Below are 55,855 nucleotides of genomic sequence, written 5' to 3' on the forward strand. Positions count from 1 at the left end.
ACTCCCCCGGCCGTATCGGGACCAGCCCCGGTGTCAAAGTCCGAGGGGGGCAAGTTCGAGGCCGCCCTGGGGGGCCTGTCGGTCGGAGGTTGGGGGAGGAGTGGGGCAGGGGGTCAGAGGGCGATGAAGAGGACTGTCAGGGCTAGGAGGACTACTAGTAGGGCGCTCAGGACGCCTAGGCGGGTGCGGCGTTCTGGGGTGGGGCGGTGGTGGCGGGCTGAGCCGGCTCGGGGGGCGCCAGGGGAACGGGGGGCGCGGGCGGTGCCGTGGGCGCCGCCTGCCAGTTCGTCGGCTCCGGGTACGCGCATGCTGGTGTGGGTGTCACGGTTCGAGTCGGGGCCTGCGCCGCTGTGGACGAGCGGTACGGCACCGGCGGCGGGCACCGGGGCTGGGGCAGTGGTCTCTTCGGGGGCGGGGTTTTCGGGGGAGAGAGAGTCGTCCTCGTACATCTCCTCGGTGTGCTCGTCGATGTCCAGCGGCGGCAGCCCTGCGACGGAGGGCAGGAGTTCCCGTAGGCGGGAGGCCAGCTCGGCGGCGCGCAGGCGGGAAGCGGGGGCCTTCGCGAGGCACTGGTGGATCAGCTGCCACAGCTCGTCGGGGATGCCGGGGAGAGGGGCGACGCTCTCGGTGACGTGGCGGCGCAGGACGGCTCCGGGGTGGCCGCCGCCGAAGGGGGTGAAGCCGGCGAGGAGTTCGTAGAGCACGGTCGCCAGCGCGTAGATGTCGACGGAGGCACGCGGTGGCAGCCCCTCGACGATCTCGGGGGCGAGGTAGTCGGGGGTGCCGATGATCGCGGTGGCGCGGGTGCGGCGGGGTGAGTCGATGAGCTTGGCGACGCCGAAGTCGGTCAGGAGCGCGGGGGGTGCTCCGCCGGGGCCGGCGGGTGCGAGGGCGTCGAGGAGGACGTTCTCGGGTTTGACGTCGCGGTGGACGATGCCCGCTGAGTGGGCGGCGGCGAGGGCGTCGGCGATGTCGGCCGCGATGGCGACGGCGGCCTCGGGGGCGAGGCGCCGCTCGTGTTCGAGGCGGGTGCGCAGGTCGGTGCCGCGCACGAGGTCCATGACGAGGGCCAGGTCGTTGCCGTCGACGACGAGGTCGCGCACGCCGACGACCCGGGGGTGGTCGAGGCAGAGCAAGGCGCTGCGTTCCTGCACGAACCGTTCGACCAGGTCCTGGTCGGAGGCGAGGTCCTCGCGCAGCAGTTTGACCGCGACGGGTCCCTCGGGGCCCTCGCCGAGCCACACCGTGCCGGCGCTGCCGCGGCCCACGATCTGGTGTGCGGTGTAGCGACTGCCGATCTTCCGTGCCATGGCGACAAAACTACGCGGCGCGGCGTGCGTTGGGATCCCCGGATGCCGTTAACCGTCACTTCTGTGGTGGAAATCCCCTGCTGAAGTCGACAAATCAACGGAGCCACCGTTCAGTTGGGCCTCCGTGCGGCTGCCGCCCCCGCGCGGCAGCCGCACGGTCAGCCGAGGTTCTGCACGGAGTCGACGATGTTGCTGACGACCTCCTTGCTGGACTCCCAGAAGTTCTTGCCGTCCGCCCACCACTCGGGCAGCGGCGTGAGGTTCCAGGCCAGCACGCAGATCACGGCGATGATCAGGATCATCACGAGGCAGCCCTTGAGGCAGCCGAGCCCCGGGATCTTGACGGGGTTGGCGCTGCGCTGCCTCGGCTCGCGGCGCTGCCTGGGCTCACGCGGGGGCCTGGGCTCGCGCTGCGGGGGCCGCTGGGGCTCGCGGCGCTGCGGTGGCGGCTGCGGGGGCGGCTGCGGGGGCGGCTGCATGGGCGGGCGCTGCTGTTGCTGCTGGCCGTAGCCCTGGCCGTACTGCTGCTGCCCGTAGGACTGCTGCCCGTACGGTGCCTGCTGCGGAGGCGGCGGCGGGGCCGCACGGCGGTGCGGGCGGCGGCGCAGCGGGTCGAGGCTGGGGTCGACGGGCTGGACCTGGGTCTGTTCGTTGCGGTCGCGCGCCGCGCGCATCTGGTTCTCCCAGGGGTGGGGCCCCTCGGGCTGCTGCGACTGGTCCGGCGCGTTACCGGGTACGGGCGGCATGTGCTGGGTGGGGGCCGCGTCCGGGTCTCCGGGCACGCCCTGGCCGCCGGGGCCGCCGGTGTGCGGCATGACGTTGGTCTCGGCCGCCGGGTCGTAGCCAGCGGCGGCGGCTCCCGCCGCGGCTCCGGCGGCGCCCGCCGCTGCCGCGCCCGCCGCGCCCGAGCTGTGCGGGAGCACCTGGGTGGGCTCGGCGTTGCTGCCGCCGCCCGTATCGGGCACCTGTGCGGGGGTGGGGTCGGGTGCGAGGAGCCCGCCGACGCCCATCGCCGCCGCTGCCGCCTGGGGCGTGGCCGAGCCACTGATGCCGCCGGCGACGGTACGGAGGGCGCGGGCGAGGTTGTCGGCGCTGGGGCGCTGGTCGGGGTTCTTGCTGAGGCAGCGCTCGATCACCGTCCACAGCGGGTCGGGAATGCCCGCGGGGCGCTCGGGCTCCTGTGCGAGGTGCTGGTGGAGTACGGCGAGCGCGCTGTCGCCGCTGAACGGCGGGCGCCCGCTGACCAGCTCGTACAGCAGGATGCCCGCGCCGTAGATGTCGACGGCCGACGTCTGCGGGCGGCCCTCGGCGGACTCGGGTGCGACGTAGGCGGGGGTGCCGACGAACTCCTGGGTACGGGTGAGGCCCGGTGAGTCGGCCAGGCGTGCGATGCCGAAGTCGGTGAGCATCGGCCGCATGCCGTTCTCGTCCTCGGTGAGGAGGACGTTGGCCGGCTTGAGGTCGCGGTGCACGACACCGTCGGCATGGCTGGCGGCGAGCGCGTCGGCGACCTGAGCGGTGACGAGGCACGCGGCGACCGACGAGAACGGACCGTTCTCGCGCAGGTAGCGGTGCAGGTCGGGACCCTCTATCAGGTCCATGACCAGAGCGAGCAGGTCGCCCTCGACCACGAGGTCGCGGGTCCTGACGATGTTGTGATGCGTCAGCCGGAGGAGGACGGAGCGCTCCCGCAGGAAGCGCATCACCACATCCGGGTCGTTCGCCAGTTCCTCCTTGAGTACCTTGATCGCGACGGTCTCGCCGGGCTGCCCGGCCACCGCCGCCTCGGAGCCCGCCGTCTCGCGCTGGCGAGCCCGCCAGACGGTGCCCGTAGCGCCGCGTCCCAGCGGCTCTTCGAGCAAATACTTGCTGCCTACCGGCCGCACGTCATGCGCTCCCTGGTCTCGTACTGCTATCCCGCCCACAATAGTGCCGCCGCGGACAGGGGTGCCCGGTCGCGCGTGCTCGGCACACACATAGGAGCCGGGGCGGCTCCCCCGGAAGACGCGTGCCGCGCGCTCATGGTTGCGGTCATGCGCGGTCCCACGGAAGAGAACGTTCCGAGCTGGTCCGATGCGTTCCCGAAGCGGCGCCGAGTGGTCGGTCGGCGGATGCTTGCCCGGTCACTCATGCCCGAGAACGGCCATTCCATGGCTTCTTGCGGAGAATTCCTGCGCTGTTACGGACGGTCCGGTTCTCCTCACAGTGGGCCGCCGAGTGAACGGATTTCTTCGGCACGGCTTCCGAACTGGCCCTCTTAGGGGGTGGCCGGACTCATCAAGATCATTAGAGTGGCGGAGACGGGGCGAGTTGTCAGCCGTGGGTGCGAGTATGCATCCAGCATCAACACATACAGACACAGTGCAGTGGACGAGCGAGTGCCAGCGCGCGAGCGCGGCGGGTGGGCGGCCCGCCGTGGCACACAGCGCGGACGGGACCTGGAGGGACCGATGCAGATCCGGCTGACTGTCGCCCTGGCGCCGCGCGGCGTCCGGGGTGCGGGGGGCACCGGTGGCACGGGCACGGCGGGCCGGGCCGTGCCACCGCCAGGCTCCCCGGGCGGGTATGCGAACGTGCTGGTCACGGCACCTTCGGGCACCGTACTCGCGGCAATCACGGGCGCGCTGGCCACCTCGGCCGCCTCCGCCCTCGCCGCCTCGGCCACCGGCGCGGTGGCCGGCGCGGGGCAGGGTGCCGAGGAGGGGCCGCAGGAGCCCGTTGTCGTCTTCGCCGGGACCCGGCGCCTGGACCCGCACCGCCAGATCATCGGCGAGCCCCCGCTGCTGGACGGCGCCGTGATCTCCCTGCACGCGCCGGTCACCCCCGCGGCGCTGCCCGCGCACGGTGCGGCGGTCTCGGCGTACGGCTCTGCGAAGGCCAGGCTGCACGTCGTGGCGGGCCCCGACGCGGGCGGTATCCATCTGCTGCAGGGCGGCAAGGTCCATCTCGGCCGCTCCGCCGAAGCCGACGTGCCCCTGGACGACCCCGACGTGTCCCGGCTGCACTGCGCCGTGACCGTCTCCGACGGCGGCGCCGTCACCGTCACGGACCTCGGCTCGACGAACGGCACCACGGTGGACGGGGCCCCTGTCGGCGCACCCGCTGTCCTCTTCAGGCCGGGCTCGACGCTGCGCATCGGCGAGACAGCGATCAGGCTGGAGGCCGCGGGCGACCCGGAAGCGGCCGAGGCGGACACGGCGCCGCCACTCGCGCTGCCCATCGCCCCGGACGGCGAGGGAAGGCTGCGCGTGCTGCGCGAGGTCAGGGGGGACAGGAAGGCCGGAGAGGCCGGCGAGGACGGGCGGGACCGCGGAGGAAGCGGGACGGCCTCCGGTGGTGCGGCTTCCGGGCAGGCGCGGGTGCCGGGAGCGCCCGCGCTCCCCGCCGTGCCCTCCGGCGAAGCCGCTGGGCAGGACGGCACGGGCGGACACGCGTACGCACCTGGCGGCCCCTTCCCCGGCGACAGCGGTACGCACGGCTCCGGTTTCGCGCAGCCGCCGCCGTCGGGCGCCGAGGACCGGCGCAGGGCGCGCGGCCTGGGCGCGTGGGCACGCCGGTTCGCGGGCGGGCGTGCCGAGCCGGGCCCGGCGGCGCACAGAAGCGACGGATACGGCCCCTACGGGCAGGACGGCGCCTACGGTCCGGAAGCGCACCCCAACGGGCCCTCCGGCCAGGGGAGTTACGGCCCGGGGAGCGCCGAGGGGTACGCCGCGCACCCCCTTCCCGAGGGCCAGGAGGAAGCCTGGGGCGCTCCGGGCCTCGCACCGGTGACGGGCGACATGGACGCGCGCTGGCCCGATCCGGCAGCCGTACTGCTCACCGCGCTCGGCCCGGGGCCCCGGCTCTGGGAGCGCGAACCCGAACATCCGGACGCGCTGACCGTACGGGTCGGCACCGCGCACCGGGGCGGCGGGCACGGCGACCCGGTGACGGTGGCGCTGCGGCAGGCGGGTTCGCTGGGGCTCGCGGGCCCGCGCTCGCGCCTCGCAGGGCTCACACGTTCGGTGATCGCGCAGCTCACAGCGCTGCACGGGCCGAGCGGACTGGAGGTCGTGCTGCTCTCGGCCGACCGCACGCGCAGCGCCGAGGTCCGCGCCGCCGAGTGGTCCTGGCTGGGCTGGCTGCCCCATCTGCGTCCGGCACACGGCCAGGACTGCGGCCTGCTGATGGCCTACGACCGTGAGCAGGTCGCGGCCCGTACGGCCGAGCTGGTGCGGCGCCTGGAGGCGTACGGCTCGGCGCCTGGAGCGGGCGTGCGCCCCGGACCCGCCGTCCTCGTCGTGGTGGACGGCGACCCGGGCCCCGCAGCGCTGCGCGAGAGCCTGGGCCGGCTGGCCAGGGACGGCGCAGGGGCCGGTATCCATCTGCTGTGCCTGGCCGAGACGCCGCCCGCGAGCCCCGCCTCACCGGTGGCGGCGACGGTCGAGGCAGCGAACGCCGCGTGCCCGGTCTTCCCCGAGTGCGGCGCGCTCGCACTGCTGAGCGGTGACGTGGCGACGGCGGTCCGTGTCCTGCACCGGACTCCGCAAGCGCCCGGAACGCAGGCACCGGGAACGCACGCACCTGGAGTGCCCGCGCCCGGAATGCCCGCGCCCGGATCGCCGGCCTCCGAGGCCGCTTCCGTGGGGGGCACCAGATCTGCCGGGGCTGCCGGGTATGCGGGGTCGGCGGGCTGTGCCGGGTTCACCGCGCCCGCGGGGCCCGTGGCCACGGGGCCCGTGGCCACGGTGGACGCGGTGTCCGCCGCGTGGGCCGAGCGGTTCGCGCGTGCGCTGGCACCCCTGCGGGAACCGGAGGGCGCCGGGCCCCGCGCCGGCGCGGCGCGGCCCGCCGTCGCCCTGCCGCCCAGCTGCCGGCTCCTGGACGAACTGGGCCTCGCGCGTGCCACACCGGCCGCGCTGCTGGCCCGCTGGTCGGAGCGGGGCGGGGACACCTCGGGGCACGCGCCCCTGGTGTTCGGCGCCGGACCGCACGGCCCGCTGGAGGCCGACCTCGCCGATCTCTCACCGCTGGCCGGCGCGGCGGGCGTGCCTCTCTCAGGGAGCCAGGCGAGTTCCCCGCTGCCGGGGCACGCGCTGATCAGCGGCGGTCCCGGCACCGGCAAGACGGAGCTGCTGCGCTCGCTGTCCGCCTCACTGGCGGCCGGTGAGCGCCCCGACAGGCTGGCCCTCGTACTGGTCGACGGCGCGGGCACGGAGGCGGGCGACGGACTGCGCGCATGCGCCGAACTCCCCCATGTCACGGGTCACTTGGCGGCCGGTGACCCGGTGCGGATGCGGGAGTTCGCGCAGGCGCTGAGCGCCGAGCTGAAGCGCCGCGCCGAGCTGATCGGCGACCAGCACACCTACGAGGAGTACGTACGCGCCGCGGCACGTCCGGGCGGTCGCGTGATCGCGCAACGGCAGTCACCCGACCGTTCGGCGCGGGCGGAGCAGGCGGAGCGCGGGGAGCGTACGGAACGCGCCACGGCGGCGCTTCCGGCGGAGGGCGAAGGCGCGGACAGGCGTGCCGAGTTGGCGCCCGGCCAGTCGGCGCGGACAGGCACGGCGCGCGCCGAGGAGCGCACGGCACAGGACGGGGGCACCCTCGACACGCTCTCCCCGCACCCCGCGCGCCGCCCGGCGGGCGAGGACCCGAACCCGAACGAGACACAGGCTCAGGCCCCACCGCAGGCCCACGCCCAGACGCAGCCCCCTGCACAGCCCCAGACGCAGACGCGGGCCCAGGCAACCGCACCGGTATCCGCACCGGCGCGGGAACAGGGGCGGGAACAGGGACCCGGCCAGACTCAGGGCCAGGCGCCGGGGTCCGGCGCCGGGCAGGGGCAGGGCCTGGCACCAGGTCAGGACCAAGGTCCAGGCCCGAGTCAGGGTCAGGGCCAGGCGCCGGTGGAGTCGCGGGCGCAGGGGGGCGTGGGTGCGCAGGGTGCTGATGCCTCTGTGGAGGCCGACACCACGCGCCGCACCCTGCGGCTGAGGCCGCGCGAGGACGGTAAGCGGGCCGGGCGCACCCCGGAGGGCGAGTCGCACGCGACGTCGCGGGTGTTCTCGGTACCTGGCGGCGCCGAGGCGGTGCTGCCCCGACTGGCCGTGCTGGTCGACGACTTCGACACGCTGGTCGACCCCGCGCTCGGCAACCCCGGCCGCCCGGCGGCCGGTTCGGTGGTGCGCGCACTGGACGCCGTCGCGCGGCTCGGCGCACGGCTGGGCGTGCACGTGATCGCGACAACGGGCCGCGCCGACCGCACGGCGGGCACAGCCGTGGCCCAGGGTGCTGCGCTGAGAGCCGAGTTGAGCACCATGGAAGGCGGCGAAGAGGCACCCAAGGGGCGGGGCACACTCACGGTCACGCTCCCCCAGGCACCGGGCGCGGCCTCCCATGGGGCCGGCGCGGTCAACCAGGGAACAGGCGCGCGGGGAACAGGCGCGGAATCCGGCCACGCTGGTGCCGTGGCTGCCCGCACGCCCTCCTCCGCTCCGGGAGGCTTCGCACCTTCTCCGGCAACCCCGTCGTCCCCGACGTCCCAGGCGTTCCCGGCCGCGACGGGCCTCCCGTTCCAGGCTGGGCGCGTGACGGGGCGTATCCCCCGTACCGCGACGTTGCGCCCCACGGTCGTCCCGCTCGACTGGACGCGTGCGGGCGATCCGCCGACGCGGCGGCACGTACGGGAGTTGGGCAACGGGCCGACGGATCTGGCCCTGCTCGCCAGCGCCATGGAGCGCGCCGCCGCCTCGCTCGGGCAGCCCGCCGGCGCCCCCGCTCGTACACCGGCGGCGAGCAGGTCACGGAGTGGTCAAGATGACGCCCTTGACAGCTGACGCAGTATTGCGGGGTGTCTTGATCCGGGCGTAGGACTGTCCGCACGGGACGTACGGCGCGGAAGCCGGATGCGTGACGCGTGACGGGGGCCGCGCCTCGGATGGGGACGGACGGTATCCATGCGCATGTCGGGCCGTACGACGCACAGCACCCGCACCACTCGCACCACACGCGCCACCCGTACGACGATCGCGCTGTGCGCGGTCGCCACGCTCTCCCTGACCGCAGCGGCATGCGGCTCCGACGACGGTGGAGGCGGTGGCGGCGGCAACGGTGGCGCGGAGAAGATCAAGGAGACCGTCAAGCTCCCCGATCTGAAGGGGGAGAACCTCCAGGTCGCCGCGGTGTGGACGGGCGCCGAGCAGAAGCTGTTCGGGAAGGTGCTGGCCGAGTTCGAGAAGCGTACGGGCGCGAAGGTCGAGTTCGTGCCCACCGGGGACAACGTCGCCACCTACATCGGGTCCAAGATCGAGGGCGGTAAGCCGCCGGATGTGGCGATGCTGCCGCAGGTCGGCGTGCTCCAGCAGTTCGCCGACAAGGGCTGGGTCAAGCCCCTCTCGCCCGCGACCAAGAAGGAACTCGGCAAGAACTTCTCGAAGGGCTGGCAGGATCTCGGCTCCCACAAGGGCAAGCAGTACGGGGTGTACTACAAGGCGGCAAACAAGTCCCTGATCTGGTACAGCACCAAGGCGTTCACGGACGCGGGCGTGGGTGAGGCGAAGACCTGGAAGGACTTCCTGAGCACGGCGCAGACTCTCGCCGACTCGGGCGTCGAACCCGTCTCGGTCGGCGGGGCCGACGGCTGGGTGCTCACCGACTGGTTCGAGAACATCTACCTGTCGCAGGCGGGCCCCGAGAAGTACGACCAGCTCGCGAAGCACGAGATCAAGTGGACCGACCCCTCCGTGAAGAAGGCGCTCACCACGCTCGGGCAGCTGTTCGGCAAGAAGCAGCTTCTGGTCGGCGGCAGCCAGGGCGCGTTGCAGACGGAGTTCCCCAAGTCGGTGACACAGACGTTCGCCGACCCCTCGGCACCGGGCGCCGGGATGGTCTTCGAGGCCGACTTCGTCGGGGTCAACATCACCTCGGACACCAAGTCGAAGATCGGCAAGGACGCGAAGGTCTTCCCGTTCCCGTCCGTCGACGGCGAGCCCCCGGTGGTGACGGGGGGCGACGCTGCCGTCGCGCTCAAGGACTCCAAGGCGGCGCAGGCCATGCTCACCTATCTCGCCTCGCCCGACGCCGCGGCGGTGTGGGCGAAGGAGGGTTCCTTCGTCTCGCCGAACAAGAACCTGGACCTCTCGTTCTACCCCAACTCCGTCCAGCGGGAGATCGCCAGGGCGCTGGTCGGCGCGGGTGACGACTTCCGCTTCGACATGTCCGACCAGGCACCCGCCGCGTTCGGCGGGACCAAGGGCGAGGGCGAGTGGAAGGCACTCCAGGACTTCCTGACCGACCCGAAGGATGTGGCCGGCGCCCAGAGTGCCCTGGAGGCGGCTGCGGCCAAGGCGTACAAGTAGCGCTCAGCGGGCGGCGGTTCCGGAGAGCCCGCCTCCGCCGCCCCGTGCCTTCCCAGCGCCCCGTGGTCCGGGACCCCCATGGCCCCGCAGGCCCGTCGTCCCGCATCCCGGTGATCGCGTACCGCTGTTCCGGCCTCCGGCCCGGCGGTGGCTCCTCCGCCTCCGCCTCGCCGCCGGCTCCCCTTCGCCTCTGTCCCGCCTTTCGTTCCTTCCCGCAGGCCCCTCGTTCCCGTAAGACCTCGGTTCGCGTAAGCCGCTCGTTCCCCCAGGCCCCGACTTACCGCAGGCCCTCGTTCCCGTAAGACCCGTACAGCTCTCGTATCTCACGCGCCCCACCGACAGGGGAGATCACCGTCATGACGAGCGCGAGTCCGAATCCGCCGGAGCAAGGGCCCGTGGGCCCCGTCGCGAGCGCGCCGGGCGGCCCGAAACCGGTTCCCGTGCGGATATCCGTGATCCGCACCCGGCCCTGGACCGCGGCGGCCTTCCTGCTGCCCGCGCTCGTACTGCTCGGGGCGCTGGTCGCGTACCCGATCGGGTACTCCGTGTACCGCAGCTTCTTCGACGCGGACGGCACCGGGTTCATCGGGCTGGACAACTACACGGAGATCTTCACCGACAGCACCTACCTGACGGCCGTCAAGAACAACCTCATCTGGGTCGTCCTCGCCCCCACCATCGCCACCGTGCTCGGCCTGATCTTCGCGGTACTGACCGAACGGGTGCGCTGGGGAACGGCGTTCAAGCTGATCGTCTTCATGCCGATGGCGATCTCGATGCTCGCCGCCGGCATCATCTTCCGGCTCGTCTACGAGCAGGACCCGGACCGGGGCGTCGCCAACGCCGTCTGGACCGGCATCCACGACACGTTCACCGACTCCTCGGCCTGGCCCGGCGCCCACCCGCGCCCCAACGGCGACCTCGCGCCCTCCGGAGGCGGCTCGTTCACCACCAAGGCGACCGTGGGCTCGGCCGACCCGGCCGCGCTCCCCCTGGTCGGCGTCCCGCCGCGCGAGGCCGCGGGCGCCGGGGCGGCCAAGCAGGCGCAGCCCGCCGAGGACGGCGGCGTCTCCGGCACCGTCTGGCTGGACTTCGTACGGGGCGGCGCCAGCAAGCCGGGAGTCATCGACAAGGGCGAGAAGGCGCTCGCCGGGATCACGGTCGAGGCGGTCAGGAACGGCGAGGTCGTCGCCTCGGCGACGACCGGCGACGACGGCGTCTACACCCTGCCCGCCTCCGCCGACGGGGCTCAACTCCGGCTGCCCGCGAGCAACTTCGCCGCCCCGTACAACGGCGTCGACTGGCTGGGGCCCGCGCTGGTGACGCCGTCCATCATCGGTTCCTACATCTGGATGTGGGCCGGCTTCGCGATGGTGCTGATCGCGGCGGGGCTGGCCGGGGTGCCACGTGAACTCCTCGAACAGGCCCGGGTCGACGGGGCCAGCGAGTGGCAGGTCTTCCGCAAGATCACCGTTCCACTGCTCGCGCCGGTCCTCGCGGTCGTCACCGTCACGCTCATGATCAACGTTCTGAAGATCTTCGACCTCGTCTACATCATCGCGCCCAGCGCCAGCCAGGAGGACGCGAACGTGCTGGCACTCCAGCTGTATCTGTCGTCCTTCGGCACGGGGAACAACCAGGGCCTCGGCAGCGCCATCGCGGTGCTTCTGCTGCTGCTCGTCGTGCCGGTGATGGTCTTCAACATCCGCCGCCTGCGGAGGGAGTCACGCCGATGACCGCGCAGAGGACCACACCGCCGCCACCGCCTCGGCCTTCGTCCACACCCGTGTCCACCGCGAAGACCGCGCCCGCGCGCCCCAAGCGCTCGCCCGCTTCCCGTGTGGCCGCGCTGACGGGGCACTGGGCGGTGCGCTTCGCGCTCATCGTCGTCGGGCTGTTCTGGCTGATGCCGACGGCCGGACTGCTCAGTTCCTCGCTACGGGACCGTACGGAGATCGCCTCCTCGGGCTGGTGGAAAGTCTTCGACCTCAACTCCAGCTTCCCGTGGGTGCTGAACGCCGACCAGTTCACGACGACCAACTACGACGCGCTGCTGTCCAACGACGCGGTGATGGAGTCCCTCGTCACCACCCTGTACATCACGGTTCCCGCCACGGTGCTCGTCGTGCTGATCGGCGCGCTCGCCGGATACGCGTTCGCCTGGCTGGACTTCCCCGGGCGCGACTGGTGGTTCCTGGCGGTCGTGGGACTGCTGGTCGTCCCGGTCCAGGTCGCGCTGGTGCCGGTGGCCAAGCTCTTCAACACGCTCGGCATCTTCGAGACCACGCCGGGCGTCGTCATCTTCCACACCGCCTTCGGGCTGCCCTTCGCGGTGTTCCTGTTGCGCAACTTCTTCGCCGAGATACCCCGCGAACTCCTGGAGGCCGCGCGGCTCGACGGGGCGGGCGAGATACGCCTGTTCACCCGCGTGGTGCTGCCCCTGGGCGGGCCCGCCATCGCCTCACTGGGCATCTTCCAGTTCCTGTGGGTGTGGAACGACATGCTGGTCGCACTGATCTTCGCGGACGGCACCAATCCACCGATCACGGTCGCGCTCCAGCAACAGGTACGCCAGTTCGGCGCCAACATCGACGTACTGGCGCCCGGCGCCTTCGTGTCGATGGTGATCCCCCTCGCGGTCTTCTTCGCCTTCCAGCGGCAGTTCGTCTCCGGGGTGATGGCGGGGGCGGTGAAGTAGGACGGCGGCGGGCGGGCAGGCACGGCCAGAAGGCGAGCGCGACAGAGGGTGCGGGCCCGGCTCGGTGCGGCTCGGGCTCGGCTCGGCACGGTGCGGGCCCGGATCGGTGCGGGCCCGGATCGGTGCGGGCCCGGATCGTGCACAGTGCGGTGCGGGCACGGCGCGGTGCGGGCGGCGCGGCGGGGTGCGTGCGGCGCGGGCACAGTGCGGTAGCGCCCGGCGGCGGGCGGGATCGGCGCGCGGGCGGAGTCTCCTGCTGCTCAGCGCGCGCGTGCCGGGGCGTCCGGCGGGCGGAACACCAGCGTCCGGGTGCCCCAGAAGCGCAGCACCGTCGCGAGTGCCATGCCGACGCCCGCGCCCGCGATCACATCGGCACGGGCCGAGGTGAGGCCGAACCCGTAGTGCGAGACGCCGAGGCAGGCCAACTGCACGGCGGCGCCCGCGAGATTGACGAGGAAGAAGACGGCGAACCGCCGCCACCGCCCACGCGCCCCGGCGCCCGCGTCCCGCGCACGGTAGGGGCCCAGCGCGTTGCCCACGTACGCGACGCCACAGGCCGCCACGAAAGAGAGCGCCTTCGCGGTGAGCGGGTCGAAGCCGGCGGGGCCACGCAACCAGATGAACAGGCCGACATCGGTGACGTACGCGCACACCCCCGCGACCGCGAACCCGCCGACCTCCGCACCGAGCGCACGCACCCGCGCCCGCCCCGGCAGCCCCCGCGCCCCTTCGTCCCGCACCCCCGTCACAACCCGGCGACCGACAGCCCGTAGAGCACTCCCCAGCACAGGGCGATCACGGCCATCGGCCGGTCGCGCAGCAGCACGTCCTCGGGTGCCCCGGCGGCGCCACGGTCGGCGAAGACGGCGTACCGCAACACCGCCAGGATCAGCGGCACCATCGACAACTGGCGGCACAGCGAGGCACCTTCGTCCGCGGAGCCCACGCGCACCTCCAGCGCCCACAGGCAGTACGCGAGCACGGCGACGCCCGCGGCGAGCTGCCATACGAAGCGCAAGTAGCCCACGGTGTACTCGCGCAGCAGCGCCCGCGTGCCGCCCTCGCCCTCTCCCATCAGCAGCGCCTCCGAGTAGCGCTTGGCCGCCACCATGAACAGCGCCCCGAACCCCGCCGTGAGCAGGAACCAGCGCGAGAGCGGAATGCCCAGCGCCAGCCCTCCGCACATGGCCCGCATCACGAACCCCGCCGTCACCACGGCGAGATCCACCACGAGGACACGCTTGAGCAGCAGGCAGTAGGCGATCTGCATGACGATGTACGAGGCGAGCAGTGCCGCCGTCGCCGCGTTGCACAGCAGCGCCGCGACGGCCGTCGCGGCCACGGCGAGCACACCGCCCGCCGCGTAGGCGACCAGCACCGGCACCACCCCGGCGGCCACGGGGCGGTGGCACTTGTCCGGGTGCGCACGGTCGTCGGCGGCGTCGCGCGCGTCGTTGAGCAGGTAGACGGACGAGGCAGCGGCCGTGAACAGGGCGAATACCAGGGCGAGTTGCAGCGCCGTGTCCGGCGCAGTGAGCTGTCCTGCCGCGGCCGGCGCCGCCACGACCAGCAGGTTCTTGATCCACTGGCGGGGGCGCGCGGTCAGCAGCAGCCCGCCGGCCCGCGTCCCCGCGAAACCGGCGGCACGCCGCGGCGCCGCACCGCCCGCCGCACCGCCCGCCGGCCCGGCCGCAACTCCGGCCCCGGGGCTCCCGGGCACGGACTGCTCAGACACGGGCTGCCCGGAAGCGGGGTACCCGGAAGTCGCCTGCCCTACGAACGTGGTCCGTTCACCCATGGAGCCACCTCTCGCCACCCGCCACCGCGGACCCCGCCACACCTGCCGCCCCGACCCGTGGCACCACCGGAGCGCCCGGCACGCCCGGCACGTCCGGCACCCGCGGCACCACCGGCACGCCCGGCGCCCGCGGTACGGGCGGTACGCGCCGCGCGCCGAGCCGCACGGTCAGTGCGCCCAGTGCCGCGCCCGCGATCACGTCCGAGGGGTAGTGCACCCCGACGACCAGCCGGGACACGCAGGTGAGCGCCGCGAGGGCGCCGATTCCGGCCCGCGCGGCGCCAGGGCGCAACGTGCCCAGCGCGAGCGCAGCCGCGCCGGCCGAGGCCGCGTGCGAACTGGGGAAGGAGTGCCGTCCTGCCGTACGTACGAGCGGGGCGCGGCCCTCCAGGACGGGGCGCGGGCGGCGCACGACCCGCTTGATCCCCATGCTGGACAGGTGCGCGGCACCCACGAGTGCCGTGCCCCGGAGCCAGCGCTCCCGCTGCGTACGGTCAGTGGCCGCTCCAGCGAGCCCGGCGAGGAGCCAGACGGCGGCGTGCTCGCCGCACCAGGACAGTGCGCGTGCCGCACCCGCGACCCGTGCGTCCACCGCGCAGTCGCCGAGGGCATCCAGCAGCCGCCGTTCCCACCGTTGCATCGCTCTCGCTGCCACATCCCGACTGTCACGGGATCGGCCTCAACTTGGGGTCACCATACGATCCGACACTCGGCCTTTCACCCTTTCAGCGACATTCAACGCTTAGGCGCACGCCAATCACATTCAGGGGCGATACGGTCACCTTCATGCCCGCTCAGCACCAGCAGAGTTCGCATCGGCGGCGCACGCCGCCCCTCCGTGCGGCACGCCGGGACCGGCTCCTGACCGGGTGGGGCCGCACAGCTCCGTCCGGCGCCGCGACGCTGTCGCGCCCCCGCACCGTGGCTGAGGCGGTAAGCGCCGTTCGCGCGAGCGGCGCGCGGGGCAGCACTCCACGCGGGCTCGGCAGGGCGTACGGCGACGCGGCGCAGAACGCGGGCGGCACCGTTCTGGACACCACGGGACTCGACCGGGTGCGCGCCATCGACGCCGAGCGCGGGACGGTCGTCTGCGAGGCCGGGGTCAGTCTGCACCGGCTGATGGAGGTGCTGCTGCCGCTCGGCTGGTTCGTGCCGGTCACCCCCGGAACCCGCTATGTGACGGTCGGCGGCGCGATCGGCGCCGACATCCACGGCAAGAACCACCACGTCTCCGGCAGCTTCACCCGCCATGTGCGTTCCCTGGAACTGCTCACCGCCGACGGCGAGGTGCGCACGGTGGTGCCCGGCACCGATCTGTTCGACGCGACGGCCGGCGGCATGGGCCTGACCGGCCTCGTGCTGAGCGCGACGGTCCAACTGCTGCCCGTGGAAACGTCGTTGATGTGCGTGGACACCGACCGGCTGCCCGATCTGGACTCCCTGCTGGCGGTCCTGACCGCCACCGACCACCGCCACCGCTACTCCGTCGCCTGGATCGACCTGCTCGCGCGCGGCACGGCCGCGGGACGCTCCGTCCTCACCCGGGGCGACCACGCGCCGCTGGACGCCTTGCCCGCGCGAGCGCGCCGTGACCCGCTCGCGTTCCGCCCCTCCCAGCTCCCGCCGGCGCCGCGCGCGCTGCCCAGCGGGCTGCTGCGGGGCAGCACCGTCGGCGCGTTCAACCGGTTCTGGTACCGCAAGGCCCCGCGCCGCAGAAGGGGCGAACTCCAGAAGCTGTCCGCCTTCTTCCACCCTCTCGACGGCCTTCCGCACTGGAACCGCGTCTACGGCAGCACGGGTTTCGTGCAGTGGCAGTGCGTGCTCGGGCACGCGCACGACGACGCGCTGCGCCGCATCGTGCGGCTCATCTCCCGGCGCTCGTGCCCCTCGTTCCTCGCCGTGCTCAAGCGCTTCGGGCCCGGCGACCCCGGCTGGCTCTCCTTTCCCACCGAGGGCTGGACGCTCGCGCTGGACATCCCGGCCGGGCTGCCGGGACTCGCGGAGTTCCTGGACGTACTGGACGGCGAGGTCGCCGCTGCCGACGGGCGGCTCTATCTCGCCAAGGACGCCAGGATGCGGCCCGAGTTGCTGCCCGCGATGTATCCCCGGCTGGCCGACTTCCGCGCGCTGCGCGCCGAACTGGACCCGCGCGGCCTGTTCACCTCGGACCTCGCACGCCGCCTGTCCTTGTGACTCCCCACCCGTGCCGGTAACTCCCCCACCCGTGCCGGTAACTCCCCGTCCCTGTCACCCCTATCGGGGGAACTTCCCTTCGGGGGAGCCCCCACGAGGAGCCCCGTATGAAGGATGCCTTCGGCACCCCGCAGTCCCTGCTCGTCCTCGGCGGCACGTCCGAGATCGCGCTCGCCACGGTCCGCCGCTTCCTCGCCCGCCGCACCCGTACGGTCTGGCTCGCCGGGCGGCCAACGCCCGCGCTCGACGCCGCGGCCGAACAGCTCCGCGAAGAGGCGGCGGCACGCGGCGCCGAGGTCACCATCCGTACGACGGCCTTCGACGCGCTGGCACCCGAGACGCACGAGGAGAGGCTCGGCAAGGTCTTCGCCGAGGGCGACATCGACATGGTGCTGCTCGCCTTCGGCGTCCTGGGGGACCAGCGCGAGGACGAGAACGACCCGATGGCCGCCGTGCGGGTCGCCCAGACGAACTACACGGGCGCCGTCTCCTCCGGCCTGGTCTGCGCCCGCGCCCTGCGTACCCAGGGGCATGGCTCGCTGGTAGTGCTCTCCTCCGTCGCGGGTGAGCGCGCCCGCCGGTCCAACTTCCTCTACGGGTCGAGCAAGGCGGGCCTCGACGCCTTCGCCCAGGGCCTCGGCGACGCGCTGCACGGCACGGGCGTCCACGTGATGGTCGTACGGCCGGGATTCGTCCGTACGAGGATGACGGCGGGGAGGGCCCCGGCACCGTTCGCGACGACCCCGGAGGCGGTGGCCGGCGCCATCGCGCACGGGCTGCTGCGCAGAGCCGGAACCGTGTGGGTCCCGGCCGGGCTGAGCGCGGTGATGTGCGTGCTGCGGCACCTGCCGCGCCCCGTCTTCCGACGGCTACCCGGCTGACCCGCTCCCCCTTTCCCCTCCCCATCGCCCCTCTCCCCCCTTCCTGTACGGCACGGCGACACCGCAGCGCGCCCCTGTCCCCCTTGGCGCGCGTTGTCCCTGGCCCCAGGGGCGGCGGCGGGCGCGGCTCGGTCACCTGCGCGGTTCGACCCCCGGCACGGTCCGGCCCCCGGTCCGGCGCCCCGTACGCGACGGCGACCGGCGGGGCCCTCGCCGACGGGGCGCCTGGCCTGTCCTCGGTGACCGGTGACCGCTCGGGCGCTCGGGCGCTCGGGCGCGGTGTGGTGACCGGTCCGGCCCCCATGTGCGGCGCTGCGGATGCGCGACGTATACCTCCAGCCTGATTGTGGGATCAATCGGAAAATTCACCTCTGACCCGTCACGCGACCCATCAACCCACTGGATCTGCCGTGCCTCGTTTCAGCGTGATCGTCCCCGTCCACAACGTGCAGGCGTATCTGCACGAGTGCATGGACTCCGTCCTGTCCCAGTCCTTCACCGACTTCGAACTCATCGCCGTCGACGACCACTCACCCGACGGCAGCGGCGCCGTCCTCGACGCCTACGCCGCAGCGGACGCCCGGGTCACCGTCCTTCATCTGCCCGAGAACGTCGGCCTGGGCCGGTCCCGCAACCTCGGCTCCGAGTACGCGAGCGGCGACTACCTGGTCTACCTCGACAGCGACGACACCCTCACGCCCGGCGCCCTGCGTGCCGTCGCCGACCGGCTGGAGGCCACCGGCGACCCCGAAGTGCTGGTGTTCGACCACGCCCGTACGTACTGGGACGGCGTGACGGCGCCCAACGCGCGCGCCGACCTCGTCGCGCAGGGCGAGGGCCCCGGGGTCTTCCGCCTTGAGGAGCGGCCCGAGCTGCTGAAGCTGCTGGCCGTCGCCTGGAACAAGGTCTACCGCCACGACTTCGTCCGGCGTGAGGGCCTCACCTTCCCGCCCGGCTACTACGAGGACACGCCCTGGACGTTCCCCGCCCTGCTGACGGCCCGGTCCGTCACCACGCTCGACCGGGTCTGTGTGCACTACCGGCAGCGGCGCAGCGGCAGCATCCTCTCCACCCCCAGCCGTAAGCATTTCGACGTCTTCGAGCAGTACGACCGCCTGTTCGCTTTCCTGGACGGGCGGCCGGAGCTGGAGCGCTGGAGACCTGTTCTCTACCGCAGGATGGCCGACCACTTCACGGTGATCCACAACGATCCCGTACGGCTGCCGCGCGCCCACCGCGCCGAGTTCCTCCGCCGCGGCCGTGCCTACTGCCGCCGCTACCGCGCGGCACCCGCCGCCACCTGCCCGAAGCAGCCGGTGCGGCTGCGGCTGCGCAGGGCGCTGGTACGGCTCGGTTCGCACCGCACGATGCGGCTGCTCTCGCGGGCCAGCAGGATCTGCGCCTCCCTACTGGCCCGGGCCCGCACCCTGCGCGTGCTGGCACGCAAGGCGGCGCTGCGCGCGCACTACGCGCTCCAACGGCGACGCCCCCTCGACCCGGGGCTCGCGGTGTTCTCCGCGTACTGGAACCGGGGCTACTCCTGCAACCCGGCCGCGATCGAGGCCAAGGTGCGCGAGCTGGCCCCGCACATCCGTACGGCCTGGGTCACCACGCCCGAGTACGCGCACACGCTGCCGCCCGGCGTCACCCGGCTGCACCCCGGTTCCCCGGGCTTCTGGTCGGCGCTCGCCCGCGCCGGCTACCTGGTCAGCAACGTCAACCAGGCCCACGGCTACGTCAAGCGCCCCGGACAGAAGCTGCTCCAGACCCACCACGGGACCCCGCTCAAGCACATGGGCCTCGACCTGCGGCACTACCCGGCGGGCGCCGACGGCATGGACTTCGGCAAGCTGCTGGAACGCACCGACCACTGGGACTTCAGCCTCTCCTCCAACCCGCACTCCACGCTCGTATGGGAGCGCGCCTATCCCTCCACGTACACGACGCTGGAGTTCGGCTACCCGCGCAACGACGTCTTCCAGCGCGCGACGGCCGCCGACGTGGCGCGGCTGCGCGCCCGACTCGGCGTGCCCGAGAGCGCCGTGGCCGTCCTCTACGCGCCCACGCACCGGGACTACCGGCGCGGCTGGCACCCCCAGCTCGATCCGGCACGGCTCGCCCGCACCCTGGGCCCTGACTTCGTGCTGCTGGTGCGCGCGCACTACTTCCACGCCGACCCCGCCTCGCGCGGGAGCGGGACGTCCGAAGCACTGCCCGAAGCGGTGCCCGACGGGCTGATCGACGTGTCGGGGCACCCCTCCGTCGAGGAGCTGTGCCTGGCCTCCGACGTGCTGGTGACGGACTACTCCTCGCTGATGTTCGACTACGCCAATCTCGATCGCCCCCTCGTTCTGCACACCCCCGACTGGGAGACGTACCGTGCGGCGCGCGGCACGTACTTCGACATCACCGCCACCCCTCCCGGGCCGATCACCACCAGCGAGGAGGAGCTGGCCGACGTCCTCGCCACCGGCGCCTACGCAGCGCCGCACTCGCGTGACCTGCGTGCCGCCTTCCGCGAACGGTTCTGCCCCTTCGACGACGGGCTGGCCGCCGAACGCGTCGTACGGCATCTCTTCCTCGGCGAGCCCCTGGAGTCCCTCCCGCCCTTCCTGCCACCCGCCGACCGCACCCCGGCCCCGGCCGCAGCGCTCGCGCCGGCCCCGGCACCCGCCCCGGCGTCAGCGGGCCCGGCATCCCCCTCGTCCCCCGCACCGACCCCGTCTCCGGAACCCCCGTCTCCGGAACCCGCGTCTCCGGCCCTCTCCCCCGCTTCCCCGGGGGCCCCGGCGCCCTCGGCAGCCCCGGCGCCTCCGGCGCACGCGACGCCCCCCTCGTCCCCGACGCCCGAGAAACAGCCCATCGGGTCGGACGGTCCCGACCAGGAGCCGCAGCCGCCGTCCGCCCGCCCCGTGCCCACGAGCTGAGCTCCCCCGCACATCCGAAGGATTGGTGGTCATGCCGCGCTTCAGTGTCGTCGTCCCCGTGTTCAAGGTGCAGGGCTATCTGCGCGAGTGCCTGGACTCGGTGCTCAGTCAGTCGTTCACCGACCTTGAGGTGATCGCGGTCGACGACAGATCACCTGACGGCAGCGGACGGATCCTCGACGAGTACGCGGCGCGCGATCCACGCGTCCGTGTGCTGCACCTGCCCGAGAACGGGGGGCTCGGGCGGGCCCGCAACGCCGGTGTCGAGCGGGCCGAAGGCGACTATCTGCTCTTTCTCGACAGCGACGACAGCTATCTGCCGGGCGCGCTGGCCGCGATGGACCGGCAGCTCACAGCCTGCGGCGAGCCCGATCTCCTGGTCTTCGACCACCAGCGCTCCTACTGGTGGGGCAAGACCGTGCCCAGCATGTTCGGCGAACAGCTCGCCTCCACCGGCACCCGCACCTCCTCCGTGACCGGGAACCCCGAGCTGCTCGGGCTCTTCCACGTCGCCTGGAACAAGGCGTACCGCCGTGCCTTCTACCAGCGTGAGGGCCTCGCCTTCGAGCCGGGCCTGTACGAGGACGCGCCGCTCGGGAACGAGGCGATGATCTGCGCGGAGACCATCGGCTGCCTCTCCCGCATCTGCGTCGACTACCGGCAGCGCTATCAGGGCGCCATCACCTGCTCCCCCGGGCGCAAGCACTTCGACATCTTTCCGCAGTACTCCTCCCTGTTCGGCTTTCTCGCCCGGCGCCCCGAACTGGAGCCGCACAGGCCGATGTTGTTCGAACGGATGATGTCGCACTACCTCTTCTGCCTCCGGCGTGCGGACCGGGTGCGCCCCGCCGACCGGCGTGCCTACTTCCGGCAGGCCGCGCTCCACTACCGCACCCATGTGCCGCAGGACTTCCGCCCGCCGCGGCACGCGGCCCGCGACTTCCGCCTGCTGGCCCGGCGTTCGTACGCGCTGTTCGCCGCGCGCGAGCGGGTACGCCGCGCCGGAGGCGCGGTGCGGCGTGCCAAGGGGCGGCTGCGCTCGCGGCTCGGCAGGACCTACCACCGCTTCTACTACGCCTTCCAGCGCAGGCTGCCGCTCAGGCCCGACCTCGCGGTGTACTCCGCCTACTGGGACCGGGGCGTCGCCTGCAGCCCGGCCGCGATCGACGCCAAGGCGCGCGAACTGGCCCCGCATGTGCGGCCCGTGTGGATCGTGCGCGGGAGCGCGGCCGGCGAGCTGCCGCCGGGCACCGACTACGTCGTGCCGCACTCCCGGCGTTACTGGCGGACGCTGGCCCGCGCGACGTACTTCGTCAACAACGTCAACTTCCCCGACCACGTGGTCAAACGGCCCGGTCAGCGGCATGTGATGACCCACCATGGAACCCCCCTCAAGTCCATGGGCCTGGACCAGCAGCCCTATCCGGCCGCGGCGCGGATGAGCTTCGGCCAGCTGCTGAGGCGTGCCGAGCGCTGGGACTTCAGTGTGACCTCCAACCCGCACTCGTCCGAGGTGTGGGACCGGGCCTTCCCCTGCACATATGAAGACGTCCCGTCCGGATACCCGCGTAACGACCGCTTCGCGACGGCCACCCACGACGAGATCGCCGCGATCCGCGCAAGCCTGGGCATCCTGCCCGGCCGTATCGCGCTGCTGTACGCGCCGACGATGCGCGACTACCGCAAGGACTACGTTCCCTGGCTCGACCTGGAGCGGCTGAGCGCGGGACTCGGCGACGAGTACGTGCTGCTGATGCGGACCCACTACTACTACGGGCGCGATCAGGCACTGCGGGAGCTGCACGAGCGGGGGCTGATCCAGGACGTCTCGCGGTACCCGTCGACGGAGGACCTGTGCCTGGCGGCTGACGCGCTGATCACGGACTACTCGTCCCTGATGTTCGACTACGCCAACCTCGACCGCCCCCTGGTCGTCCACGCCCCCGACTGGGAGACCTACCGGGACACCCGCAGCGTCTACTTCGACCTGCTGTCGGGCCGGCCGGGCGAGACCCCGGGCCCGGTCACCCGGAACGAGGACGAGCTGACCGCCGTCTTCCGCACCGGCACCTGGAAGGGCCCCGAGGCACGTGCGCTGCGCGCCGCCTTCCGGGAACGGTTCTGCGTCCACGACGACGGGCTGGCCGCCGAACGCGTGGTGCGCAGGGTGCTGCTCGGAGAGGACCCCTCGGCGCTGCCGCCCGTCGTTCCGCTCGCTGAGCGCCGTACGGCACCCGCGCCCCAGGCCGGTGACGGGGCACCGCAGCCGCTCGGCTGAGGGGCGTGCCACAGCTCATGGCCGTGCCGGGGCCCGGCTGAGATGCGTGCGCCGTGCCGTGGCCCGGCTGAGGGGCGTGCCGCGCTCGGTCAACCGGCGGGCAGGGCCCGGCGGTTCGTACGGCTCACACGGCGTCCTGGCCGATCTTCTTGCGCGGCGGCCGGCCGCTGGGTACGGGCGCCAGCAGCCACCGCACGAGTGCGAAGCGGCCGTCGGCCGTGCGCGGGGTGCGCTCGGGGTCGGCGGTGATCTCGGCGCACAGCGTGTCCACGTCGCCCCGCCACGCCAGGTTCAGGGTGCGGCGGCGGCGCTCGTCGATCCGCTCCAGCACCCCGGCACCGTGCGCGTCGACCAGGCGCGCGACGCCCGCGCAGACCCTGTTCTGGGCCTCCCGGTCGAGTGCGGGGAAGTCGGCCCCGAAGAGCTGGAACAGTTCCACGTGGAAGTGCCGCCGGTGGAAGCCGTCGCGCAGCGGGCCGGGTTCGAGGAACCGGCAGGTGGTCTCGAAGATCCGCTCGGCACAGCGCAGCCGCAGTTCGGGCCCGGCGCGGAAGGTGATGTTGCTGGAGTCGGCACGGCGTACGGCGAAGTAGTGGTCCTGGTCGGCCAGTACGGAGATGCGTTCCGCGCGGAAGCACGCCTCCATCACGAACGGCTGGTCGCTGAAGGCCGGCATGGACTCGTTGTAGCGGATCTTGTGCTCTTCGAGCAGCGCGCGCCGGAACAGCTTGGTGTTGGACAGCGCCCAGGGAAGCCCGTCGCCGACGAGGCGGATGGCGGGCGAGGTGCGCGTGAACACGCCGGTGGGGACGGTGCGCCGGCCGACGGCCGCCATCTTGCACAGCAGCACGTCGGAGCCGCACTCGTCGGCCATCTCCACCATGCGCTCCAGCGCCTCGGGCGCCAGGTGGTCGTCGGCGCCGAGGAAGAAGACGTAACGGCCCGTGGCCAGCTCCAGGCCACGGTTGCTGGGCGCGGCCGGGCCGCCCGAGTTGGGCTGGCGCAGCGTGGTGAAGAGCCCGGGGTGGAGCGCCGAGAACCGTTCGATCTCCCCCTCGCCGCCGTCCGTCGAGCCGTCGTCGACGACGACGACCTCCATGCGCTGCTCCCCGATGGTCTGCGCGGTGAGCGAGGACAGGCAGCGGGTGAGGTACGGCATGGTGTTGTAGACGGCGACCACGACGCTGACGTCGGGCACCCCGCTCACCGCTGCACCGCCCCGTCGCCGATCACCACACGCCGTACCCCGGCCCACAGCGCGGGGTCCGTGACGCGGCGGCCGTCCACGAGTACGCGTACGGACGGGAGTTGTTCGGCGGCCAGTTCGCGGTAGGCGGCGTGGTCGGCCTGGAGCACGGCCGCCGTCACGGGCTGGCCGGTGTGCGGGGGCAGTCCGAGCGCCTCCAGTTCGGCGGGCTCGTAGAGCGGGTCGGAGACGTACGGGCGCGCTCCATGGCGGCGCAGTGCCTGAACGGTGGGGAAGACACCGGAGAACGCGGTCTCCTTGACGCCGCCCCTGTAGGCGGCACCGAGCACCAGCACCTCAGCGCCCTCCAGGTCGCCGTACGTCTCGGCGAGCAGCTCGACGGCGTAGTCGGGCATGCCCTCGTTGGTCTCCCGCGCGGTGCGTACGAGGCCGGCCTCGGGGTCGTTCCACAGGTACATGCGGGGGTAGACGGGGATGCAGTGCCCGCCCACTGCGATGCCGGGGCGGTGGATGTGGCTGTAGGGCTGCGTGTTGCACGCCTCGATGACGGCCTCCGCGTCGATCCCGGCGCGGTCGGCGAAGCGTGCGAACTGGTTGGCCAGCGCGATGTTGACGTCCCTGTAGGTCGTCTCGGCGAGCTTGGCCAGCTCGGCCGCCTCCGCCGAGCCCAGGTCCCACACCCCGTTGTCGCGTGGCAGGTCGTCGCGTACGTCGAAGTCGAGTACGCACTCGTAGAAGCGCGTTCCGTCCTTGGCCGAGGCGGGGCCGATGCCGCCGACGAGCTTGGGGTAGCGGCGCAGGTCGGCGAAGACCCGTCCGGTCAGGACCCGTTCGGGGCTGAAGACCAGGGAGAAGTCCCGCTCGGCCGCCAGCCCTGAGCCCTCCTCCAGCAGCGGTGCCCAGCGGTCGCGGGTGGTGCCGACGGGCAGGGTCGTCTCGTAGCTGACCAGGGTGCCGGGGCGCAGCCCCGCGGCGACGGCGCGGGTCGCGCGGTCCATCGAGCCGAAGTCGGGCTCACCGCGCGGATCGACGAACAGCGGGACGACCAGGACCACCGCCTCGGCTCCCGCCACGGCCGCCGCGGTGTCGGTCGTCGCGGTCAGCCTGCCGTCGGCGACGGCCTCCTTGAGCCGTTCCTGGAGCCCCTCCTCACCCGGGAACGGCGCCACCCCGTCGTTGACGCTCGCCACCACGCCCGCGTCCACGTCGGCGCCCGTCACGCGGTGCCCCTTGGCCGCGAACTGCACGGCCAACGGCAGCCCGATCTTCCCGAGCGCCACCACACAGATCCGCATTCCCGTCTCCTTCTTGGTGCTCGTTTCCGCCGTGCCCGTGCCGATCCGCCGTGTGCAGGAGGCCGCTGTAGAGCTGGTCGAGCTTCCGTGCCTGCGCCTCCCAGGTCCACCGCTCCAGGAGCCCCGGCCTGTCGTAGGCCGCCCTGTAGTGCGCCGGTTCCGCCAGCACGGCGCGTACGGCGCGCACGTAGTCGGCGGTGTCCTCAGCGCGGAAGACCTCGCCCTGGCCCGTCTCCCGTGTGGTGGCGGCCATGGTGCGTACGTCACTGACCACCAACGGCAGCCGTGCGTGCGCGTATTCGAAGAACTTGGTGATCAGGGCGATCTCGTGGTTGGTCCAGTGGTGGATGGGGATGGCGCCCACGTCGGCCTCCGCCAGAAAGCGCACCACTTGGTCGTAGGGCACGTACGGCAGCACGTGCAGCCTGTCGCCGACACCCAGCCAGGCGGCCCGCTCGCGCAGACGGCGCACGTACCAGGAGGAGGGCCTGTTGACGACGAGCGCCGTGTGCGTGCCCGGCAGCTCGGGCAGGGCCTCGACCATGGTGTCCAGACCGCGCTGCGGCGCGGCGCCACCGCTGTAGACGACGAGCGGGGTGCCGGCTTCGATGCCGCACAGCGCACGCAGGCTGGGCACCTGCTCGGGTTCCCCCGGTTCTGTCGTAACGGCGTCCGGCGCGTTCAGGACGACGGTGGGATCGCGGCCCAGCCCGTGCGTCTCACGCAGGAGGGCCGCCAGCGAGTCGGAGACCGTCACGGCCGCGTCGGCGTACGGCACGTACTCGCGCTCGTGTGCGACATGCGCGGGCAGCCAGCGCGCGTCGTCCCTCCAGGGGCGCACCCCTGGCAGGAACTCATGCGCGTCCCAGACGAGTTGGACCCGGCGCCCCTCGGCGAGTGCCCGGATCTTGGCGCGCGCGCCCACGCCGAGCATCCGGAAGTCGTTGGCGTGTACGAGGTCGGGCCGCAGCTCGTCCACCACGGGCCCGTAGGCCAGCTCGAAGTCGTACAGGTTGGGCCACAGCACCCGCCAGCAGCGGTCCCCCATGGCGCGCTGCCAGAAGGCGACGCTCAGTCTGTCCAGGGGCGTACCGGCGCCGCGTGCCCTGACGCCGTCGTCGAGCTGCCGCTTGCGGAAGCTGACCCAGCGGTGCGCGAACCGGGCGACCGCGCGGGGCAGTGCGAGCCGGACCATGCCGTAGGTGCGCTCGGCCTGTTCCGCGCGGGAACGCGGTGCCGGGGCGGCCAGGAGTTCGGCGCGGCGGGTGCGCAGTTCACCACGCCATGCCTTGATCTGCTGGATGCGGTAGGTCGCCGTGTCCCCCGGCTTGTAGGCCAGTGGGCGGCGGAACAGGGGACGGCGGGCCTCGCGCGGCGGGTGCGCCAGCGGGGTGGGGACGGGCAGCAGCCGCACCTCTGCGCCCCGTGGCCCGCCGATCCGCCACGATTTGGGCCTGCCGTCGGGAGCGCGGCCCAGCAGCGTCACGTCCCAGCCCGCCTCGGCGGCCGAGCGTGCCGTTTTCTGTACGCGGGAGTCGGCGACGACGCCGTTGCAGACGAGCATCACCACACGGCCACGGCTTCCACTGGTGGCTGAGGCAGCGGAATCGTCCGCTGAATCGGTGTCGAACCCCACGGGCCGCCCCTTTCTCTCGCCCCCTGAAGAGCCTAGCTGTGCCTTTCTGGGCGGGTACTGCCAAGGAGGCTTATTCACCCGTTAAGCCTTTAGGACGGTGCGGGAAACGGGTGATAGTGCAATCTCATCCATCAATTCGGGGAATGCTCAACGACCGTCCCCGTACCGATACTCAAGCGCCGTGCGGCGCCGACGTTCGAGCGTCGTCCCCGTGCCGGTCGTGCGCCGTCCCCGGTCGTGCGTCGTCCCCGTGCCGGTCACGCGTCGTCCCCGGTCGTGCGCCGTCCCCGAATGCGAAGGGTCTTCATGCAGACCGTCGAGCAGTTGCCCCAGCAGCCGCACCCGAGCACGGCGGAGGCTGACCGGCACCCTCCTGCGCCGGGACAGGGGACGGCGGCGGGCCCTGGGACGGGGCACCGTCTGCGCGCACTGGACGGGCTGCGTCTGGTGGCGGCCCTCGCCGTTGTCCTGCACCACATGTGTGGCATGGACGTGGTCACGCGGACCCACTGGGGAGCATCGGCACGCGAGCTGTTCCCGGGCCTGTTCATGATCGGTCACTACGGGCGCTTCGGAGTGCAGCTGTTCTTCCTGATCAGCGGCTTCGTCATCTGCATGTCCGCATGGGGGCGGTCACCCGGCCGGTTCGTCGCGGCCCGGGTGACGCGGCTCTTCCCGGCGTACTGGTTCTCCGTGGTCTTCTTCCTGGTGCTGTGGCGGCTGCTGCCCGACGGAAGCCGCACCCCGCCCAGCTACACCGACGCGCTCGCGAACCTGACGATGTTCCAAGTACCGCTCGGCGCACGCCACATGGCGGGGATCTACTGGACGCTCTGGGCTGAACTGTGCTTCTACGTGCTCTTCCTGCTGGTGCTGCGGGCCGGTCTGGACCGCCGGAGAGCCACCGCCTTCTGCTGGCTGTGGCTCCTGGCGAGCGTGCTGGCGCAGCGGGCGGGCGGAGGGGGCGCGCAGCTGCCCCTGGTGGACGTGTTCGCACCGACCATCACGGCGCCCCTGTTCGTGGGCGGTATCGCGATGTACCTGATGTACCGCTTCGGTCCCGACCTGCGACTGTGGGGGCTCCTGGGCGCCGACTGGCTGGTGATGCAGCACGACCTGGTCACCTCGCTGGCAGCCGGGCGTGACAGGCCCTTCCTGACGTGGCAGCCCTATGTGGCGCTCATCATCGTGACGGCCTGCTACCTGCTGATGCTGGCCGTCGCGCTGCACAGGCTGGACCGGGTGCGGTGGGTGTGGCTGACGGCGGCCGGCAACCTGACGTACCCGCTCTACCTGATCCACGAGGAGCTGGGCTGGGCCCTGGTCCGCACCCTGCGCGAGCACCTGGGCCCCTACCCCACGCTGGCCGCCACCCTGACCGCCGTACTGCTCGCCGCCTGGGCCGTGCACCGCTGGGTGGAGAGACCGCTGGCCGGGCTGCTGCGCCGCCGGCTCAGAAGGGAGGCCGACGACCGGGAGGCCGGCCAGGAGACCGGCCAGGACGCACGGCCAGGAGACCCCGGCACGGGCGAACGGACCGCCACGGATACGACGCCGCACGCGAGAACCACGACGCCGCACGCGAAAGCAGAGGCCGAGGCGGAGGCGGAGGCCGACCGGGAGTGTGAGCGTCAGGGAGCCGCCCCCGAGCCCGGTGAGCGCCAGGAGTCGGTTCAGCTCAGGAAGCCGTCGAGCACGCCCGCCGTGTAGCGCCCGTCGTGGTAGGTCCGTACGTACTCCACGGACTCAAGGCCCGTACGGGCCGCCTGCGCCCGGTCGTCCAAGAGGCTCTCCAGGGCAGGACGGAGCGTGTCCGGCGTCGCGTTGACGATGGGCGGTACGGCGCCGACGTCCTTGTGCACCTGCTCGTCCAGGAAGGCGACAACGGGCTTGCCCGCCGCCATCCCCTCGCACGCGAACGTGCCATAGGTGCCGATCGCGAACTGGTCGACCACGATGTCCGCCTCCCGCACCAGCTCCCGCATCCCCGCCCAGGGCAGCCCCTCGGCCAGCCGGAACTCGATCACGCCCGCCCTGTCCAGCTCTTCCAGCACGGGCATCACGCTCTCGGTGCCCTTCGTCCAGCGCCGTGAGGGCGCGTGTACGACGACGGGGCGGGCGCGCTCCATCGCGGGGCGCCCGCAGGCCCAGCCCTCGACGTCGACCACCAGGGGCGCCCAGCGGGCACCCGGCAGGTCGGTGAGCAGGTCGGGTGTCGTGGCGAACAGCGGAAGGCCGCTCTCGGCCGCGACGCGCCTGTTGCGCGCACTGTTGCGCGTCAGTACCGCGAGGGCGTCCTCGGGCGCCGCGTGGAAGAGCGAGTGCCCGTAGCGCTCCATGTGCCGCTGCGGGTCCCGTACGTCGCTGCCGTGCGCGAGCAGCGCCACCCGCAGCCCGGCCCCGGTGAGCGCGGGCAGATCGTTCTCGATGTGCTGCCCGTTGAGCCAGCCGAAGGCGGGGGTGAAGGCGTCGGCGAGATAGTGCGTGTAGGCGCCGAGCGCCCTGTTGACGCGGTCGAGCTTGATGTCCCGGCCGCCCAACTGGCCCCGCGGGATGCGGACATCGGCCGGGTAGCCGGTGAGCGGGCTGGCGCTGGTGTGCATGGTGACCTCCGCCGACACGTCCGGCCGCGCCCGGCACACCGCACGCGCGAACCCGGAGAGCTGCCCCGCGTAGTTGGCGCACCCCAGGCCGAGGCGTACGCGCGTCTGCGCCGCCTCCCCCTGCTCGGGGATGGGGCGCCAGTCGGGGACGGTGACACCGGCCGCGCCCGCCCGCGTGTCCCGTGCGCCGGCCCCGGGCCAGGGGATGTCGCGCGGCGTGAGGCCGGCGGCGCCGGGGCCCGCGAGACGCTCGTAGAGGCGCAGCAGCCCGGCCGACTGGCGCTCCCAGGAGAGTTCGTCCCTGAGCGCCTCCGTGATGTTCCTGGCGAGCTTTCCGCGCTGCTCCAGAGCGAGCCGTACGGCGTCCGTCAGCGCCTCCGCGTCCCCCGACGGGTACACGGTGCCGATCCCGTGCTCCTGTACGAAGGCGCGCACGGTCCGCACGTCGCTGGTGACGAGCGGCAGTCCGGCGTGCAGGTACTCGGCGGCCTTGGTGGGCAGTGAGATCTCGCAGTTGGGCACGTGCCGGAAGCAGATCAGCCCCAGATCGGCGGAGGACAGGTAGTCGGGCACCTGCTCCTGCGGCACATACGGCACCACATGCACGCGCTCACGCACTCCCGCCTTGGCCGCGGTGTCCAGCAGCGCGCGCAGGGACGGGTTCCGCTCGCCGTCGCACACCAGCGCCAAGTGCACACCGGGCAGTCCCGTGAGCGCCTCGACTGCGGTGTCCAGGCCGCGTTCGGGCCCGATCCACCCCGCGTAGACGAGCAGCCGCTCCTCGCGGCCCAGTCCGCACGCCGTACGGACGGAAGCGCCCCCGCACGGCCCGGCGCCGACCGCCTCGCGCACCGGTGCGTTACGGACCACCAAAGGCGTCTCGGGCAGCGTGTGCGCCTCGCGCAGGATGTCCGCCAGCTCGCCTGAGACGGTGACCACGGCGTCTGCGCGACCGATGTACTCCGCCTCGACGCCCGCGAGCGCCGAGTTCCGCGCGGCGTCGGACCACTCGGGGCCCGCGACGAGTTCGTGCGCGTCGTAGAGCCAGGAGGTACGCAGCCCGCGCGCACGCAGCCGCCCCGCGCTCCGCGCCGCCACGGCGATCATGCAGGGCTCGTTGGCGTGGATGACGTCGGGCCGGATCTCCTCGATGACCGGCCCGTACGCCAGGTCCAGGTCGAGCAGCGCGGGCCACTGGGTGCGCCAGTTGCGCGCCGGGCCGCTCCGCGCGGCATGCGCCGCGTCCGCAGCGCCGCGTGCGCGTTCCATCCGGTAGAGCTTCATCCGGCCGCGGTAGGCGTATCTGCCCAGCCGGACCCAGCTTTTGAGCGCCCGCACGCGCAGCCGCCCGGCGAGCCGGGGCGAGGGGGAAGCCGACAGGCCGACGAGCGCGGTGCGTTCGCGCACCCACGCCGTGTGTGCCGCGCGGGTCCTGGCGACGGCGCGGTCGTCGGCGAGACCCCAGCGCGCCAGCCGCGCGAGGGCGCCCCGTGCGGCCCTGTGGCGGGCGCGGGAGCGTTCCTGCATCTCCGTGCCCACGGGGACCTTCACGACCGTCACACCGCCCCGTGTGTACGTCTCACGCCGCGCCGACCCCGCGCGCCCCACGAGGGTGACGTCCCATCCGGCTCTGGCGGCTGCTACGGCGGTCTTCTCGACGCGTGAATCACCCGAGATTCCATTCCCGACAATCACAGCCAGGCGCGGACGGGTCACGGAATTCGCCATACGGAAATCTCCTCGGGACGCGGCGCGGCCATGGGCCGGCGCCAATGTCTCCTTCTGGAGAATTCACCTTGGCAGAGAGTCTGTGGCAGAGAAAGGAACGTCCCCGGTCAGCGCAGAAATCCATCCAGCACACCGACCGTATAGCCGCCGTCGTGATAGGTGCGCACATATTCGACGGATTCCCTGGCCGTACGTACCGCGAATTCACGGTCGTCGAGGAGTGATTCCAGCGCGGGGCGGAGCGTGCGCGCTGTCGCGCTGACGATCGGCGGTGTGATGCCGACCGCGCGGTGCACACGTTCGTCCAGGAAGGCGACCACGGGCTTGCCCGCCGCCATCCCCTCGCACGCGAACGTGCCGTAGGTGCCGACGGCGAACTGGTCGATGACGATGTCCGCCTCCTTGACCAGCTCCCTGACCCGCGCCCAGGGCACACCTGTCGCCATCCGGAAGTCGATGACGCCGCGCCTGTCCATCTCCTCCAGGAGCGGCACCACCTTCTCGGTGCCCTTGGTCCAGCGCTTGGACGGCGCGTGCACGACGACCGGCCGGGCGCGCTCCATGACCGGTTCCGGGCAGGCCCATGCCTCGACGTCGACCACCAGTGGCACCCAGTGGGCGCCCGGCAGGTCGTCCAGCAGGTCGGGAGTGGTCACGAACCTGGGCAGCCCGCTCTCGGCGGCCATCCGCCTGTTGCGCGCGGTCTTGTTGACGAGGGTCTTGAGGACGGCGGCGTCGGCCGAGTGGAAATGGGAGTGCTCGTAGCGCTCCATGTGCCGCTTGGGGTCGCGCACGTCGCTGCCGTGTGCGAGCAGCGCCACCTTGATCCCGGCCGACTGAAGAGAGGGCAGGTCGTCCTGGATGTGACCGCCGTTGAGCCGCCCGAGCGCCGGTGTGAAGGAGTCGGCGATGTAGTGCGTGTACGAGCCGAGGACGCGCCGGGCCCTGTCGAGCTGGAAGCCGAGTTCGCCCGTGCGCTCGCCGACCGTGTAGATGTCGGCCGGGTAGATGACGCTGGTGTCGTGCGTCTGCATCACGACCTCGGCCGACAGGTCCTCGCGCCGGTCGCACAGGGCGCGCGCGAACCCGGCGAGCTGCCCTGCCGAGTTGGCGCAGCCCATGCCCAGCCGTACGGGCGTGCTCTCCAGGGAGCGCCATCCCGGCAGCGCCGGGGCAGCCGTCCTGCCCTGCCCCGCTGGGGCGACACCGGGCTGCTCGGAGACGGACCAGGGCACGTCCCTGGGCGCGAGCCGGGAGGTGACCTCGGGCCCGGCGAGGCCCTCGTAGAGAGCGAGCAGCCCGGCGGACTGGCGCTCCCAGGACAGTTCGGTGAGCAGCCGTTCGGTGATGCGCGAGGCGAGGGTGCCGCGCTGGGCGAGGCCGCGCTGTACGGCAGCGACGAAGGACGCCGCGTCACCGGAGACGAACACCTCGCCCACGCCGGTGCGTTCGACGAAGTTGCGCAGGGTGCGCACACCACTGGTGACCATGGGCAGCCCCGCGTGCAGGTACTCGGCGGCCTTGGTGGGCAGCGAGATCTCGCAGTTGGGCACATGGTGGAAGCAGATCAGCCCGAGGTCGGCCGAGGACAAGTAGTCGGGCACCTGCTCCTGCGGCACATACGGCACCACATGTACGCGTTCGCGCACACCGAGGCGTTCCGCCAGCGAGAGCAGCCCTTGTAGTGTCGCGTTCCGTTTCGCCCCTGCCACGAGTGCCAGGTGCGCGTGCGGAAGTTCGGCCAGTCCCTCGACTGCGGTGTCCAGGCCGCGTTCGGGCCCGATCCACCCCGCGTACACGAGGAGCGGCACGTCCTGGCTCAGCCCGCACGCCTCGCGGACCGAGACGCCCTCTCCCCGGGTGACGGCCTCCCGTACGGGCGCGTTGGCGACCACCAGGGGGTCGACGGGCAGCCCGTACGCCTCGCGCAGGATGCCGGCCAGCTCCTCGGAGACGGTGACCACGGCGTCGGCACGGCCCACGAACTCGGCCTCCACGCCGGGGAAGGCGGAGCGGCGCAGCGCGTCGGGCCACTCGATGCCGCGCACGTATTCGTGCGCGTCGTAGAGCCAGGAGGTGCGCACTCCGCGCGCCCTCAGCCGCGCTGCCGACCGCGCCCCCACGGCGATCATGGTGATGTCGTTGGCGTGGATGACGTCCGGGCCGATCTCCTCGATGACCGGGCCGAAAGCCAGGTCCATGTCGACGAGTTCGGGCCAGTCGGCACGCCAGTCCCCGGTCGGCTGCGGCTCGCCCGTGCGGGCGCGCTCCCACCGGTAGAGCTTTCCGCGCCCCTGGTGCGCGTATCTGCGCAGCCGTACCCAGCCCTTGAGCGACTCGCGGGCCACGGTGGTCCTGAGTCCGCCGTCCCCCTCGGACAGCCAGCCGATACGGGCCGTGTGCTCCCGTACCCAGGCGGCGTGCGAGGAACGGGCGCGCGCCCAGGCACCGTCGTCGGGCAGCCCCCACTGGGTGATCTGGTTGCGCAGCCCGGGGCGGCGGCGCGCGGCGTTGACAACGGCCCGCATGTGCGCGGAGACGGGCACCTTGATGACGGTGACGGGCCCGAGCGTGTACTCCTCGCGGTGCTTGGAGGGGCTGCGGCCCACCAGCGTCACGTCCCAGCCCGCACGGGCCGCCGCCACGGCGGTCTTCTGGACGCGCGAGTCACCCGTGATGGTGTTCCCCACGACGACGGCGACCCGTGGCCTGGAGCGGTGCGAGGAGTGCGAGGAGTGCGAGGTGTGCGAGGTGTGCGGGGAGGCTGCCGCGCGGATACCGGCCCCGCTCATACGGTGTGCTCCCGGGTGAGCGCTCCCGCGGGTACGGCGGTCCCGGAGCTGATCACGGTGGGGGCGACCGGCACCGGGGTCGTCATGCCGCGCACACCGGTGGTCTGGCGTGCGGCCTCCAGTACGGCGGCCGAGACCTCAACGGTCCGCAGTCCCTCGCGAACGGTGACGATCTCGCTGGGCTCGCCCAGTACGGCGTCGCGGAACCGCTCGTGCTCGACCACCAGTGGCTCCCGCTTGGGGAACGCGTAGCGCACCGTGTCGCCCTCTGCGACACCCCGGAAGGCGCGCAGCGCCTCCCATTCGGTGGCTACGGCACCGTTGGCGTGGAAGCTCAGGTCGGCGGTGAGGGTGTCGGCGACGAAGCAGCCCCGCTCGCCCGTGACGGCGGCGAAACGCTCCTTGAGCGGGCTGAGCCAGTTGACGAGGTGGCTGACCATGGTGCCGTCGGTGAGCGAGCCGACCACGGCGACCATGTCCTCGTGCTCCCGGCCGCTCTTGGAGAGCGTGCGCGCCGACAGCGAGGCGTACGGATGCCCGGTGATCCAGCTGGTCAGGTCGATGTCGTGGGTGGCCAGGTCCTTGACCACACCCACGTCGGCGATGCGGTGCGGAAAGGGCCCCTGGCGCCGGGTGACGACCTGGAAGACCTCACCCAGCTCGCCCGCCTCAAGGCGCGAACGCAGCTGCTGGAGCGCCGGGTTGAAGCGCTCGATGTGTCCGACGCCCGCGACGAGCCCGCGTTCCTCGAAGGCGTCCACCAACCGGCGTGCCGCCTCGGCCGAGTGCGCCAGTGGCTTCTCGATGAGCGCGCACACCCCGCTCTCGGCGAGATGCAGCCCGACGTCCTCATGGAACGCCGTGGGGCAGGCGACCACCACATAGTCGACACCGCGCGCGAGGAGCGCGTCGACATCCGGCAGCGCGGCGGCCCCGCGCAGGCAGCCGTGCGGGTCACCCGCCGGGTCGACGGCGCCGACGAACGTGACGCCCTCAAGCCCGGACAGGATGCGCGCGTGGTTGCGGCCCATGGCGCCCAGGCCGATGAGTCCCGCCCTGAGCGCCGTCATCGCCCCACCCCCGCGCTCAGTGCCGCGCTGTTGACGGCGGCCACGATCAGATCCAGGTCGGAGGAGGTCAGCGAGGGGTGCACCGGCAGGGACAGCACCTCGGCCGACGCCTGTTCCGTCAGCGGCAGACAGGCCCCGGCGTGCGCGTACGGCTTGAGCCTGTGGATGGGCGTCGGGTAGTAGACGGCGCAGCCGACGCCGTTCGCCTCCAACTCCCGCTGCACCGCGTCCCGTACGGCGGCGCCACCGGGCACACGCACGGTGTACTGGTGGTAGACGTGCCGCGCTCCGTCGGCCACGGGCGGGACCACGAGCCCGGTGATGCCCGCGTCGAGCACCTTGGCGTTCGCCCTGCGCTGTTGCGTCCAGCCCGCCAGCCGCTCCAACTGGACGCGCCCGATGGCAGCCGCCACGTCGGTCATCCGCATGTTGGCGCCGACGATCTCGTGCTCGTAGCGCTGTTCCATGCCCTGGTTGCGGAGCAGCCGCAGAGTGCGTGCCTGTGCCGCGTCCGGGACGACGACCATGCCGCCCTCCAGGGCGTGCATGTTCTTGGTCGGATAGAAGCTGAAGCAGGCCGCGTCGCCGAAGGCGCCCACAGGGCGCCCGTGCAGCGCCGCCGAGTGCGCCTGGCAGGCGTCCTCGACGAGGGCCAGCCCATGCCGCTGCGCGAGCTGTGTGAGGCGTCCCATGGGCGCCGGGTGACCGTAGAGGTGCACGGGCATCAGCGCGGCCGTACGGGGCCCGACTGCTTCGGCGGCGGCGTCGGGGTCGAGGCAGAAGGTGTCCGGGTCGATCTCGGCGAAGACCGGCTCGGCGCCGACGAGGCGTACGGCGTTGGCGCTCGCGGCGAACGAGAAGGAGGGCACGATCACTTCGTCGCCGGGCCCGATACCGAGCGCGAGCAGCGCCAGGTGGAGCGCCGAGGTGCCCGAGTTCACGGCGACGCAGGTGCGCCCCTCGACGAGTGCGCCGAACTCCTCCTCGAACGCCGCCACTTCAGGGCCCTGCACCACAAGGCCGCCGCGCAGCACCCGTACGGCGGCGTCGACCTCCTCGTCGCCGATCACTGGCTTCGCAGCCGGAATCATGTCTTTTCGCAGCCCTTGCATGGCGGAATGCCCCTCCGGAGTCCCCCGGCAGATTCGCCCTATGTGGTCCCGCATCCGGCGGCGAAGTTGCACTCCGGGCCTACGATTCGCCCATAGGGCGCACACGGATGCCGCCGTACGGGGGCATCACCGGTGAGCCGACCTGACGGACCGCGCGGAGGCGGCTCGGGCCCCGCGGAGGCGGCTCGGGAGCATGGGGCTCGCTCGCATTGCGGGGGATCGTCCGCTCGCACCGCGCGGAGGCGGCATCCGTCAGCGCGGGCGCGGCAGACGTGCCGGGCGCCTCATAGGTCATGGGTCACTGTCACGGGCCACAGGGCTCGCGGGGGCGGCAGCGCGGCCCGCGTGCCGTCAGTCCGCGTGCCGTCAGTCCGCTGGGCGCAGCTGGGGGGCGCCGTCCGGGCCCGTGTGCTCCTCGTAGCGCTCGCCCGTTTCGGGGCACTCCCACAGGCCGGCGCGTACTCCAGGGCTGAGCCTGGTGCCGGCCCTGCCCACCCAGCCGACGCGGCGCGCGGGCACACCCACCACGAGCGCGTGGTCGGGTACGTCGGCCGTGACAACGGCGCCTGCCGCCACCATCGCCCAGCGGCCCACGCGTACCGGCGCCACGCACACCGAGCGGGCTCCGAGCGAGGCGCCCTCGCCGACGGTGACCCCGACGGCCTCCCAGTCGCCCGCGCGCTTGGGGGTGCCTTCGGGATCGACGGAGCGCGGGTTGCGGTCGTTGGTGAGGACCACGGCGGGGCCCACGAAGACGCCCTCGCCCAGCTCGGCGGGCTCGTAGACCAGGGCGAAGTTCTGGAGCTTGCTGCGGGCCCCGATCCGCACGCCGGCGCCCACGTAGGCGCCCCGCCCGACCACACAGTCCTCGCCGAGCACCGCACCCTCGCGGATCTGGGCCAGCTCCCACACGGTCGTGCCGTCCCCGACGAGGGCCTGCCCGGACACCTGAGCGCCGGGCATCGTACGGACGGCTCCGGCGCTCCCCTGCGCCGGGGTCGCGCCATCTGACGGGTTGCGGGGCGCTTCGGGGGACTCGGGCGCTTCGGTGGTGGTCATACGGGGCTCGCTCTCTGTGCGTTCGCGTACGGGCCTGCAGCTGCTCGCTGTCGACGGGGTGACGGCCGTGGAGAGCCCGCCGATGCCGGGGACGGGAGGACGAAGGGCCAGGGGGACGGAGGGACGGAGGGACGGAGGGACGGCCGCTGGTGCCGAGGATGGACGCGGCGCGTGGCGCGCGCAGCCACCGGCACGCCGACCTGCTGCGCGCCCATGGGCCGCACGGGTGACCGGGGACCCGAGCGCGTGCCGTCCGCGAGCGGCCCGCTCACGGGCGGGCGAAGGTGGGCGTTATGTCCCGCTCCGATCAGATCTCCGTCCCCCAAACCGCCCGGGAATCACGGGCCTTCGGCCTGCCGGGCACGCTGGCCCAGTGGTGGAACGCGCTCGCCGTCGGCGCCTGCGGCCTCACCGTTCTGGTGCTCGGCTACCAGCGCCGCTGGACGAACGACGACGCGCTGATCTACACCCGCGCGGTCCGCCAGATCCTCGCGGGCAACGGCCCTGTCTACAACATCGGCGAGCGCGCGGAGACCTCCACCGGAACGCTGTGGCAGTGGATGCTCGCCACCGGGAGTGCGATCCCCGGAGTGACCGACCCCTTGCGGCTGGCCGTCGCGCTCGGACTCCTGCTGACCGTGGCGGGCTACTTGCTCGCACTGGACGGCACGCGCCGGATGGTGCGTACGCGCCGTCCCGCGGGAGCACTGCTGCCCGTGGGAGTGCTGCTCCTGCTGCCGCTGGCGGCGACCTGGGACTACGCCACCTCCGGGCTGGAAACCGGGCTGTCCTTCGCCTGGCTCGGCGGTTCCTGGTGGCTACTGGTACGCGCACGGGCCGCGCTCGGCCGCGCGGCGGTTCCCCGGGCGTCCGGGCCGGCACTGCCGCTGGCCGCCGCCTTCGTGTTCGGCCTCGGCCCGCTCGTACGGCCGGACCTGGCACTGGTCAGCGGGGTGTTCCTGGTGGCGATGTGGCTGATGTGGCGCCCCTCGCTGCGCAGGACCCTCAGCTGGGCCTGCGCCGCAGGCGTGCTTCCTGTGGCGTACGAGATCTTCCGTGCGGGCTACTACGGGGTGCTCGTTCCCCTGCCGGCGCTCGCCAAGGAGGCTTCGGGCACCCAGTGGGAGTACGGCTTCAACTACCTGCTCAACACCCTTGTGCCCTACTGCCTTTGGATTCCCCTGACCCTGCTGGCCGCGTTCGCCGTACGCGTGCTGGTCCTGCGGAGGCGGCGTGACCCGCGCCGGGAACGGAGTCGACGGGGGCCTGCGGACAGGGCCGACGCACTACTGGTGGCCGCCCCCGTGGTGGCGGGGCTGCTCTCCGCGTTCTTCGTCGTGAAGATCGGCGGCGACTTCATGCACGGCCGGATGGTGCTGCCCGCGCTCTTCCTGGGGATGCTCCCGGTCTTTCTGATGCCCTACAGGCGCCCCGTAGCCGTGCTCGCGGGGACCGTCGGTGTATGGGCGGTCGTCTGCGTCGCGCTGTTGCGCCCGCCGCTGGACAGCCCGGACTCGCGCCTCGTCTTCGACTCGCGCACCCTCTACGCGCGCGGTCTGGGCGAGCACCCGGTCAGCCAGTCCGCACACACGGAGCGCCACTCCGGCTTCCCTGACGCCGTACGCGGGACCCGGCGCGCGGGGAAGCACGGCCTGGTGCTGCGCCTGCCGTACGACGCCGGATTCCCCGTCGTACCGCTCGCGCCGCGCGTACGGGCACCGATCGCGGGGGCCGAGGCGCGGCTCGGCAGCGCAGGCGCCGTGCTGCCGCTGGACGGGCGCGTCGTCGACCTCCTCGGCCTGGGCAACCCGCTGGGCGCCCACACGGAGCCCACGAGCCACCGCAAGGCGGGCCACGAGAAGCCGCTGCACCGCGCCTGGGTACTGGCCGACCTCACGGCGCCCGGCACCCCCGTGCCCGAGGGCGTCGAACCGCGCCATGTGGCCGCGGCCCGTCACGCGCTCACCTGTGGCCCCGTCCCCGAACTCCTCGCGTCGACGCGTGCGCCCCTGACCGCCTCCCGCTTCCTCGACAACCTCACGGGCGCCTGGTCCCGCACCCAACTGCGCATTCCGGCCCACCCGGTGCGGGCCGAGCGCGAACTGTGCGGTTAGGGCGCGGGCCCGCTGCCGGCCGGTGTCCGCCGCGCGGCCAGGGTCTGCCGCGGGGCGTCTGCCGGGCGTCTGCCGCGCGGCCAGGGTCTGCCGGGCGGTCAGGGCCTGCCGGAACGCCGGCGCGCGCTCACGAGGGCGCGGGTGACGACGGGGGGCAGCAGGTCGACGGCGACCTTCCGTGCCATGCCGCGGCGCCGGGGAGCCGCCTCGGGCGTAAGCAGCGCCTGACCGCGCGCGTGCCGCGAGGCGGGCACCTCGGGCGCGTCCGCCTTCTTGGCGCCGACGAGCAGCATCCGGCGCCCCGCGACCACCTGCCACTGCAACCAGCACTTGCCGCGCGCCGTCAGCGCCGCGTGCAGCGCGTCCTGCCAGGGCTCCGCCTCCCCCCACGTCCCGTAGAACTTGTGCCCGGACACGCACACGGGCCGCAGCCCGCTCTCCAGGACCGCCTGCCAGGTCGCGCAGGCGACGCCGGGGGTGTGCTCGGAGCGGTAGTCGTCCAGGACGACGATCCCGCCGGGCGCCAGGACCTGCCTGGCGGCGCCGATGTCGCCGTGCACGTGCTCGTACAGGTGCGAGGCGTCGACGTGGACGAAGCGGCAGCTGTCCGGCGTGATCTCGCGCGGCACCACGGAGGTCGGGGCCTGCACGATGCGGGGCAGGTCGTCGTGGAACGAGAGGAAGTTCGCCTCGAAGGCACGCCGGGTGAGCGTCGCGTAGGAGCCGCGCATCTCCCGTCCGTTGGCCTCGTCGGGCGCCTCGGAGTCGAAGAGGTCGCAGACGGTGAACTTCTCCTCGGGCGTATCCAGGTAGGCGCGCATCATGACGGCGCTCTTGCCCATGTAGGAGCCCATCTCCAGCAGGTCGCCCCGCTGTCCGAGCTGCCGCTGCCGTTGCAGGAACCAGTCGAAGAGGATGACGTCCGTGCGGTAGAACCAGCCGGGGACGTCGTAGAAGGAACGCGGTTCGGGCAGCTCCCGTCCGGGCTGCGGCGGCTGCCCGGAACGGGGTGCGGAGGTCGCGGTGGTCATGGGGAGTGGGTCTCCTCTGGTGACGGTGGCGTTCGAGGGGCCTCTGGCCTGTATAGGGGTCAGGAACGGGCGGCGCATCCGTGCACGCGTACGGTCGGGAGACCTTCCGCGCGGCGCCGTCCGCCAGCCACCGGAAGTTCAGCCACCGTTACGGCCCTGACCGGTCGGGGCCACGGCCGCTCTCTCCTTCTCCGGTGCGAGCCACGAGGGGAAGCGCGGCTGGATGACCGGCCACAGGACACGCCGTACGGGTGCGGCGGCCAGGAGCACGGCGAGCGCTCCGGCGAGGAGCGTCGTGGCAGCCGCCGCGAGGAGACCGCCCGGGAGCACCGCCTTGTAACCCCCCAGCCCTTCGACGGACTTGAGCACCAGGCCGTGCAGCAGGAACGGGTAGAGCGTGCAGGCGCCCAGCGCGGTGAACCCGGTGCGCCGTGACGGCACCAGGGCGAGGAAGGCGGCTACGAGTACCGCGCTGACGCCGAACAGCGCGACCCGTACACCTACGTAGAACAGCGGCGGCACCCCGATCTGCGCGCTGCCCAGGTCCATCAGCAGCCATCCCCGCGTCACCTGGGGCGCCACCCACCACGCGCCGGCCGCGCCCGCGACCATCACGGGCAGTGCCCATCTGCGCGCCGCCGGGTTGCGCAGGGGCCGCAGGTGGTCGGAGCGCAGCCGCAGCCCGAGCACGAACCACGGCCACAGCATCAGCACCCGCGAGAGCGCCAGTTCGTTCCCCAGGTCCATCAGTCCGGCCAGCACCGAAAGGGCGGCGGCGAACACCACGGGCCACCGCACAGCGCGCCACAGGGGCGCCGTCAGCCGCCACACGAAGAGCGCGGCCAGGAACCAGCACACATGGCGCGGTTCGGTGGGGGTGAGCGCGTAGGGCTGATCCCAGCAGAGGGTGTAGACACCCGCGTAGGCGGCCTCGAAGACGAGGTAGGGCAGCAGAACACCCGCCAGTAGTCTGCGGATCTGATCGGGCCGCCCGGTGAAACCGCGCGAGAAGTAGCCGCACAGCAGCACGAGGGCCGGCATGTGGATGGCGTACACCAGGAGGTAGGCCGCCTTGACGCCGAGCATCGCGTCGGCAAGGGGCGTCCAGTTGTGCCCCAGTACGACGAGGACGACCAGGACGAACTTCGCGTTGTCGAGGAACGGGTCGCGCCCGTTGTGACTCCCGGCCGCCGAGGCACCGTTGGGCCACCTGAACCGGGGGTGCCGGGCGCCTCCTGGCCGCTCGGGCGCGGGAGCAGCGGCGGGGGCCGCTCCGCCGGGCGAGGGCCCTGGCAGCGCGGGGAGCGAGGTCGATGCAGTCGCTGCTGTGGGGAGTGGAGAGGCGGTCGCGCCACGCGCCGCTCGGGTCTCTGTGGAAGGGTCCCAGGCCATCACGCCGTCCTTGGCTCACTCGTTCCGGGCGAGCGCCGCCCGCGCCGGAGCCTGTGGAGGCCCGGCAGGCGCGGCTCGATCAGTGGCCGCGCGAGCCGTCGTACGGGCGCGGTCGACAGCAGCACGGCGGCTCCGGCCCCGCAGGCCGTCAGCAGAACCGCGCCGAAGGGCCCCCAGGGCCGCAGCGGCGCGTCCCAGCCGTAGGCGTGCGCTGCGGTCGTGAGCAGTCCGTGCAGCAGATACGGGTACAAGGTCACGGCGCCCAGCGCGGTCAGCCACAGGCGGCGCCTCGGCACCAGTGCGAGGAAGGCGGCCGTCATCAGCGCGCCCGCCGCGAACAGCCCGGTCCTGACCGCGAGGTACGGGACCAGGTCGGCGCCCAGCGCGTGCTGCCCGTAGCTCATCCACAGCCAGTGCACATCGGTGCCGGGTGCCAGCGCGTACGCCGCCGCGGCGCCGGCGAGGAGCGGGAGCGGCGCCCACAGCCGGGGCCGGCGGCGCTCGCGCAGCCACGCGAAGTGCTCGGGCCGCAGCCGCAGCCCGAGCACGAACCAGGGCAGGAACATCAGTACGCGGGGCAGCGCCAGGTCGTACCCCATGGTGGTCGTCCCGGCCGCCAGCGAGATGACGGCGGCCACCGGCACGGGCCACGGCACCGTCCGCCACAGGGGCACGGTCAAGCGCCACACGAAGAGCGCCATCAGGAACCAGCACAGGAACGTCGGCTCGGTCGGCGTCAGCGCGAAGGGCCTGCCCCAGGCGAGGCTCTGGAGCGCCGTGTAGAGCGCCTCGAAGAGCAGATACGGCAGCAGGACCCCGGTGAGCAGCCTGCGCACCTGTGCGGGCCGCCCGGTGAAACCCCGCGAGAAGTAGCCGCTGAGCAGCACGAAGGCCGGCATGTGGAAAACGGTGATCCACAGGTAGCCGGCCTTGACCGTGCGCGAGCCCTCGACCAGCCCCATCGGCCAGGTGTGCCCGACGACGACCAGCACGATCAGCAGGAACTTCGCGTTGTCGAGGAACGGGTCCCGAGCACGGCCGCCGCTCGCTCTGCCCGGCGCCACCCGCTCTCCCCTGCCCCCGTGCGCCGGGGGCTCCCCGGGCTCTCCGGGCACGGCTGGAGCGGCGGGCCGACTGCGCCCGCCGCCCGTTCCGGCTCGGTCGATGATCTCGGAGGCCATTGATCAGACAGTAAGCGCGGTGTCACGCGCTCCCGGCGCGGCATGCCGCCGCAGGCCCGAATGAGGGACAGACCAGCGGATAGGACCCCATATAGCGCCCCGGACATCCCGCAGGAATAATGGCGCAACACAGGCATCACGCGGCCCTCGGCCGTGCTGCCCCCGCACCACCGCACCGCTGCACCACCGCACGCGACAGAAGCGGAGTCCGCGATGAGGATCGTGTTCCTGCTGGACAACGCCTACGGAATCGGCGGGACGATCAGGTCGACGGTGAACCTCTCCAGGGCGCTCGCCGAGCGGCACGAGGTCGAGGTCGTCAGCCTCCGCAGGGGGCGCGAGAAGCCCGCACTCGACTTCGACCCCCGCGTCACCCTGACCCCCCTGATCGACGTGCGCCGCTCCTCCTCGGCGTACGACGGCGCCGACCCGCGCTACAGCCGACCCAGCGAACGCTTCACCGAGGGCGCCGACCACTTCGAGCGCGGCATCGCCACGCGCCTGGGCGACCTCCGCATGGAGGCGCTGCTGCGCGATCTGGAGGCGGACGTGGTGATCGGCACCCGGCCGAAGATCAACGACTATCTCGCCGCCTACGGCACTGAACGCTACTTGCGCATCGGCCAGGAACACCTCACCCACAGGATGCACAGCGCGCACGTACGCACCCACCAGGACGCGGCGATACCCCGCCTCGACGCGTTCGTCACCGTCTCCTACGCCGACGCGGCCGACTACCGCTCCGTGCTCCCGGACGCGGCCACGCAGATCGTGTGCATACCCAACGCGGTGCCGCCCACCGACGTCGAACCCTCCGACGGGCAGGCCAAGCTCATCGTCGCGGCGGGACGCCTGATCAAGGTCAAGCGCTACGACCGGCTGCTGCGCGCCTTCGCGCTCGTCTCCGAGAAGCACCCCGACTGGACGCTGCGCCTCTACGGCAGGGGCAGGCAGCACGCGGCCCTGCGCGCCACGGTCAACGAACTCGGCCTCTACGACCGCGCCTTCCTCATGGGAGCCCGTTCCCCCATCGACACCGAGTGGGCCAAGGGCGCCATCGCCGCCGTCTCCTCCGACGGCGAGTCCTTCGGCATGACCCTGGTCGAGGCCATGCACTGCGGCGTGCCAGTGGTGAGCACCGACTGCCGCTACGGGCCCGGCGAGATCATCGCCAACGGCAAGGACGGCCTGCTCTCCCCGATCGGCGACACCGAGGACTTCACCGTCCGCGCCTACGCCGACGCGCTCCTCCAGCTCATCGAGGACCCCGCGCTGCGCCACAGGATGAGCGAGGCCGCGCTGCGCAAGGCCGCGCGCTACGCGCCCGACCGGATAGCGGGCGAGTACGAGCGGCTCGTGGAGAACCTGCGCGCCGAGCGTCCGGCGGGCAGCCGCCAGGCGCCCGGCTCCCCCTCGCCCGTCGCCGACACGCCCGCACCCCCAGCCGACGCGCCCCTCGCACCACCCGGGGCGAAGACCGCGCGGGTCGCCACGGCAACGGGCGGGGACAGCGCGCCGCCCTCCCTGCGGCCCGGACTCACCCTGCGCCGGGTGGCGGCGCCCGTACTGCGGCCCGTGCTGCCCCTGCTGCGGCTCGCGCTGCGCTTCGTGCGCGGTCAGCGTGAGGGGCAGACGAACGGGCTGCCGCGTCCCGTCGCGCGGGTGCGGGTCGCCTCGGACGGCTCCCTGGTCGTACGGCTGCGCGCCGACCGGCTTCCCGACGGAGAGGCCGCGCTGCTGCTGCGGCCCCGGCACCAGAACGCCAAGGCGCCCGTACGGCTGCCGCTGCCGCCGCGCGGTCACGCGCGGGACGGCTGGACGGAGATACGCCTCCCGCGCTCGGGACAGGACCTGTCCGAGGCGCGGTGGGACACCTATGTGGAGCGCACCAGGGACGGCAGGCGCAAGCGCGTAGAGGCCGAACTGGTGGAGACTGCGCGGCTGCTGACGCTGCCGGCGCCGCTGGGGACCGACGGCGCGCTGGAGCCCTGGGTGCCGTACGCCACCAGCGACGGCTATCTCGCCGTCCGCGCCTGGCACCGCACCGGGCACGCCGAGGTCACGTCCCTCGTACTGGGGCGCAGCGCCTTCACCCTCCACGCCACGCTGTACGGCGAAGCGGCACGCGCCCAACTGGAGGGCCCCACAGGCCCGTCGGACGGCCCCGTGCTGGTCGCCGTTCCGCGCGGAAACCCGGAGCGCGCCTTCGAGCACCCGGGCACACTCGCCCCGGACGGCGCCGGGGGCGAGGGCTCCGTCACCCTCGAACTGCCCTACGAGCTGCCCTCCGCGCTCGCCGAGGGCAGCACCTCCGAGTGCGTCTGGGACCTGTGGCTCAGGCCGGGCGAGGGCCTCGCTCCCGTACGCCTGGCCCGGCTGCTGGGCGACCTCGCCGACCGCAAGAAGACCGATGTCACGCCCCGGGCGCGGCCGGGCGGAAGCGGGTGGTCGGCACGCCTGTACTTCTCGGTCAACAACAACCTCGCCCTCGCACTCCAGCCCGTCCCGGAGGAGCCCGGCGCGGGAGCCGGGCAGGAGGCGGAACAGGATGCCGGGCAGGAGGCCGGGGCTCGGAAGAAGGGGGCTCAGAAGAGCCGTTCGTCGTCGCCGAGCGCCTCAGCGAACGTCTGAGAGCCGTTCAGCTTCCCTTCGGCCTCCACCTCCCCCTCGGCGTCCACAGGCCGCCGTTCGGGCGCCTGCTCCTCCTCGTGCGGCATGTGCGCCGAGTGCGCGGCGGCGGCGAGGGAACGCACCGCACGGTTGAAGCGGACCAGCGACGGCGGCTCGTCGGGCCCGAGCAGCCGCACCTTCAGCGCGGCGCGTGCCGGCGCGAGCGTGTCCCGCTCGGGGTGGCGCACGGTCTCCAGCAGCTCGGCGATCCCGGCACCGTCGGGCGGCAGGATCGTCGCGGCGCGCACGGTGGGGTACGCCGCGCGGAAGGCGTCCTCACGCAGCCCGCTGGTGTTGGCGACGGCGTAGGGCTTCTCGCTGCTGAGGTAGTCGGAGACGACGGAGGACACGTCGGAGATCAGCAGGTCGGTCTGGTTGAAGCAACTGAAGAGCGCCGGCCGGGGGCCGAGCACCACTTGGTGCTCCCCTTCCGGCAGTGAGTCCCAGTAGGCCGCCTCCCAGCGTGCCGTCGCCTCCGCGGCCTCGCGGGCACGTCCCGCATGGGGCGCGGGCTGCCGCAGCATGCGCTCCACCTCGTCGCTGCCCGGACCGAAGTCGGCCCGTGTCAGCTCGTCCAGCGCCCGCGTGGCGCGCTCCAGCTCCCCTGCGGCTTCCGGCGCCGGGCGCTCGTTCACGGGCGCGTGCCGCTCGCTCGCGCGGGCGGCGTTGGCCCGCGCGACCATGTCGCGGATGCGGTGGTCGGCTGCCCCCACGCGGGGATCGACGGAACCGGTCATGGGGTGCGGCTTGTAGAGGAGCCGTACCTTCGGGTCCTCCAGCAGCGCGGCGACGAGCGCCTCGCCCGCGAGCAGCACCGAGGTGTTGCCCGGATCCTCGGTCCAGCCCTCCCAGGTGGGCGCGTACAGGACGGTCGTGTACGTACCGCGCGGTGGGCCCTCGTACGGCCTGATGGGCGCCAGTTGCGGGCGGCCCACCTCCACGACGTCCTTGTCCTCGACCCCGATGTCGGCCACCTGGTAGCGCTCGCGTGCTGCTTCGCCTGCGACCCATACCTGGTCGTATGCCTTGGCGTAGGGGTTGCAGGAGGAGAGTTTGTCGCTTTCTCCGTGGTTGATGAAGGCGTGTTTGAGGGTGGGGATGCGCAGGACCTGGCTGGTCTTGCCGGAGTTGGCGGGGTGGAGGAGCACCTTGAGTGTGGAGTGCTCCAGGTGCATCAGGTGGGCGACCTTGGGGATGCAGACGATGGGTACGTCGGTGGCGTCGATCTTCTGCACCATGAAGCGCTCACGCAGCACGATCAGCGGACGCTCCTCCAGCGCGGCCAGCGTGGAGAGCCACATGTTCGCCTGGTACGCCGAGGACGTTCCCCCGGAGAAGTACATGCCCACGGTCGGCCTGTAGTCGGCCAGCCAGTCGTCCAGCCACGCGAGCGCGGCCTCGTCGTCCACCACGCGCTTGCGCGGCAGCAGCCAGGTCGCCAGGTGAAATGTGCCCACCAGTAGTGCGGCGCAGCAGCAGACGGCGACGATCTCGGCCCACAGAGGGTCACCCGTCCCGGCGGAAACCGCCATCCCCGCAGCCGTCAGCACCCCCACACCGGTCAGCCGCAGAGTGCCGTGCCGTACGAACAGAGCCGGCGGACTCCGGGTCGGGCGCAGCGCGTGGGCGTCGATGTTCCGGGTGACCACGGGCAGCCTGTGCCTGGTGCGGACCGCACCGGCCACGGCCTGGCAGAGGAAGTGCAGGGCCCAGCAGCCCAGCACGGCAACAAGCAACCAGGCGCCCTGTCCCCCGGGGCGCAGCACATCGAGCCTGGCCAGCCCGCCCAGGAACAGCCCGTCGCGCAGCAACTGCCGTACGGGGGCGGTGAACTGGGCCCTCCCGAGGCGCCGCGCCAGTACCCGTTCCCGGTGGACGAGCAGCCCCTCCGTCAGGGCACCCAGCACACCGCCGACCACGACGAGCGCCGTACCGCCTGCCAGGATGCCGAGCACCTGGAGCACGTACACGGCGGCCAGCAGGCCCAGCACGGCCCCGGACTCGGCCGCCGCACGCACCGGCCGTCCGCGCCCGCGCACCTCGCCCGCACCTCTCACCGCCGAACCCACACCTCACCGTAGGCAGGAGCGCCGCACCCGGGCGCGCTGTGCGGGGCCAAAGGAAGCACGGGGAACCGGTTCGAGAAGAAGCACCCTCCCGGGGCGGGAGGGTGCTTCCTGCCGTCAGCCGTGGCTGACGGTCACGCGGGGGTCAGCGGTTGCTGCGCAGCAGCGTCCGCATCGTCCTCATGGCGACCGACAGGTTGGCCAGGTCGAACGTCTCCGAGCTCTGGATCTCGTCCAGCGTGCCCCTCGCCCGTACGAGGATCGCCCGGTTCTTCTCCTCCCATGCGGCGAACCGCTGCTCCGCCGTCGCCGTGCCGTTGCCCGCCGCGAGCACGTCGGCGGTGAGGAGCTGGTGCGCCGCGTAGAGGTCCTCGCGGATGGAGGAGCGGGCCATGGACTGCCAGCGGTCGGCGCGCGGCAGCTCGCTGACGCGCCCCTGGAGCTGGGTGATCCCCAACCGGTCGGCCAGGTCGTAGTAGACCGCGGCGACGTCCAGCAGATCCTTGCCCGTACGGCCCGCGACGGCGACCACGTCCAGCGCGGAGAACGCGGCGGCGAAGCCCGCGACGCGCAGTGCCAGCGCGGACGGCACCCCGGCCCCCGACAGTTCGTCGTAGGTCTTCTGGTGCCACTTCAGGTCGTCGCCCTTGAGCAGCTTGGGCAGCTCCGCCCAGACCAACTCGACGCGCTCATTGAACAGTTCGATCGTGTCGGCCAGCATCAGCGGCTGCGGGCGGTTGTTCAGCAGCCAGCGGGTGCCGCGCTCGACGAGCTGCCGCGAGCGCAGCCTGATGCCGGTGAGCACGTCGGCCGCGACGACGTTGTCCAGCGCCTCGGCCTCGTCCCAGATGTCGCCCAGGCGGAAGATGGCGCGGGCCGCCGTGTGGGCCCGCACGATCTCCTCGGTCGAGGCGCCCGACTCCTCCTTCATCCGGTGCAGGAAGGTCGAACCCCCCGTATTGACCGTGTCGTTGACCAGCACGGTCGTCACGATCTCGCGACGCAGCGCGTGGGTGTCGATCTGCTGGCTGAACCGCTCGCGCAGCGGCTTGGGGAAGTACGCGTACGCCAGCTGCTGGAGGTAGCCGTCGTCCGGCAGCGAGGTGCCGATCAGCTCGTCCGTCACCGTGATCTTGGTGTACGCGAGCAGGACGGCCAGCTCCGGCTGGCTGAGTCCCTGCCCGTTGGCGTGCCGCTCACGGACCTGCCTGTCGGTGGGCAGGAATTCGAGCGCCCTGTCGAGCTTGCCCTCCTTGGACAGCCGGCGCATCTGCCGCTGGTTGGCGAGCAGAAGGCTGGCGGCCTGCGCTCCGGAGTTGGCGAGCGCGGCGTTCTGCGCGTAGTTGTTGCGCAGCACCAGCTCGCCGACCTCGTCCGTCATCTCGGCGAGCAGCGCGTTGCGCTGCTTGACGGTCATGTCACCTTCCGCGACGACCGCGTTGAGCAGGATCTTGATGTTCACCTCGTGGTCGGAGGTGTCCACTCCCGCGCTGTTGTCGATCGCGTCGGTGTTGATCTTGCCGCCGCTACGGGCGAACTCGATCCGGCCGAGCTGGCTGCAGCCCAGGTTGCCGCCCTCGCCGACGACCTTGACCCGCAGGTCCTGGCCGTCCACGCGGATGGCGTCGTTGGCCTTGTCGCCCGCGTCCGCGTTGGACTCCGTCGACGCCTTCACGTAGGTGCCGATGCCGCCGTTCCACAGCAGGTCGACGGGTGCGCACAGGATGGCCTTCATCAGCTCGGCCGGGGTCATCTTGCTGACCCCGGACTCGATGCCGAGGGCCGCGCGCACCTGCGGCGTGATCGGTACGGACTTGGCCGAGCGCGGGTGGATGCCGCCTCCGGCCGAGATCAGCTGGGTGTTGTAGTCGGCCCAGGAGGACCGGGGCAGCTCGAACAGGCGGCGGCGCTCAGCGTACGAGCTGGCTGCCTCCGGGTTCGGGTCGAGGAAGATGTGCCGGTGGTCGAAGGCGGCCACCAGCCGGATGTGCTCGGACAGCAGCATGCCGTTGCCGAACACGTCGCCCGACATGTCACCGACACCGACGGCGGTGAAGTCCTGGGTCTGGGTGTCGTGACCCAGCTCGCGGAAGTGCCGCTCGACGGACTCCCAGGCGCCGCGCGCCGTGATGCCCATGCCCTTGTGGTCGTAGCCCGCCGAGCCGCCGGAGGCGAAGGCGTCGCCGAGCCAGAAGCCGTAGGAGACGGCGACCTCGTTGGCGATGTCCGAGAACGTCGCCGTCCCCTTGTCGGCCGCGACGACCAAGTAGGTGTCGTCCTCGTCGTGCCGCACCACGTTCTCGGGGTGCACGACCTCGCCGCCGACCAGGTTGTCGGTGATGTCGAGCAGCCCGGAAATGAACGTCTTGTAGCAGGCGATTCCCTCCGCCTGCCAGGCGTCGCGGTCCACGCCGGGGTCGGGCAGCTGCTTGCCGACGAACCCGCCCTTGGCGCCGACGGGCACGATGACGGTGTTCTTGACCTCCTGTGCCTTGACCAGCCCGAGGATCTCCGTACGGAAGTCCTCACGCCTGTCCGACCAGCGCAGACCACCGCGCGCGACCTTGCCGAAGCGCAGGTGGACGCCCTCGACGCGCGGGGAGTACACCCACACCTCGTACTTCGGACGCGGCGCCGGCAGGTCGGGGATGGCCTGCGGGTCGAGCTTCATCGACACATAGGTGTGCGGGCAGCCGTCGCTCGCGGTCTGGAAGTAGTTCGTCCGCAAGGTGGCGTTGATGACCGTGAGGAAGGAGCGCAGGATGCGGTCCTCGTCCAGGCTGGCGACCTGGTCGAGGGCGCCGTTCAGCTCCTCCAGCAGCCCGTCGGTCAGCTCGTGCCCGGCGTTGACCCGGGCCGGGTCCAGACGAGCCTCGAACAGGCTGACGAGCAGCCGCGTCGTATGTACGTTCCCGCGCAGCGTGTCCTCGATGTAGGACTGGCTGAAGGTGGCACCGGCCTGCCGCAGGTACTTCGCGTAGGCGCGCAGCACCATGGCCTGCCGCCAGGTCAGCCCGGCGGACAGCACGAGCGCGTTGAGCCCGTCGTTCTCCGCACTGCCGTTCCACACGGCCTTGAAGGCGTCCTGGAAGCGTTCCCTGGCGTCTTCGTCCAGGCCCTTCTTCGTGTCGGGCATCCGCAGCCCGAAGTCGTAGATCCACGCCGCCGTACGGTCCGCACGGCGCAGCTCGTACGGCCGCTCGTCCACGACCTCCACGCCCATCGCCTGCAGCCCGGGCAGCACGGCCGAGAGCGACACGGGGCGGCCGGTGCGGTAGATCTTGAAGCGGCGCTCGCCCGGTGCGGCGCCGACCGGCTCGTACAGGCTCAGCGAGAAGTCGCTCTCGTCGGCGCTCTGCGTCAGGGACTCGATGTGCTGGAGGTCGGCGACGGCGGCGCGGGGCGAGAAGTCCGCCTTGTAGCCCTCGGGGAACGCGTGCGCGAACTGGTGGGCCAGCTCGGCCGCGCGCTCCTCTCCGCACTCCGAGACGAGGGCCTCGTTGAAGCCGTCGGCCCATGAGCGCGCCGCCTCGGCCAGCCGTGCCTCGATACGGTCCGCCTCGGCGTCCGTCACCTCGGTCAGCTCTGCCCCGGGCTTGACGCGGATGACGAAGTGCAGCCGGGAGAGCACCGATTCGGTGTTCCAGGCGGTGAAGTCGACGCTCGTACCGGTCAGTTCCTCGGTGAGGATGTCGGTCAGCCGCAGCCTGACCCCCGTTGTGTAGCGGTCACGGGGCAGGTAGACCAGCGCGGAGTAGTACCGCCCGTACTCGTCCTTGCGCAAGTAGAGCCGCAGTTTGCGGCGTTCCTGCAAGTAGAGAACGGAAGTGACGATCGAGCGCAACTGGTCGGCCGACGTCTGGAACAGCTCGTCGCGCGGATAGGTCTCCAGGATCTGGAGGAGGTCACGCCCCGCGTGGCTGTCGGGCGTGAAGCCCGCGCCGTCCAGCACTTCGGCGACCTTGCGCCGGATGACGGGCACGCGCCGCACCGACTCGGTGTAGGCGGCGGAGGAGAAGAGCCCGAGGAAGCGCCGTTCGCCGACGACGTTGCCCTCGGCATCGAACTTCTTGACCCCGACGTAGTCGAGGTACGAGGAACGGTGCACCGTCGCGCGGCTGTTCGCCTTGGTGAGTACCAGCAGCCGGTGCTCGCGCGCCTTTGCGCGTGCGTCGGCCGGCAGCCTGTTGAACGACGGCGAGACGGGGTGCCCGTCATCCGCGCTGTGGTGCGGGTCGGAGCGCAGGATGCCCAGGCCCGAACCGGCGACGGGGTTGAGGCTCAGCTCCTCACCCTCCTTGCCGCCCTTGCCGGTCGGCTCGGCGTCCAGCTCGTACTCGCGGTACCCGAGGAAGGTGAAGTGATCGTCGGCGAGCCAGCGCAGCAGCTCTCTGGCCTCCTCGATCTCCTGCTCGGGCAGGTCGTCGGTGGGCTCGTCGGGCAGCTCGTCGGCGATACGGAGCGCGGCGCCCCGCATCTTCTGCCAGTCCTCGACGGTCTCCCGTACGTCCGAGAGCGTCTGCAGCAGATCGGTGTCGATCTGCCGGAGGTCCTCGCGGTCGGTCTCACGGTCGATCTCGACATGGATCCAGGACTCGATGAGCGCGTCGTGCGGCAGCTCGTCCCGCGCCGCCTTCGCCTCGGCCACCGAGGAGTGCTCGTCACGGCCTGCCGCGAGCACCTCCAGCAGCTTCCCTGTCAGGTCCCTGCGCACGACCATCTGCGGGTGGATGACGACGTGGATACCGCGGCCCTGGCGGGACAGCTCATTGGTCACCGAGTCGACAAGGAAGGGCATGTCGTCGGTGACGATCTCGACGACCGTGTGCGTGCACGACCAGCCGTTCTCATCGATGGACGGGGAATAGACGCGGACGTTCGCCGTGCCCTGCGGCCGGTCCTGCGCGAGTCGGTAGTGGGCGAGAGCGGCCCCGAGAATGTCGACCGGGTCACGGTCAGTGAGGTCCTCGGGCGCGGTGTGCAGGTAGTACCGCTGGAGATACGCGCCAAGGGCGTCGTCCTCAAGCCCCTGTACCGGGTGGTGTCCCCCGGCCGGGCTCTGTTCAGCCACCCGTGCGGCCTCTGCCAGCCGCTCGGCTTTTGCTTCATCCAGCTTGGTCTGCATGTCCTCTGGCTCCTGTCGCGCGCCGTTGCGTGACGTTGCGGTGGTGAAGGCACGGCGTCGGGACGCGGGGTGTCCGCTCGGGTCCGCCGCGGTGCCGGGAGATACGACCAGCGGCGCCCCGCACGCTGTCGCGCGGGGGGCGCTCTGCGGAGGCGGCCCCGAGGGCGGATCCTCCGGTGGATATCGCGCTGATCACGTAGGTAAGGCTATCGCCCCGGGCCCAGGACCCGTCATGGGCCTTATGTGTACAAAAATGCGAGTGCGGTTTGCCGTTCTGGCAGCGACGGTCCGAAACCGGACCGCACCCTTGGCAAAGCCGCCGCACCGGAGGACGTTGGCCGGTACGGGACCGCCACAGCGCGCGGTTCCGTCCGGACCCATACCGGTTCCGTTCCCCGGGAGGTGGACACGGCATGACCGCGAACATCCTGATCGTGACCGGCGACGCGGCCGAGTCCCTCGAAGTGCTCTACCCCTACCAGCGGCTGCGCGAGGAAGGCTACAACGTGCACCTCGCCGCGCCCTCCCGCAAGACGCTGCGGTTCGTCATCCATGACTTCGAGGACGGCTTCGACACCTACACCGAGAAGCCGGGGTACACCTGGCCGGCCGACCTGGCCTTCTCGGAAATCGATCCCGGCCAGTACGCCGCTCTGGTGATCCCCGGTGGCAGGGCCCCGGAGTACCTGCGCAACGACCCCGAACTGCGCAAGGTCCTCAAGGCGTTCTTCGACGCGGACAAGCCCGTGGCCCAGATCTGCCACGGCCCCCTGCTCACGGCTGCCATCGGGGCCCTGAGCGGGCGGCGGGTGACGTGCTATCCCGCGCTGGAGATGGACATGCAGTCGGCGGGGGCCGAGTACCAGGACGCGGAGGTCGTGGTCGACGGCACCCTCGTCTCCTCCCGCGCCTGGCCCGACCACTCCAGCTGGATGCGCGAATTCCTCACGGTCCTCCGCACCAAGGCTCCCGTGACGTGACCTGGCCCGACGAGCCTGCCTGGCCTGCCTGGCCTGCCTGGACGTGACGTACACCGGCCCGGCACCACACGGGGGCGCGACGGGGCCTGCGGCGAGGACGGGGCGAGGAAACGACGGCTCGCGCGGTCGGCGGTCGGGGGGGGTCAGGGGTCAGGGGTCAGGGGTCAGGGGTCAACGGCCAACGCTCACCCGGTGGCCAGCCGCTCGGCCGTGTCCACGGCCTCCCGCAGGCTGTCGACCACCGGAACGCCCGCCTCCTCCAGGCTGGCCCTGCTGTGGGACCCGCCCGTGAACAGCACCGCGAGCGCGCCCGCGTGCGCCGCTGCCAGGGCGTCGTCCACCGCGTCCCCGATCACCACCGTCCTGGCGGGATCGACGCTCTCCAGCGCCTGGAGGTGCCGCACCATCTGCGCCGCCTTGCCCCCGCCCGAGGGACCGACGGCACCGTCGACGCGCAGGAAGTGCCGGTCGATTCCGTGGTCGCGCAGCAGCGGCAGCAGTCAGACGTGCGGCGCGAGCGAGCAGAGCGACTGCGTGCCCCCGGCCGCCTGCCGGGACGCCAGCAGTTCGGCAGCGCCGTCGGCGAGGCCGGCGCTGGAAGCGCGCTGCCAGTAGTGCCGGTGGAAGGTCTCGTCCATGACCCGCCACTCACTGCCGCTGGGCGCCCGGCCCAGCAGCCGCTCGTAGAAGCGCGGCACGGGAACGCAGTACAGCTCCCGGTATCTCTCCAGCGTGATCGGCGGCATGCCCAGCTCGCCGAACGCCGCGTTCGTCGCGTCTATCACGGCATGGATGTCGTGAAGGAGCGTTCCGTTCCAGTCCCATACGATGTGCGCCGCCCGGCCGTTCACCCCAGCGCTCTGCTGCCCCAAGACCATGCTCCCGACGGTACGTGCCGCCTCTGACAACGCGACAGCGCTTTTCCCCGGCTGCGTACGGGGACCAACCGGGTTTCCGCAGCTCAGCCGGGGTCAGCCGAGCAGTGCCGGGATCTCCTGGACCGCGAACCACAGCAGTTCGTGGTCCTCAGCGCCGTCCACCGCCAGGCCCGCGTCCTCGTCGCCTTCCGCCGCAGCCGCCAGCGCACCGGCAGCCGCCGCCACGTCCCGCTCGGCGTCGTCCGCGTCGACGTGCACGGCCGCCGCCTTCGCCATCGGCACGGCCGCCGCCAGACGCACCCTGCCGACCGCCTCGTCCAGCGTGATGTCCGGGTCCGCCACGACGTCGCCGTCCGGCACCTCGGCGGCCACGACCACGCGGCGCCGCGGCGCCTCACCGTCAGCGGCGAGCAGCCGCAGTGACGCGAGCGCCGCGCGGCCGAGCGCGGCGTACTCCAACTCCTCGTCCTCCTCGGAAGCGTCCGAGGCGTACCACTCGCGGAGTCCGGGGGTCACGGCGTACGCCTCGAAGGGGCCTGGGCCCAGCTCGCCCGCACCGTGCGCCTCGCGGAGAGCGGGCAGGGTCAGAGGGACATAGACGCGCATGGCTGCCGCTTTCGTGTATCGCCGGACCGGGTGCTCCGTCAGCATACGGGCCCTCAACCGGGGGCGCGGCCGTCACCCGCGCCCTCCCAGGAACCGCAAAACCGCAGGTGGACGACCTGCCACGTCAACGCGTCACCGGGCCGCCATCCAGATAGGGGAACTTCCCCAGCGTTCACCCCCGCCTCCACCGACCCATTGCGACCTGAGGGAACACCGGGCTACAACCGTGGTCAGCAGCCGGTTACTGACCGGTAATCCAGCCGGCCCTGCCGGGCCCGGCACGTTCCACGGGGGAGCAGCCCATGACCACGCCTACGACGCCGGACAGCAACGGCACCGACCCGCACGCCCCCGCGCCGGTGCCCGAGCCCCGCCGCGCCGCACCCTCCGGAGCCCGTGCAGGATCGGGTCCCCGCAGGCGTGCGGGGCGCGGTCCAGGCAGGGGCGCGGCGTCCCGGCCGCCCGGCAGGCGCGACAGCCGCCGCCCGGCAGACTCGGCCCTGCGGGCGGCAGCACACCGCGAGCGCGAGCGGCAGCCACCGTTCTGGTTCGCGCGCCGGCTCCTGCTCGTCCTCAGCGGCCAGTGCCCCGTGCACACGCTCCTGGCGCACACCAAGGGCGCCGCCTACGACCGGCTGGCCGCCCTCGCGCCCCTGTCCCCGCTGCGCCCGCGCGGCGCGGACCGCAGCACTCCAGCGGTGCTCGAAGCACGGGGCTGCCAGCCACGCCAGGGCATCATCGAAGCCTTCGCACGCGTCGCCACGGGGTCCGACCAGCGCGCCATGGCCTTCCGCCTGGAACTGTGCCCGGACAAGCGGTGGCGCTGTACGGCCATCGAGATCGCCCCGGGCCACTGAACAGCGAGAGGGGGCGGCCCCAGGGGGGG

32 protein-coding genes and 1 pseudogene are annotated in these 55,855 nt (G+C 72.4%); 13 read left to right on the forward strand and 20 right to left on the reverse strand.

Annotation, left to right across the window (positions count from 1 at the left end; genetic code table 11):
- Positions 1–113 precede the first annotated feature (113 nt).
- Both NMN56_RS37660 and NMN56_RS37665 read right to left on the reverse strand, forming a co-directional pair.
- Positions 114–1,310, reverse strand: a complete 1,197-nt coding sequence (locus NMN56_RS37660) for a serine/threonine-protein kinase (protein ID WP_274045990.1) — start codon at positions 1,308–1,310, stop codon at positions 114–116.
- Between the two features lie 158 nt (positions 1,311–1,468).
- Positions 1,469–3,196 (reverse strand): serine/threonine-protein kinase, encoded by a 1,728-nt coding sequence (locus NMN56_RS37665; RefSeq protein ID WP_274045989.1) that lies wholly within the window; start codon positions 3,194–3,196, stop codon positions 1,469–1,471.
- Positions 3,197–3,760: 564 nt separating this feature from the next.
- Here NMN56_RS37665 and NMN56_RS37670 point away from each other — a divergent pair.
- The 4 genes from NMN56_RS37670 to NMN56_RS37685 all read left to right on the forward strand — a co-directional run bounded on the left by NMN56_RS37670 (position 3,761) and on the right by NMN56_RS37685 (position 12,347).
- The gene (locus NMN56_RS37670; RefSeq protein ID WP_274045988.1) at positions 3,761–8,128 is read left to right on the forward strand and encodes an FHA domain-containing protein; all 4,368 of its coding nucleotides are present in this window, start codon (positions 3,761–3,763) and stop codon (positions 8,126–8,128) included.
- Between the two features lie 120 nt (positions 8,129–8,248).
- On the forward strand, positions 8,249–9,649 hold the full coding sequence (locus NMN56_RS37675; RefSeq protein ID WP_274045987.1) for an ABC transporter substrate-binding protein: 1,401 nt from the start codon (positions 8,249–8,251) through the stop codon (positions 9,647–9,649).
- A 356-nt stretch (positions 9,650–10,005) separates the two neighbouring features.
- Positions 10,006–11,385: an ABC transporter permease gene (locus tag NMN56_RS37680; RefSeq protein WP_347178773.1), complete on the forward strand. Its 1,380-nt coding sequence runs from the start codon at positions 10,006–10,008 to the stop codon at positions 11,383–11,385.
- Complete coding sequence (locus NMN56_RS37685) at positions 11,382–12,347, forward strand: carbohydrate ABC transporter permease (RefSeq protein WP_274045986.1); 966 nt, start codon at positions 11,382–11,384, stop codon at positions 12,345–12,347. The genes NMN56_RS37680 and NMN56_RS37685 overlap by 4 nt, the downstream gene beginning before the upstream one ends.
- Positions 12,348–12,607: 260 nt before the next feature.
- Here the strand turns inward: NMN56_RS37685 and NMN56_RS37690 are convergent, their stop codons facing one another.
- From NMN56_RS37690 to NMN56_RS37700, 3 genes are read right to left on the reverse strand one after another with little or no spacing between them, the layout of a single operon-like run.
- Entirely contained in the window at positions 12,608–13,087 is a 480-nt protein-coding gene (locus tag NMN56_RS37690) for a GtrA family protein (RefSeq protein ID WP_274045985.1), read from the reverse strand.
- A gap of 5 nt (positions 13,088–13,092) precedes the next feature.
- Positions 13,093–14,145 (reverse strand): decaprenyl-phosphate phosphoribosyltransferase, encoded by a 1,053-nt coding sequence (locus NMN56_RS37695; protein ID WP_274045984.1) that lies wholly within the window; start codon positions 14,143–14,145, stop codon positions 13,093–13,095.
- On the reverse strand, positions 14,138–14,800 hold the full coding sequence (locus NMN56_RS37700; RefSeq protein ID WP_274045983.1) for a phosphatase PAP2 family protein: 663 nt from the start codon (positions 14,798–14,800) through the stop codon (positions 14,138–14,140). Before NMN56_RS37700 ends, NMN56_RS37695 begins: the two co-directional genes overlap by 8 nt.
- 131 nt (positions 14,801–14,931) lie before the next feature.
- Between NMN56_RS37700 and dprE1 the strand changes: the two genes are divergently transcribed.
- The 4 genes from dprE1 to NMN56_RS37720 all read left to right on the forward strand — a co-directional run bounded on the left by dprE1 (position 14,932) and on the right by NMN56_RS37720 (position 22,424).
- Positions 14,932–16,338: a decaprenylphosphoryl-beta-D-ribose oxidase gene (dprE1, locus tag NMN56_RS37705; protein WP_274045982.1), complete on the forward strand. Its 1,407-nt coding sequence runs from the start codon at positions 14,932–14,934 to the stop codon at positions 16,336–16,338.
- 107 nt (positions 16,339–16,445) lie between these two features.
- Positions 16,446–17,219, forward strand: coding sequence for a decaprenylphospho-beta-D-erythro-pentofuranosid-2-ulose 2-reductase (gene dprE2, locus NMN56_RS37710; RefSeq protein WP_274045981.1), 774 nt, complete (start codon positions 16,446–16,448; stop codon positions 17,217–17,219).
- Positions 17,220–17,629: 410 nt separating this feature from the next.
- Positions 17,630–20,146: a bifunctional glycosyltransferase/CDP-glycerol:glycerophosphate glycerophosphotransferase gene (locus NMN56_RS37715; protein WP_274045980.1), complete on the forward strand. Its 2,517-nt coding sequence runs from the start codon at positions 17,630–17,632 to the stop codon at positions 20,144–20,146.
- Between the two features lie 31 nt (positions 20,147–20,177).
- Entirely contained in the window at positions 20,178–22,424 is a 2,247-nt protein-coding gene (locus NMN56_RS37720; RefSeq protein WP_274045979.1) for a bifunctional glycosyltransferase/CDP-glycerol:glycerophosphate glycerophosphotransferase, read from the forward strand.
- Between the two features lie 124 nt (positions 22,425–22,548).
- Here the strand turns inward: NMN56_RS37720 and NMN56_RS37725 are convergent, their stop codons facing one another.
- The 3 genes from NMN56_RS37725 to NMN56_RS37735 are packed head-to-tail and all read right to left on the reverse strand — an operon-like array spanning position 22,549 to position 26,490.
- Entirely contained in the window at positions 22,549–23,631 is a 1,083-nt protein-coding gene (locus NMN56_RS37725; RefSeq protein ID WP_274045978.1) for a glycosyltransferase family 2 protein, read from the reverse strand.
- Positions 23,628–24,878: a nucleotide sugar dehydrogenase gene (locus tag NMN56_RS37730; protein WP_274046072.1), complete on the reverse strand. Its 1,251-nt coding sequence runs from the start codon at positions 24,876–24,878 to the stop codon at positions 23,628–23,630. The genes NMN56_RS37725 and NMN56_RS37730 overlap by 4 nt, the downstream gene beginning before the upstream one ends.
- Positions 24,781–26,490, reverse strand: a complete 1,710-nt coding sequence (locus NMN56_RS37735) for a glycosyltransferase family 4 protein (RefSeq protein WP_274046071.1) — start codon at positions 26,488–26,490, stop codon at positions 24,781–24,783. Before NMN56_RS37735 ends, NMN56_RS37730 begins: the two co-directional genes overlap by 98 nt.
- A gap of 378 nt (positions 26,491–26,868) precedes the next feature.
- Between NMN56_RS37735 and NMN56_RS37740 the strand changes: the two genes are divergently transcribed.
- On the forward strand, positions 26,869–28,272 hold the full coding sequence (locus tag NMN56_RS37740) for an acyltransferase family protein (protein ID WP_274045977.1): 1,404 nt from the start codon (positions 26,869–26,871) through the stop codon (positions 28,270–28,272).
- On the opposite strand, the gene NMN56_RS37745 is transcribed toward NMN56_RS37740, so the two are convergent.
- The 5 genes from NMN56_RS37745 to NMN56_RS37765 all read right to left on the reverse strand — a co-directional run bounded on the left by NMN56_RS37745 (position 28,236) and on the right by NMN56_RS37765 (position 36,830).
- A complete protein-coding gene (locus tag NMN56_RS37745) occupies positions 28,236–30,893 on the reverse strand; it encodes a glycosyltransferase (protein WP_274045976.1) in 2,658 nt (885 codons plus the stop codon). The genes NMN56_RS37740 and NMN56_RS37745 overlap by 37 nt on opposite strands.
- A gap of 107 nt (positions 30,894–31,000) precedes the next feature.
- Positions 31,001–33,685 carry a glycosyltransferase gene (locus NMN56_RS37750; RefSeq protein ID WP_274045975.1) on the reverse strand — a complete coding sequence of 895 codons (2,685 nt, stop codon included), beginning with the start codon at positions 33,683–33,685 and terminating at the stop codon, positions 31,001–31,003.
- Positions 33,682–34,755 carry a Gfo/Idh/MocA family oxidoreductase gene (locus tag NMN56_RS37755; protein ID WP_274045974.1) on the reverse strand — a complete coding sequence of 358 codons (1,074 nt, stop codon included), beginning with the start codon at positions 34,753–34,755 and terminating at the stop codon, positions 33,682–33,684. The genes NMN56_RS37750 and NMN56_RS37755 overlap by 4 nt, the downstream gene beginning before the upstream one ends.
- On the reverse strand, positions 34,752–35,867 hold the full coding sequence (locus NMN56_RS37760) for a DegT/DnrJ/EryC1/StrS family aminotransferase (RefSeq protein ID WP_274045973.1): 1,116 nt from the start codon (positions 35,865–35,867) through the stop codon (positions 34,752–34,754). Before NMN56_RS37760 ends, NMN56_RS37755 begins: the two co-directional genes overlap by 4 nt.
- Before the next feature lie 366 nt (positions 35,868–36,233).
- A complete protein-coding gene (locus tag NMN56_RS37765; RefSeq protein ID WP_274046070.1) occupies positions 36,234–36,830 on the reverse strand; it encodes an acyltransferase in 597 nt (198 codons plus the stop codon).
- 389 nt (positions 36,831–37,219) lie between these two features.
- On the opposite strand from NMN56_RS37765, the gene NMN56_RS37770 reads away from it, so the two are divergent.
- Positions 37,220–39,040 (forward strand): arabinofuranosyltransferase AftB family protein, encoded by a 1,821-nt coding sequence (locus NMN56_RS37770; RefSeq protein ID WP_274045972.1) that lies wholly within the window; start codon positions 37,220–37,222, stop codon positions 39,038–39,040.
- A 98-nt stretch (positions 39,041–39,138) separates the two neighbouring features.
- Here the strand turns inward: NMN56_RS37770 and NMN56_RS37775 are convergent, their stop codons facing one another.
- The 3 genes from NMN56_RS37775 to NMN56_RS37785 form a co-directional block, all read right to left on the reverse strand.
- Positions 39,139–40,071: a class I SAM-dependent methyltransferase gene (locus tag NMN56_RS37775; protein ID WP_274045971.1), complete on the reverse strand. Its 933-nt coding sequence runs from the start codon at positions 40,069–40,071 to the stop codon at positions 39,139–39,141.
- A 138-nt stretch (positions 40,072–40,209) separates the two neighbouring features.
- Entirely contained in the window at positions 40,210–41,463 is a 1,254-nt protein-coding gene (locus tag NMN56_RS37780; RefSeq protein WP_274045970.1) for an acyltransferase family protein, read from the reverse strand.
- Entirely contained in the window at positions 41,463–42,644 is a 1,182-nt protein-coding gene (locus NMN56_RS37785; RefSeq protein ID WP_274045969.1) for an acyltransferase family protein, read from the reverse strand. The genes NMN56_RS37780 and NMN56_RS37785 overlap by 1 nt, the downstream gene beginning before the upstream one ends.
- 213 nt (positions 42,645–42,857) lie before the next feature.
- On the opposite strand from NMN56_RS37785, the gene NMN56_RS37790 reads away from it, so the two are divergent.
- A complete protein-coding gene (locus tag NMN56_RS37790; protein ID WP_274045968.1) occupies positions 42,858–45,275 on the forward strand; it encodes a glycosyltransferase family 4 protein in 2,418 nt (805 codons plus the stop codon).
- On the opposite strand, the gene NMN56_RS37795 is transcribed toward NMN56_RS37790, so the two are convergent.
- The gene (locus NMN56_RS37795) at positions 45,230–47,353 is read right to left on the reverse strand and encodes a hypothetical protein (RefSeq protein ID WP_274045967.1); all 2,124 of its coding nucleotides are present in this window, start codon (positions 47,351–47,353) and stop codon (positions 45,230–45,232) included. The genes NMN56_RS37790 and NMN56_RS37795 overlap by 46 nt on opposite strands.
- A gap of 172 nt (positions 47,354–47,525) precedes the next feature.
- Complete coding sequence (locus NMN56_RS37800) at positions 47,526–52,505, reverse strand: NAD-glutamate dehydrogenase (RefSeq protein ID WP_274045966.1); 4,980 nt, start codon at positions 52,503–52,505, stop codon at positions 47,526–47,528.
- Between the two features lie 413 nt (positions 52,506–52,918).
- On the opposite strand from NMN56_RS37800, the gene NMN56_RS37805 reads away from it, so the two are divergent.
- Positions 52,919–53,485 (forward strand): DJ-1/PfpI family protein, encoded by a 567-nt coding sequence (locus NMN56_RS37805; protein WP_274045965.1) that lies wholly within the window; start codon positions 52,919–52,921, stop codon positions 53,483–53,485.
- 185 nt (positions 53,486–53,670) lie between these two features.
- Here the strand turns inward: NMN56_RS37805 and NMN56_RS37810 are convergent.
- Positions 53,671–54,363 (reverse strand): annotated as a pseudogene (locus NMN56_RS37810) (HAD family hydrolase).
- A gap of 93 nt (positions 54,364–54,456) precedes the next feature.
- A complete protein-coding gene (locus NMN56_RS37815; protein ID WP_274045963.1) occupies positions 54,457–54,969 on the reverse strand; it encodes a DUF6912 family protein in 513 nt (170 codons plus the stop codon).
- A gap of 302 nt (positions 54,970–55,271) precedes the next feature.
- Here NMN56_RS37815 and NMN56_RS37820 point away from each other — a divergent pair, with 302 nt between their 5' ends.
- On the forward strand, positions 55,272–55,826 hold the full coding sequence (locus NMN56_RS37820) for an Rv3235 family protein (RefSeq protein ID WP_274045962.1): 555 nt from the start codon (positions 55,272–55,274) through the stop codon (positions 55,824–55,826).
- Positions 55,827–55,855 lie beyond the last annotated feature (29 nt).

It is taken from the genome of Streptomyces iconiensis, from assembly GCF_028657195.3.
GTDB classification, from domain to species: domain Bacteria; phylum Actinomycetota; class Actinomycetes; order Streptomycetales; family Streptomycetaceae; genus Streptomyces; species Streptomyces iconiensis.

Coding starts and splice junctions, on each gene's coding strand:
- NMN56_RS37660 (WP_274045990.1), bottom strand. CDS start 1,310: ATGGCACGGAAGATCGGCAGTCGCTACACCGCACACCAGATCGTGGGC.
- NMN56_RS37670 (WP_274045988.1), top strand. CDS start 3,761: ATGCAGATCCGGCTGACTGTCGCCCTGGCGCCGCGCGGCGTCCGGGGT.
- NMN56_RS37675 (WP_274045987.1), top strand. CDS start 8,249: ATGCGCATGTCGGGCCGTACGACGCACAGCACCCGCACCACTCGCACC.
- NMN56_RS37680 (WP_347178773.1), top strand. CDS start 10,006: ATGACGAGCGCGAGTCCGAATCCGCCGGAGCAAGGGCCCGTGGGCCCC.
- NMN56_RS37685 (WP_274045986.1), top strand. CDS start 11,382: ATGACCGCGCAGAGGACCACACCGCCGCCACCGCCTCGGCCTTCGTCC.
- NMN56_RS37695 (WP_274045984.1), bottom strand. CDS start 14,145: ATGGGTGAACGGACCACGTTCGTAGGGCAGGCGACTTCCGGGTACCCC.
- dprE1 (WP_274045982.1), top strand. CDS start 14,932: ATGCCCGCTCAGCACCAGCAGAGTTCGCATCGGCGGCGCACGCCGCCC.
- dprE2 (WP_274045981.1), top strand. CDS start 16,446: ATGAAGGATGCCTTCGGCACCCCGCAGTCCCTGCTCGTCCTCGGCGGC.
- NMN56_RS37720 (WP_274045979.1), top strand. CDS start 20,178: ATGCCGCGCTTCAGTGTCGTCGTCCCCGTGTTCAAGGTGCAGGGCTAT.
- NMN56_RS37735 (WP_274046071.1), bottom strand. CDS start 26,490: ATGCTCGTCTGCAACGGCGTCGTCGCCGACTCCCGCGTACAGAAAACG.
- NMN56_RS37740 (WP_274045977.1), top strand. CDS start 26,869: ATGCAGACCGTCGAGCAGTTGCCCCAGCAGCCGCACCCGAGCACGGCG.
- NMN56_RS37745 (WP_274045976.1), bottom strand. CDS start 30,893: ATGGCGAATTCCGTGACCCGTCCGCGCCTGGCTGTGATTGTCGGGAAT.
- NMN56_RS37750 (WP_274045975.1), bottom strand. CDS start 33,685: ATGAGCGGGGCCGGTATCCGCGCGGCAGCCTCCCCGCACACCTCGCAC.
- NMN56_RS37755 (WP_274045974.1), bottom strand. CDS start 34,755: ATGACGGCGCTCAGGGCGGGACTCATCGGCCTGGGCGCCATGGGCCGC.
- NMN56_RS37760 (WP_274045973.1), bottom strand. CDS start 35,867: ATGCAAGGGCTGCGAAAAGACATGATTCCGGCTGCGAAGCCAGTGATC.
- NMN56_RS37765 (WP_274046070.1), bottom strand. CDS start 36,830: ATGCCCGGCGCTCAGGTGTCCGGGCAGGCCCTCGTCGGGGACGGCACG.
- NMN56_RS37770 (WP_274045972.1), top strand. CDS start 37,220: ATGTCCCGCTCCGATCAGATCTCCGTCCCCCAAACCGCCCGGGAATCA.
- NMN56_RS37775 (WP_274045971.1), bottom strand. CDS start 40,071: ATGACCACCGCGACCTCCGCACCCCGTTCCGGGCAGCCGCCGCAGCCC.
- NMN56_RS37780 (WP_274045970.1), bottom strand. CDS start 41,463: ATGGCCTGGGACCCTTCCACAGAGACCCGAGCGGCGCGTGGCGCGACC.
- NMN56_RS37785 (WP_274045969.1), bottom strand. CDS start 42,644: ATGGCCTCCGAGATCATCGACCGAGCCGGAACGGGCGGCGGGCGCAGT.
- NMN56_RS37790 (WP_274045968.1), top strand. CDS start 42,858: ATGAGGATCGTGTTCCTGCTGGACAACGCCTACGGAATCGGCGGGACG.
- NMN56_RS37800 (WP_274045966.1), bottom strand. CDS start 52,505: ATGCAGACCAAGCTGGATGAAGCAAAAGCCGAGCGGCTGGCAGAGGCC.
- NMN56_RS37805 (WP_274045965.1), top strand. CDS start 52,919: ATGACCGCGAACATCCTGATCGTGACCGGCGACGCGGCCGAGTCCCTC.
- NMN56_RS37815 (WP_274045963.1), bottom strand. CDS start 54,969: ATGCGCGTCTATGTCCCTCTGACCCTGCCCGCTCTCCGCGAGGCGCAC.
- NMN56_RS37820 (WP_274045962.1), top strand. CDS start 55,272: ATGACCACGCCTACGACGCCGGACAGCAACGGCACCGACCCGCACGCC.